29 protein-coding genes (2 of these 29 running past the window's edge) are annotated in these 57,671 nt (G+C 70.1%); 7 read left to right on the plus strand and 22 right to left on the minus strand.

Annotation, left to right across the window (positions count from 1 at the left end):
* The 4 genes from ACFVBH_RS17315 to mftF form a co-directional block, all read right to left on the minus strand.
* A protein-coding gene (locus ACFVBH_RS17315; RefSeq protein WP_379002433.1) for a non-ribosomal peptide synthase/polyketide synthase crosses the window boundary here: on the minus strand, positions 1–18,445 show its 5' portion. Its footprint begins 680 nt before the window's first position; only the first 18,445 of its 19,125 coding nucleotides appear in the window; it begins with the start codon at positions 18,443–18,445; its stop codon lies off the left edge, out of view.
* On the minus strand, positions 18,445–29,949 hold the full coding sequence (locus ACFVBH_RS17320; protein ID WP_379002435.1) for an amino acid adenylation domain-containing protein: 11,505 nt from the start codon (positions 29,947–29,949) through the stop codon (positions 18,445–18,447). The genes ACFVBH_RS17315 and ACFVBH_RS17320 overlap by 1 nt, the downstream gene beginning before the upstream one ends.
* Before the next feature lie 514 nt (positions 29,950–30,463).
* A complete protein-coding gene (locus ACFVBH_RS17325; protein WP_354991575.1) occupies positions 30,464–31,813 on the minus strand; it encodes a GAF domain-containing protein in 1,350 nt (449 codons plus the stop codon).
* Positions 31,814–32,174: 361 nt separating this feature from the next.
* Positions 32,175–33,575, minus strand: coding sequence for a mycofactocin biosynthesis glycosyltransferase MftF (mftF, locus tag ACFVBH_RS17330; RefSeq protein ID WP_354991576.1), 1,401 nt, complete (start codon positions 33,573–33,575; stop codon positions 32,175–32,177).
* A 231-nt stretch (positions 33,576–33,806) separates the two neighbouring features.
* On the opposite strand from mftF, the gene mftR2 reads away from it, so the two are divergent.
* Together mftR2 and ACFVBH_RS17340 are read left to right on the plus strand one after the other, a co-directional pair.
* On the plus strand, positions 33,807–34,427 hold the full coding sequence (mftR2, locus tag ACFVBH_RS17335; RefSeq protein ID WP_354991577.1) for a mycofactocin system transcriptional regulator MftR2: 621 nt from the start codon (positions 33,807–33,809) through the stop codon (positions 34,425–34,427).
* 43 nt (positions 34,428–34,470) lie between these two features.
* Positions 34,471–35,526: a ferredoxin--NADP reductase gene (locus tag ACFVBH_RS17340; RefSeq protein ID WP_354991578.1), complete on the plus strand. Its 1,056-nt coding sequence runs from the start codon at positions 34,471–34,473 to the stop codon at positions 35,524–35,526.
* Between the two features lie 68 nt (positions 35,527–35,594).
* Here the strand turns inward: ACFVBH_RS17340 and ACFVBH_RS17345 are convergent, their stop codons facing one another.
* Positions 35,595–36,134 carry a transglycosylase SLT domain-containing protein gene (locus ACFVBH_RS17345; protein WP_354991579.1) on the minus strand — a complete coding sequence of 180 codons (540 nt, stop codon included), beginning with the start codon at positions 36,132–36,134 and terminating at the stop codon, positions 35,595–35,597.
* A 211-nt stretch (positions 36,135–36,345) separates the two neighbouring features.
* Entirely contained in the window at positions 36,346–37,089 is a 744-nt protein-coding gene (locus ACFVBH_RS17350) for a DNA alkylation repair protein (protein ID WP_379002440.1), read from the minus strand.
* Positions 37,090–37,180: 91 nt separating this feature from the next.
* On the opposite strand from ACFVBH_RS17350, the gene ACFVBH_RS17355 reads away from it, so the two are divergent.
* The gene (locus ACFVBH_RS17355) at positions 37,181–37,477 is read left to right on the plus strand and encodes a hypothetical protein (protein WP_379002444.1); all 297 of its coding nucleotides are present in this window, start codon (positions 37,181–37,183) and stop codon (positions 37,475–37,477) included.
* Here the strand turns inward: ACFVBH_RS17355 and ACFVBH_RS17360 are convergent.
* The 4 genes from ACFVBH_RS17360 to ACFVBH_RS17375 form a co-directional block, all read right to left on the minus strand.
* Positions 37,474–40,338 (minus strand): hypothetical protein, encoded by a 2,865-nt coding sequence (locus ACFVBH_RS17360; RefSeq protein WP_379002447.1) that lies wholly within the window; start codon positions 40,336–40,338, stop codon positions 37,474–37,476. The two genes, ACFVBH_RS17355 and ACFVBH_RS17360, sit on opposite strands and share 4 nt — an antisense overlap.
* A 152-nt stretch (positions 40,339–40,490) precedes the next feature.
* Complete coding sequence (locus tag ACFVBH_RS17365) at positions 40,491–41,705, minus strand: lipase family protein (RefSeq protein WP_379002450.1); 1,215 nt, start codon at positions 41,703–41,705, stop codon at positions 40,491–40,493.
* Positions 41,706–41,823: 118 nt separating this feature from the next.
* Positions 41,824–42,441, minus strand: coding sequence for a helix-turn-helix domain-containing protein (locus tag ACFVBH_RS17370; RefSeq protein WP_354987510.1), 618 nt, complete (start codon positions 42,439–42,441; stop codon positions 41,824–41,826).
* Positions 42,442–42,446: 5 nt separating this feature from the next.
* Positions 42,447–42,800, minus strand: coding sequence for an SPW repeat protein (locus tag ACFVBH_RS17375; RefSeq protein ID WP_354987511.1), 354 nt, complete (start codon positions 42,798–42,800; stop codon positions 42,447–42,449).
* Positions 42,801–42,951: 151 nt separating this feature from the next.
* On the opposite strand from ACFVBH_RS17375, the gene ACFVBH_RS17380 reads away from it, so the two are divergent.
* The 3 genes from ACFVBH_RS17380 to ACFVBH_RS17390 all read left to right on the plus strand — a co-directional run bounded on the left by ACFVBH_RS17380 (position 42,952) and on the right by ACFVBH_RS17390 (position 45,542).
* Positions 42,952–44,139 (plus strand): NAD(P)/FAD-dependent oxidoreductase, encoded by a 1,188-nt coding sequence (locus tag ACFVBH_RS17380; protein WP_379002453.1) that lies wholly within the window; start codon positions 42,952–42,954, stop codon positions 44,137–44,139.
* Positions 44,140–44,272: 133 nt separating this feature from the next.
* Positions 44,273–45,064, plus strand: a complete 792-nt coding sequence (locus ACFVBH_RS17385; RefSeq protein ID WP_354987513.1) for an aspartate/glutamate racemase family protein — start codon at positions 44,273–44,275, stop codon at positions 45,062–45,064.
* Positions 45,065–45,206: 142 nt separating this feature from the next.
* Complete coding sequence (locus ACFVBH_RS17390) at positions 45,207–45,542, plus strand: hypothetical protein (RefSeq protein WP_379002455.1); 336 nt, start codon at positions 45,207–45,209, stop codon at positions 45,540–45,542.
* A gap of 90 nt (positions 45,543–45,632) precedes the next feature.
* Here the strand turns inward: ACFVBH_RS17390 and tuf are convergent, their stop codons facing one another.
* The 7 genes from tuf to hppD form a co-directional block, all read right to left on the minus strand.
* A complete protein-coding gene (gene tuf / locus ACFVBH_RS17395) occupies positions 45,633–46,823 on the minus strand; it encodes an elongation factor Tu (RefSeq protein ID WP_354987515.1) in 1,191 nt (396 codons plus the stop codon).
* A 119-nt stretch (positions 46,824–46,942) separates the two neighbouring features.
* Complete coding sequence (gene fusA / locus ACFVBH_RS17400; protein WP_379002457.1) at positions 46,943–49,048, minus strand: elongation factor G; 2,106 nt, start codon at positions 49,046–49,048, stop codon at positions 46,943–46,945.
* Positions 49,049–49,210: 162 nt separating this feature from the next.
* Positions 49,211–49,681 carry a 30S ribosomal protein S7 gene (rpsG, locus tag ACFVBH_RS17405; protein ID WP_030525248.1) on the minus strand — a complete coding sequence of 157 codons (471 nt, stop codon included), beginning with the start codon at positions 49,679–49,681 and terminating at the stop codon, positions 49,211–49,213.
* A 1-nt stretch (position 49,682) separates the two neighbouring features.
* The gene (gene rpsL, locus ACFVBH_RS17410) at positions 49,683–50,057 is read right to left on the minus strand and encodes a 30S ribosomal protein S12 (protein ID WP_019049359.1); all 375 of its coding nucleotides are present in this window, start codon (positions 50,055–50,057) and stop codon (positions 49,683–49,685) included.
* Positions 50,058–50,367: 310 nt separating this feature from the next.
* A complete protein-coding gene (locus ACFVBH_RS17415; protein ID WP_354987517.1) occupies positions 50,368–50,943 on the minus strand; it encodes a DUF3558 domain-containing protein in 576 nt (191 codons plus the stop codon).
* A gap of 8 nt (positions 50,944–50,951) precedes the next feature.
* Positions 50,952–51,482, minus strand: a complete 531-nt coding sequence (locus tag ACFVBH_RS17420; protein ID WP_379002462.1) for a DUF3558 domain-containing protein — start codon at positions 51,480–51,482, stop codon at positions 50,952–50,954.
* 117 nt (positions 51,483–51,599) lie between these two features.
* Positions 51,600–52,814 (minus strand): 4-hydroxyphenylpyruvate dioxygenase, encoded by a 1,215-nt coding sequence (hppD, locus tag ACFVBH_RS17425; protein ID WP_354987519.1) that lies wholly within the window; start codon positions 52,812–52,814, stop codon positions 51,600–51,602.
* A gap of 138 nt (positions 52,815–52,952) precedes the next feature.
* On the opposite strand from hppD, the gene ACFVBH_RS17430 reads away from it, so the two are divergent.
* Positions 52,953–53,471, plus strand: a complete 519-nt coding sequence (locus ACFVBH_RS17430; protein WP_354987520.1) for an Lrp/AsnC ligand binding domain-containing protein — start codon at positions 52,953–52,955, stop codon at positions 53,469–53,471.
* 165 nt (positions 53,472–53,636) lie between these two features.
* Here the strand turns inward: ACFVBH_RS17430 and ACFVBH_RS17435 are convergent, their stop codons facing one another.
* The 5 genes in view from ACFVBH_RS17435 to ACFVBH_RS17455 are tightly spaced (at most 58 nt apart) and all read right to left on the minus strand, a layout consistent with a single transcriptional unit that may run on beyond the window.
* Positions 53,637–54,281, minus strand: coding sequence for a GntR family transcriptional regulator (locus tag ACFVBH_RS17435; protein ID WP_354987521.1), 645 nt, complete (start codon positions 54,279–54,281; stop codon positions 53,637–53,639).
* A gap of 26 nt (positions 54,282–54,307) precedes the next feature.
* Positions 54,308–55,294: a 2-oxoglutarate and iron-dependent oxygenase domain-containing protein gene (locus tag ACFVBH_RS17440; protein WP_354987522.1), complete on the minus strand. Its 987-nt coding sequence runs from the start codon at positions 55,292–55,294 to the stop codon at positions 54,308–54,310.
* Positions 55,295–55,317: 23 nt separating this feature from the next.
* Positions 55,318–56,481, minus strand: a complete 1,164-nt coding sequence (locus ACFVBH_RS17445) for a nitrate ABC transporter substrate-binding protein (RefSeq protein ID WP_354987523.1) — start codon at positions 56,479–56,481, stop codon at positions 55,318–55,320.
* A gap of 58 nt (positions 56,482–56,539) precedes the next feature.
* Entirely contained in the window at positions 56,540–57,382 is an 843-nt protein-coding gene (locus tag ACFVBH_RS17450; RefSeq protein ID WP_379002467.1) for an ABC transporter permease, read from the minus strand.
* Positions 57,382–57,671, minus strand: the final stretch of a protein-coding gene (locus ACFVBH_RS17455) for an ABC transporter ATP-binding protein (protein WP_379002469.1). 508 nt of this gene lie beyond the right edge of the window; 290 of the gene's 798 nt are visible here — the last part of the coding sequence; its start codon lies off the right edge, out of view — the gene reads right to left on this strand; the stop codon is at positions 57,382–57,384. The genes ACFVBH_RS17450 and ACFVBH_RS17455 overlap by 1 nt, the downstream gene beginning before the upstream one ends.

A 57,671-nucleotide genomic window follows, 5' to 3' on the forward strand; every position in this document is an offset into this window, starting at 1 on the left:
CGGCCAGCGCGGCGAAGGACCAGGCGACACCGCCCACCGGATGGATGCAGAACAGCGGCGCGCCCGCGCCCTGCGGACGCAGCGGCAACAACACCTCGAACGCCGCGCCGGCGTCGAGATCTCCGGTGCTCCTGGACAATTCGGCGACGATGTCGGCCGGGGTCGGAGCGGTGAACAGCAGCACCACCGGGATCTTGCGTCCCAGGGCGGCGCCCAGTTCGGCCGCCAGGCGCACCGCGATCAGCGAGTTGCCGCCGAGCTCGAAGAAGTTGTCGTCGAGCCCGACCGGATCCCGGTCCAGCACCTCGGCGAAGACCGCGCACACCGCGACCTCCAGCTCCGCGGCCGGGGCCCGGAATTCGCGGGGCGCGAATTCGGGCTCGGGCAGCGCGGGACGGTCCAGCTTGCCGTTGGCGTTGAGCGGCAGTTCCTCGAGCACCACGAACGCGGACGGCACCATGTACGACGGCAGGCGCTCGGCCAGCGCCGCGCGGACGCGGGCCGGATCGAGCTCGATGTCCTGCTCGGTCGCGCCGACCACGTACGCCACCAGGCGATCGGATCCGGCCGCGCCGTCCGACTTGGCCAGCACCGCGGCCCGGGTGATCTCGGGCTGTGCCAGCAGCGCCGCCTCGATCTCGCCGAGCTCGATGCGGAAACCGCGGATCTTCACCTGGAAGTCGGTGCGGCCCCGGTACTCCAGCTCGCCGTCGGTCCGCCAGGCCACCAGGTCGCCGGTGCGGTACATGCGCTGCCCCGGTTCGAAGGGGTTGGCCACGAAGCGATCCGAGGTCAGGTCGGCCCGGCCGAAGTAACCGCGCGCCAGCTGCGCACCGGCCAGGTACAACTCACCGGACACCCCGGCCGGGACCGGGCGCAAGCGCGCGTCCAGCACGTAGACCCGGCTGTTCCACTCCGGCGAGCCGATCGGCACCGACACCCGATCCGCCCCGGTCACATGGTGATTGGTGATCGAGACCGCGGCCTCGGTCGGGCCGTACAGGTTGAACAGCGCCGCTCGGGGATGTGCCCGCCGGAAGCGCTGGGCCACCGCGGCGGGCAGCGCCTCGCCGATGGCGAGCACGCGGCGCAACGGCGCGGCCGCCCCGCCCGTCCCGGCGATGAGCAGCGCGTCCAGCATGGACGGCACGGCGTGCAGGGTGGTGACGTTCTCCCGGACCATGAGGTCCCCGAGGTAGTCCGGATCGCGGTGCCCGTCGGGGGCCGCGATGATCAGGCGACCGCCCGCGACGGCGGCGGACCAGAACTCCCAGACCGACAGGTCGAAGGTGGCGGGGGTCTTGAGCAGCACGGCGTCCTGCACGCCGAGCCCGAATTCCGCCGTCTTCCACTGCAACTGGTTGGCGATGGCCGCGTGCGTGACGGTCACGCCCTTGGGCCGGCCGGTCGAGCCGGAGGTGAAGATGACGTACGCGGCGTGCTCGGGCCGCAGCGGGGCGCGCCGCTCAGCGTCCGACACCGGAGCCGCCGAGTAGCCCGCCAGCTCACCGTAAGAGTCCAGCAGATCGATGCGAACCTGCGCGGTGTCGATCGGCAGATCGTCGCCGGAGGTCAGCACCGTCACCGGATCGGCGGTGTCCAGGATGTATTCGATGCGATCGGCGGGCTGATCCGGATCGATGGGCAGGTACACCCCGCCCGCGACCGCGACCGCGTACATGGCCACGACCAGATCGACCGAACGCCGCAGGGCGAGGCCGACCCGGACCTCCGGGCCGACGCCCATGGCGATGAGGTGCCGCGCGAGGCGGTTCACCCGGCCGTCGAGCTCGCCGTAGGTGACCTCCGTGCGGGAACCCGCGCCGTCGCCCACCAGCGCGATGCGCGCGGGTGCGGCCGCCACCGTTCGCGCCAGCAGCGCGGGCAGGGTGGCCGTGGCGTCCACCGCGTGCGCGGTGTCGTTCCAGGAGCGCAGGATTCGCTTGCGCTCGGGAACGGCCAGCAGGTCGTAGTCGCCGACCGGCAGCTCCGGGGTCAGCGCCGCGATATTGAGCAGGGTGCGCAGCCTGCCCACGATCGCGGCCGCGGTGCTCTCGTCGTACAGCGCGGTCGAGTAGGTGAGCTGGGCGGTGAGCCCGTCCGGCGCGCCGTCGGCGGTGTACCGGTCCACGATCACCAGGTGCAGGTCGAACTGCGAGATGGTGGTCTCGAAATCGGCCGCGCCGATGCGCAATCCGGCCAGCTCCAGTTCCGGCGTCTCGGTGTTGTTGAACGAGAAGCCCACCTGGAACAGCGCGTGCCGGGCGGTGGAGCGGACCGGATCCAGGGCCTCCACCAGCCGCTCGAAGGGCACGTCCGCGTTCGAGAGCGCGGCCAGGTCGGCCTCGCGCACCCCGGCCAGCAGCCCGGTGAACCCGGCGCCCGTGTCGACCCGGGTGCGCAGCACCAGGGTGTTGACGAACATGCCGACCAGATCGTCGAGCGCGTCCTCGCCCCGGCCCGCGACCGGCGTGCCGACCGCGATGTCGGAGGTGCCGGACAGGCGCGCCAGCAGCAACGCCCACGCGGCGTGCATGACCATGAAAAGCGTTGCGCCATTGGCTCGCCCGAGCTTGACCAGGCGATCGTGCAGATCGGAGTCGAGATCGAACTCGACCGAGCCGCCCGCGGTGGACAGCACCGGCGGCCGGGGCCGGTCGGCGGGCAGTTCGAGCTGATCGGGCAGACCGGCCAGGGCCGCGGTCCAGAACTTCAGCTGGCGCGCCAGCAGCGAGCGCGGATCGTCCTCGGTGCCCAGGCGGGCCCGCTGCCAGATCGCGTAGTCGGCGTACTGCACGGCCAGCGGCGCCCAGCCCGGCTCCTGCCCGGACTGCCGGGCGGCGTAGGCGGTCATGACGTCCCGGGCCAGCGGGGCCATGGAGGCGCCGTCGCCCGCGATGTGGTGCACGACCACGACCAGCACGTACTCGTCCGTCGTGCCCGCGGGGGCGAACAGGCGGCCCCGAATCGGCACGGTGGTGGTGACGTCGAACCCGGCCGAGACGAATTCGGTGATGACACCGAACAATTCGTCGGGCGCGACCGAGACGGGGGTGAGCGCGGGCAGATCCACCTCACCGGCGGGCTTGATGACCTGCACCGGCCCGGCGTGGGTGAGCGGGTACACCGTGCGCAGCACCTCGTGCCGCAACACGAGATCCGCCATGGCGGCCTCGAGCGCGGGAATGTCCAGGGCGCCGGTCAGCCGAATGGCCATCGGCATGTTGTAGGCCGAGGAATCGCCGTCGAAGCGGTTCAGGAACCACATGCGCTGCTGCGAGAGCGACAGCGGGACGGGGTCGTTGCCGGTGCGGGGCACCAGCGGCGGCACCGCCCACAGCGCGACGGATTCGGCGTCCACGGTGGCGGCCAGGGCGGCGACCGTCGGATGCTCGAAGACCGTGCGCATGGCCACCTCGACCCCGAGCCGGGCCGAGAGCCGAGCCGAGAGCTTGACCGCGCTCAGTGAATTGCCGCCGAGGGCGAAGAAGTCGTCGTCGAGGCCGACGCGCTCCGCGCCGAGCAGTTCGGCGATGGTCTCGGCCACGGCCGTTTCCACCTCGGACTCCGGTGCGCGGAAGGCCGCCGTGCGGAACACCGGCTCCGGCAGCGCCTTTCGATCCAGCTTCGCCATCGGGGTGAGCGGGATGGCGTCGATCACCATGATCACGGCCGGGACCATGTAGGAGATGAGCGAGCGGCCCGCGAAGGCGCGCAACTCTTCCGGGTCCACCACGCGTCCCGCGGCGGGCACCACGTAGGAGACCAGCGAGACGTCGCCGCTGCGGCCGGTGTGACCGATGGTGACCGCGAAGTCGACGTCCTCGTGCGCGACCAGCGCGGAGTCGATCTCGCCGAGTTCGATCCGCAGCCCGCGCACCTTGACCTGGTCGTCGGTGCGGCCCAGGTATTCGATGGTCATCTCGCCGGCGCGCGAAACCCAGCGCACCAGGTCGCCGGTGCGGTAGAGCCGGCCGCCGGGTTCGCCGTACGGGTCGGCGACGAAGCGGTCCGCGCTCAGCGCCGCGCGGCCGTGATAGCCGCGGGCCAGACCGGGTCCGCGCAGGTAGAGCTCACCGGCCGAACCGTCCGGCACCGGGCGCAGTCGCGGATCCAGCACCACCGCGGACTGGCCGTCGACCAGATCGCCGAGCACCACGCGTTCGCCGGGGCGCAGCGGGGAGCTCTGATGGCTGATGATGGTGATCTCGGTCGGGCCGTAGCCGTTGTAGAGCTCGCGGGTGCCGCCCCAGCGATCGACCAGGTCCGCGCCGAAGCCCTCGCCGCCGACGATCAGGTACGGCATGCCCGCCAGGGTCTCGGGATCCAGGGTGTTGATCACCGCCGGGGTGAACACGCCGTGCGTGACGCCCTCGGATTCGATGAGTTCGCGCAGCTCCGCGCCGCCGATGATCTCCACCGGCGAGACGACCAGCGCCGCGCCGACCGGGAGCGCCATCAGCAGTTCCAGGATGTTGGCGTCGAAGCTGGGCGAGGTGCGGTGCAGCACGCGGGAATTCGCGTCGGTCGGGGAATGCGAGTGATGCACCGCGGCGATACCGATGATGCCCGCGTTGCCGACCACCACGCCCTTGGGCCGGCCCGTCGACCCGGAGGTGTAGACCATCCAGGCGGCGTTGTCGGTGTGCACCGGGCGGACCAGTTCCGCGGCGTCCAGGCGGGACCCGGACAGCGCGGCCAGATGCTCCTCGATCATCGGGTCGTCCAGCACGATCCAGGTGTCGCCCGGCAGCCGGTCGACGTACTCGCGCAGCGTGATGCCAACGGCCGCACCGGAATCGGACAGCATGAAGCCGATCCGCTCGGCCGGATAGGTGGGATCCACGGGCAGGAAGGCGGCGCCGGTCTTGGCGACCGCGAACAGCGCCACCACCGATTCCACCGAACGCGGCACCGACAGCGCCACGAATTCCTCGGCCCCGACGCCGCATTCGATGAGCAGCCGGGCCAGGCGCGAGGACCGCTCGTCCAGCTCCCGGTAGCTCACGTGCGCGCCCCGGTAGATGAGCGCGGTGGCCTCGGGATCCAGATCCACCGCCGCGTGCAGGATCTCGGCCAGGCTCCGCGGCGGCAGCGCCGCCGGGCCGCGGCGCGCCAGAATGGCGGCCTGCTCGCCCTCGGACAGCACCTCGACGCTGCCGATGGTGCGGGACGGATCCGCGGTGACCGTGCCGAGCACCCGGGCGAACCGGCGCAGCAGGTCCCGGGCGGTGGACTCGTCGTACAGATCGGTGGCGTAGACGATCTCGATCAGCAGGTTGCCGTCGGCGTCGAGTTCCTCGCCGACCGAGAAGGTCAGGTCGAACTTCGCGACGGTGTCGTCGAACTCGACCGGCTCGAGCACCAGGCCCGGGACCGCGTGCGTGCCGGAGTCCAGGTCGAGGTAGTTCAGCGTCACCGTGAACAGCGGGTGCCGGGACTGATCGGCGGTCACCCCGAGCGCGGTGACCACCTGCTCGAACGGCACGGTGGCGTGCGCGAACGCGGCCAGGTCCACCGCGCGGCTCTCGGCGAGCAGCTCGGCGAACGTGCGGTCCCGAGCCGGATTCGTGCGCAGGGCAAGGGTATTGACGAACATGCCGACCAGGCCGTCCAGCGCCGGCTCGTCGCGCCCGACCACCGGGGTGCCGATGGCGATGTCGTCGGTGCCCGAGAGCCGGGCCAGCAGGGTGGACAGCGCCGCGTGCAGCACCATGAACGGCGTCGCGTGATGCCGCTTGGCCACCTCGCGCACGCGCTCGCCCACCCCGCCGCCGATCCGGCCGCGCACGACCGCGCCGCGGAAGGACGGCGCCGGCGGGCGCACCCGATCCACGGGCAGGGTCAGCTCGTCCGGCAGGCCGGTGAGGGTCTCGCGCCAGTACTCCAGTTCGGCCGGGCCGACCTCGTCCAGCACCTGCGAACGCCACAGCGCGTAGTCCGCGTACTGGACCGGCAGCGGCTCCCAGGCCGGCGCCGCGCCCGCGGCGCGGGACAGGTAGGCCAGGATCACGTCGCGCAGCAGCGGATCGGTGGAGGCGCCGTCGCCGGCGATGTGATGCAGCACGGCCACCAGCACGTGGCTGGAGTCCGATTCGCGCAGCAACATGGCTCGCAGCGGCAGTTCGGCGGTGACGTCGAACCCGGTGGCGGCGAACTCGTAGAACCGCTCGACCACCGAACCGGTGACCGTCTCGGCGGGCAGGTCGATGACGGTCTCGGGCGGCAGGATCACCTGGTGGCCTTCGCCGTCCGCGTCCATCGGGTAGATGGTGCGCAGCACTTCGTGCCGGGCCATGACGTCGGCCAGCGCGGCGCGCAGCGCGTCCTCGTCGAGGTCGCCGATCAGGCGCACCGCGAACGGGATGTTGTACGCGGGCGAGGCCGGGTCCAGACGGTTCAGCAGCCAGATGCGAGTCTGGGCGGCGGACAGCGGAATTCGCTCCGGGCGCTCCACCGCCAGCAGCGGCGGCAGGGTGCGACCGGCCGCGCCGGTGACGTAGCGCGCGAGCTCGGCCACGGTCGGGGCCTCGAAGACCGCGCGGACGCCGATGTCACGTCCGAAGGCGGCGTTGATCCGGGCCACCAGCCGCATGGCCAGCAGCGAGTTGCCGCCGCGATCGAAGAAATCGTCGTCCGCGCCGATGGGCGCACCGCCGACCAGTTCGCCGATCAGCCCGGCCAGCATGGACTCCGCGCCGTCCCGGGGTGCGCGGTAAGCCGTTGCGGCGGCGGTGAACTCGACCTTGGGCAGCGCCTTGCGATCGAGCTTGCCGACGCTGGTGCGCGGCATGTCCGCCAGCACCACCAGATGCGCGGGCACCATGTAGGCCGGCAGCGCGGAACGGGCGTGCGCCAGCAGCGCCTCCGCGGAGATCTCCGTGCCCGAGACGTAGCCGATCAGGCATTCGGTCCCGGCGCTGTCGCGATCGAGCAGCACCGCGGCGTTGGCGACCCCGCCGCCGGCCAGCAGCGCCGCCTCGATCTCACCGAGCTCGATGCGCTGACCGCGCAGCTTGACCTGGAAGTCGTTGCGGCCCAAGTAGACCAGGTCACCGGCCCGGTTCCAGCGCACCAGGTCGCCGGTGCGGTACATGCGAGCGCCGGGCACCCCGAACGGATCCGCGATGAAGCGCTCGGAGGTCAGCCCGCCGCGGTCCTGGTAGCCGCGGGCCAGCTGATCACCGGCCAGGTACAGCTCGCCGATCACGCCGGTGGGCACCGGCTGCAGGCGCGCGTCCAGCACGTAGGCCCGGGTGTTCCAGTTCGGCAGGCCGATGGCGACCTCGTAATCGGGGTCGGCGTCGGTGAATTCGTGATAGATCGCCGAGATGGCGGCCTCGGTCGGGCCGTAGGCGTTGTGCACCGCGCCGCCGACCTGCGCCCGCAGCGCGCCGAGCAGCTCGGCCGGCAGCGCCTCGCCGCCGGTGTGCAGATGCCGGAACGAGCGCAGCGCGTCGCCGTGGCCCTCGGCCACCAGCGCGGCCAGCACCGACGGCACGTGCTCGGCGATGGTGACCCCGTGCTCGCGCATCCGCGCGGCCAGATAGTCCAGATCCTGATGCCCGCCGGGCTTCAGCAGCGCCAGCGGCGCGCCGGTCAGCGCGGGCAGGAAGCACTCCCACACCGAGACGTCGAAGGCCAGCGGCGCGCGCTGCATGATCCGGTCCGCGCCGGTCACCTGATAGCGGTGCTCGAGCCAGCGCAGCTGGTTCATGATGGCGCGGTGGCTGGTGCCGACGCCCTTGGGCTGGCCGGTCGACCCCGAGGTGAACAGCACGTACGCCAGGTTGTCCGGCCGCAGCCGGGCGACCCGCTCGCTCGGGGCGACGGGCTCGGCCGAGAACTCGGCGGTGTCCAGGGCCGCGATCGCGACCGTGGACACCCCGTACAGCTCGGGCACGGTGGCCCCGCCGACCGCGAGCACGAGCCAGGTGTCCGAGGTGGTCAGCACGTGCGCGATGCGGTCGGCCGGGTGCGCCGGATCCACCGGCACGTAGGCCGCGCCCGCGTTGACCACGGCGTAGAGCGCGACCATCATGTCCAGGCTGCGCTCGGCGGTGATGCCGACGATGTCGTCCGGGCCGATGCCCTCGCGAATCAGCCAGCGCGCCAGCCGATTCGACTTGGCGGCGAGTTCGGACCAGGTCAGGGACGCACCGTCCAGCGAGACGGCGACCGCGTCGCCGTCCGCCCGGGCCCGCAGGTCCAGCAGCTCGGCCAGGGTCTCCTCGGGCAGCTCCCGCGCGGTGGCGTTGCGATCGGACAGCAGTCCGCCGCGCTCGGCCATCGACAGCAGTCGCACCTCCCCCACCGTGACGCGCGGGTCGGCGACGAGCGCGCGCAGGACCCGCTCGTACCAGGCCAGGAAGTCGGTGATGGTCTCGGAGTCGAAGAGGTCGGTCGCGTAGTGCAGGTGCACGTCGATCCCGGCGGGCACGCCGTCCACGTGGTGATCGCTGAGGGTCCAGTCCTGATCGAACTGGATGGGCAGCACGCCCGCGTCCAGGCTCTTGATGCCGAGTCCGCGCAGCTGGAACTCCGGCTGGGCCAGGTTCTGCATGGTGAAGCCGACCTGGTAGATCGGCGAATGCGCTTGCGAGCGCACCGGATTCAGGGCATCCACCAGGGTTTCGAACGGCACCGCCGCGTGATCGAAGGCGGCCAGGTCGGCGTCGCGCACCTGCGCGAGCACCTCGGACAGCCGCGCCCCGGCGGGCACCGCGGTGCGCAGGGCCAGGGTGTTGACGAACATGCCGACCAGCTCATCCAGCGCCTGATCACCGCGACCGGCGACCGGGGTGCCGACCACGATGTCCTCGGTACCCGACACCCGAGACAGCAGCACGGCCAGCGCGGTGTGCAGCACCATGAACGGGGTCACCCGGTGCGCGGCCGCGAATTCCACCACGGCGGCGTGCAATTCGGCGTCCAGCACGGCGGTGCGCGCGTCCGCGCGGTTGGAGTGCACGGCGGGGCGCGGGCGATCGGTGGGCAGGGCCAGCAGGTCCGGGGCGCCGGCGAGCTGCCGGGTCCAGAACCGCACCTGGCGCGCGAGCACCGAGTTCAGCTCCTCCGGCGAGCCGAGGGCCTCGCGCTGCCAGATGGCGTAATCGGCGTACTGCACCGGCAGCGGCTGCCAGGTGGGGCCGCTGCCCGCGCAACGGGCCACGTAGGCGTGCGCCAGATCCCGGGTCAGCGGGGCCAGCGACCAGCCGTCGGCGGCGATGTGGTGCACCACGATCAGCAGCACGTAGGTGTCGGGCTCGTCGGCCACCCGCAGCAGTCGCACGCGCAGCGGCACCTCGGCGGTGACGTCGAAGACGGTGCGCGCCAGACCTTCCGCGAGCACCGGCAGTTCGGCGGCGGTGACCTCGCGGGGTTCGAGATCCACCAGGCGGGTGCCCGCGGGCAGCACCACCTGGCGGGCGACGCCGTCCTGTTCGGGGTACAGGGTGCGCAGGGTCTCGTGCCGGTCGATCAGGTCGCCGACCGCGGCGCGCAGCGCCTCGATGTTGAGCGAACCGGTCAGGCGCAGCGCGAACGGCAGGTTGTAGCCGCCGCCCGCGGTGTCGAAGCGGTTCAGGAACCACATGCGCTGCTGGGAGATCGACAGCGGCACGGTGTCCCCGCGCTGCTGCGGAACCACCGGCGGCAGTGCGGCGTTCACCTCGCCGGCGTCGGCCAGGGCGAGCAGGCGCGCGGCCAGGTCGCGCACGGTGGAGGCGTCGAAGACGGTGCTCAGCGGCACCGCGAGGCCGGTCGCCCGGGACAGCCGGGACACCAGCTGGGTGGCGATGAGCGAATTGCCGCCGCGGGCGAAGAAGTCGTCCCCCGCCCCGACCCGCTCCAGGCCGAGCAGCTCGCCCATGACCGAGGCCACGAGCAGTTCGGAATCCCCCGTGGGATCGACGAATTCGGCGGTCGCGAAGGTCGGGGCGGGCAGCGCCCGGCGATCCAGCTTGCCGTTCGCGGACAGCGGCATGGCCGCCAGCTCCACGAACACCGCGGGCACCATGTAGGCCGGTAGTCGCTCGGACAGTTCCCCGCGTAGGGCGTCGGTATCGACGCTCGCGCCGGGCACGGCGGGCACCAGGTAGCCGACCAGCAGCTCACCGGTGTGCTCGGCGGTGCGGACCAGCACCGCCGCCTGCGCGACGGACTCGTGCGCGGCCAGGGCGGCCTCGATCTCGCCGAGCTCGATGCGCAAACCGCGCAGCTTGACCTGGAAATCGGTGCGGCCCAGGTACTCCAGCTCGCCGTCGGCGGTCCACTTCACCAGGTCGCCGGTGCGGTACATGCGCTCGCCCGCACCGAAGGGGTTGGCCACGAAGCGATCCGCGGACAGGTCGGGACGCGAGACGTAGCCCACGGCCAGCTGCGCGCCGGCCAGGTAGAGCTCGCCGGGCACCCCCGCCGGAACCGGCGTCAGCTGCGAGTCCAGCACGTAGACACGGGTATTGAAGACCGGGCGGCCGATCGGCACGGTGCGGGTGTCGGCGTCGGTCACCCGGTGGTAGGTGACGTCGACCGCGGCCTCGGTGGGGCCGTACAGGTTGTGCACGTCGGCACCGGTGAGCGCGCGCAGGCGCTGCGCGGGCGGAGCGGGCAGCGCCTCACCGGAGGCGAAGACCATGCTCAGTCTTTGGCCTACGCTTCGCTCCGGCGCGTTCGCGGCGCCCGAAGTCTCGTTCTTCCCTCCCTCCGCACTGAGCTTTTGGCCTCCGCTCCGCTCCGGCAGGTTCGCGGCGCCCGAAGTCTCGTTCTTCCCTCCCTCCGCTCCTCCGCTTCGCTCCCCCGCTCCACTCAGTCCAGAACGAGACGCGCCGCGAACAGAGGGCTCGTGGGTTTCGAGTTCTGCTACGTAGAGCTCGAGCATCGAGGGGACGAAGTGGGCGACCGTGATCTGCTCGTCGGCGATGGTGGTCGCCAGGTAGGCGGGGTCGCGGTGGCCCTCGGGGCGGGCGATTACCAGGCGGGCGCCGATCTGCAAGGGCCAGAAGAACTCCCAGACCGACACGTCGAAGGTGGCGGGGGTCTTCTGCAGGACGGCGTCGGCGGGGGTCAGGGCGTACTCGGCCTGCATCCAGGCCAGGCGGTTCACGATGGCCGCGTGCGAGACCGCCACGCCCTTGGGGCGTCCGGTCGAGCCGGAGGTGAAGATGATGTACGCGGTGTGCGACGGGCGCAGGGCGGCGCGGCGATCGGCGTCGGTCAGCGGGGCGGTGGCGTAGCCGGCCAGGGTCACCGCGTCGGCGGTCAGCTCGTCGATGCGAATCTGGCGCACGCCCAGCGGTTCCAGATCCGCGCCGGAGGTGAGCACGCAGACGGGGGCGGCGGTGTCCACGATGTAGCGGGTGCGCTCGATGGGGTGATCCAGATCCAGCGGCACGTACGCGCCGCCGGCGGTGATCACGGCGTACATGCCGATCACCAGATCCAGCGAGCGGCGCATGCCCAGCGCCACCGGCACATCGGGGCCCACGCCCTGCTCGACCAGGTAGCGGGCCAGCCGGTGCACGCGCCCGGCGAGCTCGGCGTAGGTCAGGCTCTCGCCCTCGAAGGTGAGGGCGACCGCGCCGGGCGCGGTGCGCACGCGCTCCTCGAAGAGCGCGAGCAGGGTCTGCTCCGCGTCCACCTCGGCGGCGGTGGCGTTCCAGGTGTGCAGGACGCGTTCGCGTTCGGCGGCGTCGAACAGGTCGATGGCGCCGAGCCGGATCGAGGCGTCGGCGGCCACGGCCGCCAGCACGCGCTGCCAGCGGGCCAGCAGCGTCTCGATCGAGGCCGGATCGAACAGCTCGGCGGCGAAGCGCAGAGCTCCGCCCAGGGCGCCGTCGGTGCCGTCCTCGATCACCAGTTGCAGATCGAACTTCGCGGTCGGGTCGGTCAGCGGGACCGGGCGCACGGTCAGGCCCGGCAGCTCCAGATCCACGGCGGTGTTGCCGTTGTCGCCGTAGCTGATCATGACCTGGAACAGCGGGTGCGCGCCGGTGGTGCGGTCGGTGACGAGTTCGTCGACGATCTGCTCGAACGGCAGCTCGGTGTTGGCGAACGCCGCCAGGTCGATGTCGCGGACCGCGTGCACGAACTCGGCGAAGGTGGCGGCGCCGTCCACCGGGGTGCGCAGCACCGCGGTGTTGACGAACATGCCGATGAGACCGTCCAATTCGCGTTCGCCACGACCGCCGACCGGGGTGCCGATGACGATGTCGCCGGTGCCGCTCACCCGGGCCAGGGCGGCGGCGAAGGCGGCGTGCACCACCATGAACAGGGTCACGCCCTGCTCGCGGGCGAGTGCGCGCAGACCGGTCGCGATCTCGGCGGGCACCGCGAAATCGATGGCGTCGCCGATGTTCCGGGGCTGCGCCGGGCGCGGTCGGTCGGTCGGCAGCGCGAGCCGGGCCGGGGCGCCGGCCAGCGTGTCCCGCCAGAAACCGAGCTGCTGATGCGCGAGATCGCCGGGGGTGCGCGCGGATCCGAGCACCTCGCGCTGCCACAGCGCGTAGTCCGCGTACTGCACCGGCAGCGGCTCCCAGCCGGGAGCCGAGCCGGTCAGCCGCGCGTGATAGGCGATCATCAGGTCGGTGACGAGCGGGCGCAGCGACAGCGCGTCCGCGGTGATGTGGTGCACGACCACCACCAGCACGTACTCGTCGGCCGCCGGGGCGTCCGCACCGTGGTCGAGCACCAGCAGCGCTATGCGCGAAGGCAATTCGGTGGTGACGTCGAACGCGGCCTGGGCCAGCGCGGTGACCGTGCCGGTCACCTGGTCCGGGCGCACCGGCACCGGGCTCAGGCTCAGGCCGACCTCGGCCGCGTCCAGCAGCTGCTGGAACGGGCCCTCGGCGTCGGCCGGGAAGCTGGTGCGCAGCGACTCGTGCCGGGCCAGGACGTCGAGCACGGCCTGCTCCAGCGCGGTGACGTCGAGCTCGCCGGTCAGGCGCAGCACCATGGGCAGGTTGTAGAGGCTGGGACCGTCCTGCTCGTTCTCCAGACGGTTCAGGAACCACAGCCGCTGCTGGGCCGGGGACAGCGGCACCCGGTCCGGGCGCGGGCGCGCGGTCAGCGCCGGGCGCGGGGCGGCGTCGGACAGCACCGCGGCGGCCGCGGCGAAGCCCGCCACGGTGCCCGCCTCGAACAGCACCCGGACCGGAATCCGCACGCCCAGTTCGGCGCCCGCGCGAGCGGTCACCTGGGTGGCCAGCAGCGAGCTGCCGCCGAGTGCGAAGAAGTCGTCGTCCAGGCCGACCCGGGGCAGGCCGAGCACCTCGCCGAAGACCCGCGCGACCACGCGCTGGGCGGCGTCGACCGGCGCGCGGAAACGCTTGGCGGCCAGCACCGGAACCGGCAGCGCGCCCCGATCGAGCTTGCCGCTGGTGCCCATCGGGAACTCGGCGAGCTCGACCACGACGGTCGGCACCATGTAGGACGGCAGCAGGCGGGTGAGCCGCTCGCGCAGGGCCGCGGTGTCGAGTTCGCCACCCTCGGCGCGAATCACGTAGCCCGCCAGGTAATCCCCGGCGTCGCCGGTGATGAGCCGCACGGCGGCCTGCCCGACCTCGGGCTGGGTCAGCAGGGCGCTCTCGATCTCGGCCAGCTCGATGCGCTGGCCGCGGAACTTGATCTGGAAGTCGATGCGGCCCAGGTAGGCCAGCTCACCGTCGGCGGTCCACTTCACCAGATCGCCGGTGCGGTACATGCGCCCGCCCGCGGCGTGGAAGGGGTTGGCCACGAAGCGATCCGAGGTGAGGTCGGCGCGGCGGTAGTAGCCGCGCGCGAGCTGCACGCCCGCCAGGTAGAGCTCACCGGGCACGCCGATCGGCGCGGGGCGCAGGCGCGAATCCAGCACGTACACCTGGGTGTTCCACTCGGGCTCGCCCATGGGGACCGCGGGGGTGCGCTCGTCGGCCTCGCGGTAGGTGACGGTGACCGCGGCCTCGGTCGGGCCGTACAGGTTGTGCAGGGTCGCGTCGGAGAGCGCGCGCCACGCGGTGACGGTCTCCACCGGGAAAGCCTCGCCGGCGACGAAGACGTCACGCAGCGAAGCGAGTTCGCTCGCCTCGGCGTGCGCGGTGAACACCGCGAGCATGGAGGGGACGAAGTCGGTGAGCGTGACGCCCCGGGCGGCGACGGTCTCGGCGAGGTAGCGGGCGTCGCGATGACCGTCGGGGGTGGCCAGCACCAGGACGGCGCCGACCCGCAGCGGCAGGAAGTAGCCCCACAGCGAGACGTCGAAGGTGCTCGGCGTCTTCTGCAGGTACACGTCCGAGCGTGAGATGCCGTATTCGGCCTGCATCCAGGCCATCTGGTTGGCGATGGCGCGGTGGCTCACGGCCACGCCCTTGGGGGTGCCGGTGGAGCCGGAGGTGAACAGCACGTACGCCGGATGCTCGGGGTGCAGCGGCGCGCGGCGATCCCGATCGGTCAGCTTGGCCGCCGAGTGTTCCGACAGGTCGAGATCGTCCAGGCGCAGCAGCGGCGCGGCGTCGGTCTCGAAGCCGTCGGCGGCGGTGGTGAGCACCAGTGCCGGTGCGGCCGTGGTCAGTACGGTGGCGATGCGCTCGGCGGGATGGCTCGGGTCGACCGGCACGTAGGCGGCTCCGGCGCGCAGCACGGCGTACATGCCCACGACCAGCTCCACCGAGCGCGCCATGGCCAGCACCACCAGCGACTCCGGGCCGACGCCCTGGGCCACGAGCAGCCGGGCCAGGCGGTTGGCCCGCTCGGACAGCTCCCGGTAGGTGAACGACCGCTCCCCCGAGATCAGCGCGACCGCGTCGGGGGTGCGCTGGGCCTGGGCGTCGAACCCGGCGTGCAGCAGCGTGTCCGGGACCTTGGCGCCGGTGGCGTTCCAGCTCTCCAGCACGTAGTCCAGCTCGCTGCCGTCCAGCAGCGCGATGTCGCCGACGGGGCGGTCGGCGTCGGCGACGGCGGCGCTCAGCAGGCGCACGAACTTGGCCGCGAACTCGCGCACGGACGGCTCGTCGAACAGATCCGTGGCGTAGGTGAATTCGACGCGGTAGCCCGAATCGCGTTCCACCACATTGAGGTTCAGATCGAACTTGGCGAACGCGAGTTCGAAGTCGATCAGCTCGGCGCGCATGCCGGGCAACTCGGGCGTCGTGACGCCCTGGTTCTGCATGAACAGCGCCACCTGGAACAGCGGGTGCCGGTTGCGCGCGCGCACCGGGTTGAGCACCTCGACCAGGCGCTCGAACGGCACATCGCGATGGGAGAAGGCGCGCAGATCCCGTTCGCGGGCATGGGCGACCAGCTCGGCGAAGGAGCGGTCACCGCGCACCTCGGTGCGCAGCACCAGGGTGTTGACGAACATGCCGATCAGATCGTCCAGCGCGGCCTCGCCGCGACCGGCGACCGGGGTGCCGATGGCGATGTCGGTGGTGCCGGACAGCCGGGCCAGCAGGGCCGCCAGCGCCGCGTGCAGCACCATGAACGGGGTGGCCTGGCCGCGGGCGGCGACCGCGTCGACGGCGGCGCGGAGCTCGGCGGAGAGCTCGACCTCGAACGTCGCGCCCCGGTAGCTCGAATCGGCCGGGCGGGGCCGGTCGGCGGGCAGGTCGAGCTGAGCGGGCAGCTCCGCGAGCTCGTTCGTCCAGAAGGCGAGCTGACGAGCGGCGAGCGACTCCGGATCGGCCTCGTCGCCGAGCACCTCACGCTGCCACAGCGCGTAGTCGGCGTACTGCACGGCCAGCGGCTCCCAGACCGGGACGAAGCCGGCCTGGCGGGTGGCGTAGGCCAGCACCAGATCGCGCACCAGCGGGCCCAGGGAGAAGCCGTCGGCGGCGATGTGGTGCACGACGAGCACCAGTGCGTGATCGTCGACGCCCAGGCGCAGCAGCCGCAGCCGCAGCGGAACCCCTTCGGCCACATCGAAACCGCGCCCGGCGGCCGCGTAGACCTCCCGCGGCAGATCCTGCTCGGTCACCTCGGCGGGGATCAGGTCGAGTTCGGCGGCGGCGTCGAAGTCGGCGGCCGCGCGCACCACCTGGACCGGCCCGTCCGGGGTCTGCGGGTAGTAGGTGCGCAGGATCTCGTGCCGGGTCACCAGATCGGTGACGGCCGCGGCCAGCGCCGCGAGGTCGAGTTCACCGCGCAGCCGCAGCGCGGCCACCACGTTGTCGACCGCGGCGGCGTCGAAACCCCCGGCGGTGCCCTCGGACTCGTTGTGCGCCAAGCGATTCAGGAACCACATGCGCTGCTGCGCGGGCGAGAGCGGAATCGCCGCGGGCCGCGGGCCGGCCACCAGCGGCACGGCCGGCGCACCGGCGGCGGCGCTCAGCTCGGCGGCCGCGGCCAGCGCGGCCACGGTCGGGCGGTCGAAGAAGTCGCGCACGTCCACCGCCGCGCCCAGGGTGTCGCGGATCCGGGCGATGGCGCGGGTGGCGATGAGCGAATTGCCGCCGAGAGCGAAGAAATCGTCGTCCGCGCCGACCTGCTCACGGTCGAGCAGGTCGGCGAAGATGGCCGCCACCGCGGCTTCGGCCTCGGTCGAGGGCGCGCGGTAGGCGGTGCTCGCGTCGGCGAACACCGGTTCGGGCAGCGCGCGCCGATCCAGCTTGCCGTGCACGGTGATCGGGAACTCGGCCAGCACGACCAGCGCGGACGGCACCATGTAGGCGGGAATGTGCGCCCGGGCCCCGGACAGCACGGCCGTGCTGTCGATCAGCGCGCCGCGGGCGGGGACCACGTACCCGACCAGGGACTGCTCCCCGTTGGCGCCGGTGTGCAGCAGCACGGCGGCCTGGGCCACCGTGTCGTCGCGCAGCAGCGCCGACTCCACCTCGCCCAGCTCGATGCGCTGGCCGCGCAGCTTCACCTGGAAATCGGTGCGGCCCAGGTACTGCAGCTCGTCCGCGCCGCCGTCGACGCCGTGCACCCAGCGCACGAGATCGCCGGTGCGGTACATGCGGTCGCCGGCCGGGCCCTCGGGGTTGGCCACGAAACGATCCGCGGTCAGGCCGGGGCGCGCGAAATAGCCTCGCGCCAGCTGCATTCCGACCAGGTAGAGCTCGCCGACCACACCGTGCGGAACCGGGCGCAGGTCCTCGTCCAGGACCAGCAGCTCCACCTCGTCCCCCGGATGACCGAGCGGGACGGAGTCCACGTCCACCGCGGTCACCTCGTGCGAGGTGACCAGAACCGTGGCCTCGGTGGGGCCGTAGATGTTGTACAGGGTCGCACCGCTGACGCCGCGGAAGCCGGCGGCGGTGGCGGGCGGCAGGGCCTCGCCGCCGACGTAGACGAAACGCAGGGAATCGGACAGGCCCTCGGGATCCTGCTCGGCCTCGGCGATCAGCACCGAGAGCATCGAGGGCGGGAAGAACGCGGCGGTGACCTGGGATTCGCGCATGGTGCGGATCAGGTAGGCGGTGTCGCGGTGCCCGTCCGGCACCGCGATGACCAGGCGCGCGCCGGTCTGCAGGGTCCAGAAGATCTCCCACACCGAGGCGTCGAAGGTGGTCGGGGTCTTGAAGAGCATGGCGTCCGCGGCCGAGAGCTGCAGGCGGCGCTGCTGCGAACGGAACAGCGCCAGGATCGCGCGGTGCGAGATCGCCACGCCCTTGGGCCGGCCGGTCGAGCCGGAGGTGAACAGCACGCACGCGAGATTGTCCGCGCCGGTCCGGGTCAGCTCGTCGTCATCGACCGGGGACAGCGCGGCGCGCGAGGCCGATTCCCCCGCGGTGCGCTCGAATTCGTCGATGCGCAGGACCGGCACCGCGGTGTCGAGCCCGGCGCCGTCGGCCGTGGTGGTCAGCACCAGCACGGGCGCGGAGACCTCGAGCACGTAGGCGATGCGCTCGGCCGGATGATCCGGATCCAGCGGCAGGTACGCCCCGCCCGCCTCGAGGATGGCGTACATGCCGACCAGCAACTCGAAGGACCGGCGCGCGGCCAGGCCCACCAGCACGTCCGGACCGACACCCAGCTCACGCAGGTGCCGGGCCAATACCGTGACCCGGTCGGCGAATTCGGCGTAGGTGAGCTCGGCGCCCTCGAACTCCATGGCCACCGCGTCCGGGGTGCGCCGCACCTGGGCCCGGAACTTCGAGGTCAGGGTCTCGATCGGGGCCAGCTTGGGCTCGAGCAGCCCGGAGGCCGCCAGCACGGCGTCGTCGACCAGGGCCTCGAGCACCGCGGTCAGCTCACCCTCGGGGCCGTCCATCAGCGCGGGCAGCTGCCCGGACACCACGACCTGCACCAGCGCCTCGGGCTCGAGCGCTCCGCCCATGGCTTCGCTCAGCATCGCGACCTCGGCGGCGAGCGCGCCGTAGGCGATGGTCTGCTCGGCGTAGCGCAGCGCGATCCGATCGGCGTCCAGCTCGGCCACCAGGGGAATCAGGGTGGGCAGATCACCGACGCCGTAGGCCCTTCGCAGGGCCGTGCGGCCGGTTCGGCTGGTAGCGATCGACTCTGCGTAGTGCATCAGAGGTTTCCTTCCGACGAGCTTTCCGAGCGAAGAACCACTGCCTGGGCCTGTGTTGCGAGGTCGCCCAGGACTTGACCGAGACCCGCACCGCCGAGCGCGGTGAGGATGCCGGGCACCAGCCCGGCGAGTGCGACGTTGACCAGTGCTTCCGGTTTCGCCGCGGCACCCATGGCCCGGGCGGTGAGGCCGATCTTGTCGGCCAGCGCCCGGTAGGTGACGGTGTGATCGCCGTGGGTGAGCGCGATCGAATCGGGGTCGATCGCGGCGGCCGCCGCGATCAGGGTCGGCAGATCGGCGGTCGGCCGATCGTCCGAAACTTGCTGCGGCCGAGCAGCTCCGGCGGCCGCGGTCGGCGCGCCCGGTCGGCGGTCGCGCTCCGCGGCGGTCCGGATGTCGATGGCGCGCACCGGCGCCGCCGGATCGGCGATGATCGCGCGCAGCACCAGCAGCAGGCGCTGGGCCAGCAGGCGCACCGTGCCAGCGTCGAAAATGTCGGTGGCGTAGCCGAACCGCATGTCCAGGCCGATCACCCGGCCCAGTTCGTTCCGCCGCTCCATACCGGTGAGCTGCAGATCGAACTTGGCCTCGGTGAGTTCGGGCTCGATCGCCTCGAGCGCCAGCCCGGGCAGCGAGACCGCGCCGGCCGCGATGTTCTGGAAGGCCAGCGCCACCTGGAACAGCGGGTTGACCGCGCTGGAGCGCGGACGGCCGTTGGCGGCCAGCACCGCCTCCACCACCCGCTCGAACGGGACGTCTGCCTGCGCGAACGCCGCCAGATCCCGGTCCCGCACCTGCCGCAGCAGGTCGGTGAAGGAGAGCTTGGCGTCCACCTCGGTGCGCAGCACCACGGTGTTGACGAACATGCCGATCAGGTCGTCCAGCGCACGCTCGCCGCGGCCCGCGACCGGAACGCCGATCGAGATGTCGCGCTGGCCCGAGATCTTGGCCAGCAGCACCGCGAACGCGGAGTGCACGACCCCGAACAGGGTGGCGCCCTGCGCGGTCGCGAGCTCGTCGAGCCGCGCGGTGATCTCGTCCGAGATCTGGAAGTCGAACTCGGCGCCCAGCATGTCGCGGCGCGCGGGGCGCGGGCGATCGGTGGGCAGATCGAGTTGGGCGGGCGCGGTGGACAACTCGTCCACCCAGAAGTTCAGCTGCCGCGACAGCAGGCTCTCGGGATCGGTGTCCGAGCCGAGCACCGCGCGCTGCCAGGCGGCGAAATCGCCGTACTGGATCTCCAGCGGCGACCAGCCCGGGGCCCGGTTGTCGAGCCGGGACACGTACGCCTGCACCAGATCCCGGGTCATCGGCAGCACCGAGTAGCCGTCCGCGCTGATGTGGTGCAGCACCACGATCAGCACGTGCTCGGCCGGGGACAGCTCGAACAGGCGGATGCGCAGCGGCGGCGCGGCGGTGACATCGAAACCGGCCGTGGCGATCTCGATCAGTCGCAGCTGAATCTCGGTCTCGGACACCCGGATCGGGGCCAGGTCGGCATTCAGCTCGTCGATGCCGAGCACCAGCTGTACCGGCTCGCCGTCCTTCTCCGGGTAGCGGGTGCGCAGGATCTCGTGCCGCGACAGCACATCCCGCAGCGCCGCGGCCAGCGCGTGCACGTCCAGCGCGCCGGTCAGGCGGATGGCGGCCGGGACGTTGTACGCGCCGGACTCGGGATGCAGGCGGTTGAGCACCCACATGCGCTGCTGGGCCAGCGACAGCGGCGCGGGACCGGAGTCGGTGCGCGGGGTCAGCGCCGGGCGCAGCTCGGAGCGGTCCGCGGTGGCCAGCCAGGTGGCCAGCTCACCCACCGTGGGGGCCTCGAAGAGCGCCGACACCGGCACGCGCACACCCAGATCCGAGCCCAGGCGGGCGGCCAGCCGGGTCGCCATCAGCGAATTGCCGCCGAGGGCGAAGAAGTCGGTGTCGACACCGACCAGCTCCGCCGCGGCGCCGCCGACGACCTCGGCGAAGCCCGCGGCGACCAGCCGCTCGAGCTCGGTGACCGGCTCGCGGTACACCGCGGCCGCGAAGACCGGCTCGGGCAGGCGGGCCCGGTCGACCTTGCCGTTCACGTTCAGCGGCAGCGCGTCCAGGACGGTGACCGCGGCGGGGACCATGTACTTGGGCAGCGCCGCTGCCAGCGCGGACCGCAGGGTCGCGGCCAGCGCTTCGCGCTCGGGATCGCCGACACCGGGAACGGCCGCGTAGGCGACCAGGCGCGCACCCGCGGTTCCGTTGTGGGCCACGGCAACCGCCGCGCTCACCCCGGGCTGCCGCCGCAGCGCCGTCTCGACCTCGCCGAGCTCGATGCGGAAGCCGCCGATCTTGACCTGGAAGTCGGCGCGCTCGACGTACTCGAGGGTGCCGTCGGCTCGCCAGCGCACGATGTCGCCGGTGCGGTACATGCGGCCCGGGCCGTACGGGGAGGCCACGAAGCTCTCCGCGGTCAGGCCCGGCCGGCCGTGATAGCCGCGCGCCAGCTGCGCGCCGGCCAGGTACAGCTCGCCCGGAACGCCGATCGGAACCGGCGAGAGCCGCGCGTCCAGCACGTACACCCGGCTGTTCCAGGCGGGCGTGCCGATCGGCACGGCCTGCTGATGCCGGGCGCGCACCGGGAACGCGGTGATCGACACCGCGGCCTCGGTGGGGCCGTAGAGGTTGTAGAGCGCGGCCGCCCCGCCGTCCAGGAAATCGGCGGCGGTCGCGGCGGGCAGGGCCTCGCCGATCGCCAGCACCGCGCGCACCGAGGACGGCAGCGGGCCGCCCGCGAGCAGCATGCCTAGCAACGACGGGACCGGGTGCAGCACGGTGACCCCGTGCGCGTCGATGATCGAGCGCAGGCGATCGGGATCGCGCTCGTCGCCCGCGGCGGTCACCACCAGGCTGCCGCCGCTGGTCAGCGGCGACCAGAACTCCCACACCGACAGGTCGAAGGTGGCGGGCGTCTTCAGCAGCGCGCGGTCGGCGGCGCTCAACTCGAAAGTCGCTCGCAGCCAGTGCAATTGGTTGACGATGGCGGCGTGCGGGATCGTCACGCCCTTGGGCCGGCCGGTCGAGCCTGAGGTGAAGATGACGTAGGCCGGATGCTGCTCGCGCAGCGGGCGCACCCGCTCGGCGTCGGTCACCGGCGCGGCGGACACCCCGGCCAGGTCGAGGGCGTCGACCTCGAACACCGGGACCTGGGCCGTGAACGGCAGGCCGTCCGCGACGGTGGTGAGAACGACAGCCGCGGCGGCGGTTTCGACGATGTAGGCGATGCGGTCGGCCGGGTGATCGGGGTCGATCGGCACGTACGCGCCGCCCGCCTTGACCACCGCGTACATGGCGATCACCAGCTCGATCCCGCGGCGCATGGCCAACACCACGCCGGTCTCCGGGCCGACGCCCGCGGCGATCAGATGCCGGGCCAGACGGTTCACCCGGGCGTCGAATTCCGCGTAGCCGAGCGTGATCTCACCGTCGGCGGACAGCAGCGCCACCGCGTCCGGGGTGCTCGCCGCCTGCGCGTCGACCAGATCGGCCAGGGTCGCCGGGGCGAGCGGGCGCGCGGTGTCGTTCCACTCCCCCAGCACCCGGGCGCGCAGGTCCGCGCCCAGCAGATCGATGTCGCCGACCACGGTTTCCGGTGCGGCCGCGATGGTTTCGAGCACGCGGACCAGCGCGGCGGCGATGTGCCGCGCCGTGCCCTCGGTGAACAGATCGGTGGCGTAGCCCAGGGTCAGGTCCAACCCGTCCGGCGCGCCGGCCGCCGCGTAGCGATCGGTGGCGAACAGGTGCAGATCGAACTGCGCGATGTGGTTCTCGAATTCGAGTTCGGTCACGGTCAGATCGGGCAGGCGCAGTTCGGCGTGCTCGTAGTTCTGGAAGGACAGGCCCACCTGGAACAGCGGATGCCGGGCCTGCGAGCGCACCGGGTTCAGCACCTCGACCAGGCGCTCGAACGGCACGTCGGCGTGGGCGAACGCGGCGATGTCACCGGTCCGGACGCGGGCAAGCAGCTCGGTGAACGGCTCGGACGGGGCCACCCGGGTGCGCAGCGCGAGGGTGTTGACGAACATGCCGATCACGTCGTCCAGCGCGCTGTCGCCACGACCCGCGATCGGGGTGCCGACCGCGATGTCCTCGGTGCCGGACAGGCGGGCCAGCAGCGCGCTGAACGCGGCGTGCACCACCATGAACAGGGTCGCGCCCCGCCCGCGGCCGACCTCGGCGAGGCGGGCGTGCAGTGCTGCGTCGAGTTCGAGATGAATCTGCTTGCCGCGCAGAGTCTGTCGCGCCGGACGCGGGTGATCGGCCGGCAGATCCAGCTGATCGGGCAGTCCGGCCAGAGCCTGCTTCCAGTAGGCGAGCTGCTGGGCGGCCACCGAGTCGGCGTCGTCCTCGGCGCCCAGCAGCGCGTGCTGCCACAGCGCGTAATCGGCGTACTGGACCGCGAGCGGGGTCCACGCGGGCTCGCTCCCGCCCAGGCGCGCGCCGTAGGCCACCATGAGATCGCGCACGAAGGGCACCACCGAGGAGCCGTCGGCCGAAATATGGTGCAGCACACCGGCGAGCACGTGCTCACCGGTGAACTCGCCCGCCTCGTCCAGCACGCGCAGCAGCTCGACCCGGATCGGGACCTCGGCGGTGACGTCGAAGGTGGTGGTCAGGATCTCCGGAACCCGCACGGCCAGTTCGGCTTCGGTGAGCGAGGTGGTGCGCAGACCCGAGAAGGTCTGCGCCACCGGCGCGATCACCTGCACCGCGCCGGCCTCGGTCTCGGGGTAGTAGGTGCGCAGCGTCTCGTGCCGGGCCAGTACGTCGCCGAAGGCGGCGGCCAGCGCGGCCGCGTCCAGCGCGCCGGTCAGGCGCAGCGCGATCGGCAGGTTGTAGGCGATGGACTCGCGATCGAAGCGGTTGATGAACCACATCCGCTGCTGCGCGGGCGACAGGGGCAGCTGCTCGGGACGCTCGCCCGCGATCAGCGCCGGGCGCTGGGCCTCACCGAGACCGGCGTCCACCCGCGCGGCCAGCCCGGCCACGGTGGAATCCTCGAAGAGCACGCGCACGCCGACGGTGGTGTTCAGCACCGTGCCCAGGCGCGCGGCGGCCTTGGCCGCCAGCAGCGAGCTGCCACCCAGGGTGAAGAAGTCGTCGTCGGCGCCGACCCGCTCGGCATCGAGCAGCTCCGCGAAAACGCCCGCGACCAGCTCTTCGGTGACGGTGCCCGGGCGGCGGTAGACCGCGCTCTCGAAGACCGGCTCGGGCAGGGAGCGGTAGTCCAGCTTGCCGTTGACGGTGAACGGGATCTCGTCGAGCACCACGAACGCGGACGGCACCATGTAGGGCGCGAGCCGTCCGGTCAGCCCGGCCTTGACCGCCGTGAGGTCCAGTTCGGCGACATCGGAGACCAGGTAGGCGACCAGCTGATCGCCGCGGGTGGCGTGCGCGTGCTTGACCGCCACCGCCCGGCGCACCTGCGGGTGCTCGGCCAGCACCGATTCGATCTCGCCCAGCTCGATGCGGTAGCCGCGGAGCTTGACCTGAGAATCGTTGCGGCCCAGGCACTGCATGGAACCGGTCGGGGTCCAGCGCATGAGATCGCCGGTGCGGTACATGCGCTCGCCCGGGGCCCAGGGGCAGGCCACGAAGCGGCCGGCGGTCAGCGCGGCCTGGCCGCGGTAGCCGCGGGCCAGCTGCGGACCGCCCACGTACAGCTCGCCGACCATGCCGATCGGCACCGGGCGCAGGCGCTCGTCCAGCACCCACTCGTACACGCCCGCGAAGGGCGGGCCGATGTGCAGCTCGTCCGTTGCCGCCAGCGGCACGGAACCCTGTGTGACACAGGTAGTTTCGGTCGGTCCGTAGCAGTTGACGAAGGATCGTCCCGCCTCGGCCCAGCGCCGCGCCAGCTCCGGCGGGCAGGGCTCGCCGCCGACCACCACGACCGCGGTGTCCGGGGCCTCGAGCGGATCGACGGTGCCCAGGGCGGACGGGGTCATGAACGCGTGCGTGACCCGGTGCGTGCGCAGCACGCCGGTGAGCTCGGCGCCCATGACCGCCTCGGGCGGCGCGACCACCAGGGTGGCCGCGGCCTCGATGGCCATGGCGAGTTCGCCGACCGAGATGTCGAAGGCCGGGGAGGCGACGTGCAGCACGCGGGACGACCGCCGCACCAGGAAGCGCTCGACCTCGCCCGCGGCGAAGGACGGCACACCCTCGTGGGTGACCATCACGCCTTTGGGCACACCGCTGGATCCGGAGGTGTAGATGACGTAGGCGACATCGGCGGTGCGCAAGGGGCGCAGCCGATCCCGATCGGTGACGGCGTCGTCGGCGTAGGCCGCCACCGCCGCGCGGAACAGCTCGTCGTCCAGCGCCAGCCAGGACACCGAGTCCGGCAGCCCGGCGCGAACGGCCGACAGCGTCAGGCCGTACTCGGCGCCGGCGTCGGCCACCATGCGCGCGACGCGCTCGGCGGGGTAGGCCGGATCGACCGGGGCCCAGCCCGCGCCGGTCTTGCTGATGGCCCAGGTGGCCAGCACCGATTCCAGCGACCGCGGCATGCCGAGGGACACCAGGTCACCCGGGCCGACCCCGCGGCCGATCAGCAGGCGCGCCAGCCGATTCGAGGCCGCGTCGAGTTCGCGGTAGGTGAGCTCGCGCGGGCCGTCGACCAGGGCGATGCCGTCCGGATTGGCGGCGACGGCCGCCGCGAGCAGATCCGGAATGACACGACCGGTCTGCACGGGTCCGCCGGAACGATCGGTGAGATCGGCGTATTCGACCTCGGACAGCAACGGCAGAGCGGCCACGATGGTGGCCGGATCCGCGGTGATGGCCGTCAGCAACTGGACAAAACGGTCAGCAAAGACGTCAATTGTGGAGGCGTCGAAGAGATCTGCCGCGAATTCGAACTCCGCGGTGATCCCCGTCGGTGCCGGACCTTCCCCGGGACCGGCACCGACGAAGCTTTCGGTGACCGCGACCGACAGGTCGAATTTGGTCACTCCCGTCTCCAGCGTACCCGCCGTGGCAAGCAATCCGGGCAGTTCGACACTGATATCACCCGAGGCGGTGAAGGACAACGCCACCTGGAACAGCGGATGACGCGACTGCGAGCGGGCCGGATTCAGGGCTTCGACGAGCTGCTCGAAGGGCACATCCGCGTGCGCGAAGGCGGCGAGATCGGTCTCGCGCACCCGCCGCAGCAGCTGGCGGAACTCGAGGCTGTCGTCGATCTCGGTGCGCAGCGGCAGCGTATTGACGAACATGCCGATCAGGTCGTCGAGTTCGCGCGCACCGCGGCCGCCGACCGGCGTGCCGATCACGATGTCGGACTCACCGGACAAACGAGACAGCAGGACGGCCAGTGCGGCGTGCACCAGCATGAAGGTCGAAACGCTCTCGGCCTGGGCCGTTTCCACGATGCGGGCGTGCAGCTGCGCGGGCAGCTCGATCGAGCGCTTGCCGCCGCGGCCGCTGGCCAGCACCGGGCGCGGGCGATCGGACGGCAGCTCCAGCAGATCGGGCGCGCCCGCCAGCGCCGTGCGCCAGAAGCCCAGCTGCGTGGCCAGCAGCGAAGTCGCGTCGGCCGCGTCGCCGAGGCGATCGCGCTGCCACAGTGTGTAATCGGCGTACTGCACCGGCAGTTCGGCCCAGCCCGGCTGCTGCCCGGCCGAGCGCGCCGCATAGGCCAGCATGAGATCGCGCGCCAGGATCGGCAGCGAAAGCCCGTCCGCGGCAACGTGATGCAGCACCATCGCCAGCGCGTAGCGCCCGGACGCGGCGGCGGCCTCGATCTCCGAGACCGGATCGCCGGTCGCGGCACTCTCCGCGACGGCGTCAAGCACTGTAAAAACGCGGGCACGGAAAGGAATCTCGTGTTCGAGATCGAATCCGCGCGCGGCGATGGCGGACAGCGCGGCGTCGAGTTCGGCGCCGTCGGTCACCACCTCGTGCGCGACCAGCTCGGGCAGCCGATCCACCGGCAGCACGCGCTGGCAGGCCTGACCGTCCGCGACCACCGGGAACAGCGTGCGCAGCGTTTCGTGCCGGGCCAGCACATCGGCGACCGCGGCGCGCAGGGCCGCCAGATCCGCCGTGCCCCGCAGGCGCACCACGAACGGCATGTTGTAGTTCGCGGCCGAGGTGTCGAAGTGGTTCAGGAACCAGATGCGCTGCTGCGCGGGAGACAGCGGGATGTTCTCCGGGCGCTCGTCACCACGACGCGCCGTAAGCTGAAGTGCCGCTGTGTCATTCGCGTCCTCGTCGAGGAACTGCGCGTCGATGACCGCGCCCAGCTCGGCCACGTTGGTCGCCGCGAACATCTCGCGGACGGTCAGCCGGCAGCCCAGTTCGGCGTTGAGCCGCGCGGCCACCTGGGTCGCGTTCAGGCTGTTGCCGCCCAGGGCGAAGAAGTCGTCGGTGCGACCGACCCGCTCGGCGCCGAGGGTCTCGGCGAACACCCGGGCCACGGCCTGCTCGACCACCGAGACCGGGGCCTCGTAGCTCGCGGCCACCCGGACCGGCGCGGGCAGGCCCGCGCGATCGAGCTTGCCGGACGCGTTGACCGGCAGGGCCTTCAGCACCATGTACGCGGCGGGCACCATGTACGCGGGCAGCGCCCGGGCCACCGCGGCGCGCAGGCGGGTCTCCTGGATCTCGAGGTCGGAGACCACGTAGGCCACCAACTGCTCCTCGCGCACCAGCACCACCGCGCGCTCCACGCCGGGCACCGCCGCCAGCACCGATTCGATCTCGCCGAGCTCGATCCGCAGCCCGCGCAGCTTCACCTGGAAATCGGTGCGGCCCAGGTACTCCAGCTCGCCGTCCTCGGTCCAGCTCACCAGATCGCCGGTGCGGTACATCATCTCGCCGGGACCACCGTGTCCCTCGCCGCCCGCGAACGGATCGGCGACGAAACGCTCGGCCGTCAGTCCGGCATTGCCCACGTAGCCCCGGGCGAGCTGAACCCCCGACAGATACAGCTCACCCGGAGTCCCTACGGGAACCGGCCGCAAACGTGCGTCGAGCACGTACAGCCGGGTATTGGACACCGGCGCGCCGATCGGCACGAACTCGGTGTCAGCGGCCGTGACCTCGTGGAAGGTGACATCGACCGCGGCTTCGGTGGGGCCATAGAGATTGTGCAGCGCGGCGGCGGACCCGGCGCGGCCCAGCACCGCGCGCAGGCGCTGGGCCGTGCGGGCGGGCAGCGCCTCGCCCGAGGCGAACACGTGCCGCAGGCCGGACAGGCCCGCGACGTGCTCGTCCGCGAGCCCGGCCAGGAACGCGTCCAGCATCGAGGGCACGAAATGGGCCACGCTCACGCCGTACTCGGCGATGACCGCGCGCAGATAGGCCGGATCGCGATGGCCGTCCGGCTGCGCCAGCACCAGGGTCGCGCCGGTCTGCAGGGGCCAGAAGAACTCCCACACCGAGACGTCGAAGGTCGCGGGCGTCTTCTGCAGCACGACGTCGGCGGCGCCCAGTTCGTAGGCGCTCTGCATCCACACCAGGCGATTCACGATCGCGGCGTGGGTGACGGCGACGCCCTTGGGGCGGCCGGTGGAACCGGAGGTGAAGATGACGTAGGCGGTGTTCTCCGGCCGCAGCGCGGACCGCCGCTCACCGGCGGCGATCGGCGCGCCGGAGACGGCGTCCAGGTCGAGTTCGTCCACGCACACCGCGGCGATCTCGTCCGCCGGGCGATCGGCCGTCCTGGTCAGCACCAGTGCGGGAGCGGCGGTGTCGAGGATGTGGGCGATGCGGTCAGCCGGGTTGTCCGGATCCAGCGGCACGTAGGCCGCGCCCGCGGCCTGCACCGCGTACATGGCGATGACCAGCTCCGGGGACCGGCGCAGATGGAGCGCGACCCGGTCTTCCGGACCGACGCCGGCCGAAATCATATGGCGGGCCAGCTTGTTGACGCGCGCGGCCAGACCCGCGTAGTCGAGATCGCGCTCGGGCTCGTTCGCGAAACGCAGCGCGGGCGCCGCCGGGGTACGCGCGACCTGGTCCTCGAACATCGACACCAGCGTCGCGCCGGCCGGGACCGGGCGGGCCGTGCTGTTCCACAGCCGCAGCACGACGTCGCGCTCCAGCTCGGTGCTGACGTCCAGCGCCGTGATCGGGGTGGCCGGATCGGTCTCGACCAGGCGCTCGAGCAGGCGCAGGAATCGCGCGTGATGCCGGGCGATCTCGCCGGCGGAGTACAGATTCGGATTCACCTCGAAGTCGAGGTGGACCCGGTCGTTGTCGCCGTAGAAGACATTGAGGCTCATGTCCTCGATGGGGCCGGTCGACATAATGTGCAGCCGCCCGCTCAACTCGCCGAAGTCCAGGCGGTTGTGGAACAGCATGATGTTGACCATCGGGCCGAACAGCGCGCGGGTGGCCGGGCGGTCCTCGTGCTCGGCGTCGCGGCGAATGTCCTCGTGCCGGTAGCGCTGATGCCGCAGCGCGCCCGAGACCTCGACCCGGGTCGCGGTCAGCAGATCGCCCCAGGTGGCCTCGACGCCGAGGCCGATGCGCAGCGGCACGATGTTGGACAGCATGCCGACCGAACGGCGCATGACCGCGGTGGTGCGCGCGGTCACCGGCAGGCTCAGCACGACTTCGGGCTTGCCGGTCATCAGGCCCAGGTAGGCCGCGAACGCCGCGAGCACGACGACCGGAAGACCCGAATCACTCTGCGCGCCAACCTCTTCGATGCGCTCCTGCAGCTTCGCGGGCAGCGCGGCGCCGAACACGCGGTTGCCCGCGTTGCGCGGGGCCGTGCGGCTGTTCAGGGTGGTCGCGCCGTCCAGGCCGCGGGTGCGCTCGGCCCAGTGGGCGCGGTCGACCGCGAACCGGGTGCTCTCGCGGTAGGCGAGTTCGCCCGCCACGATCTCCTGCGGGGTGCCGACCTTGACCACCTCGGGCTCGAGGCCCAGCTGATGCGCGGTGAAACGCTTGGCGGTCCACTGCATGACGCTCATGGCGGCGTAGCCGTCGCCGACGATGTGGTGGGCGCGGACGTACCAGAAGTACCGCTGGTCGGCGACGTGGATCAGGGTCGGCGCGAACAGCTGATCGGTCAGCAGATCCAGCGGGCGGACCAGGTCGGCGCGCATCCACGCGTGTGCGGTGGCGATGGGATCCGCTTCGCCGCGCAGATCCATGTAGACCTGCGGGGAGTCGACGGCGGTGAGGTCGAGGTACTGGCAGGGCTGTCCGTCGACCTCGGCGAAACGCAGCTGCGAGGTGCGCCAGATCGCGACGCCCTCGTCGCCGACGCGCAAGAGCAGGTCGACGTCGAGGTCACCCTGGATGTCGACGTACTGGGCCATATTGACCGGGACGTCGGGTTCGAGCAGCTGCGCGTACCAGAGTCCGACCTGGGCGGGACCGAGCGGGAAGGGCTCCGAGGCGCCCGGCGGGAGTTGCGCGACATCCACGTTCAGGTCGCTGCCGGCGGCCGTCGCATCGCGCCGCGACGCGTTGTCCGGACCGATACTCCCCAACTCCGTACCCTGCACCAGAGCCTCCTTCTTCAGACTTGCCCGCTATGCGGCCGAACGGGTTTCCGGGCAGCACGAAATAGGCCTTGGGTATCGAGGGATCCGATACCCGAAGCCGCGAAATTCGCACTGCTCCTGGGTGATTCGACGAATGCGCGACGTCTTCCACGACGTGTACGCGCGTGCTTCAACTAGCGCTCGAACCGATCGGGGTCCCCGCGATCCACGATCGGGATGCGACGGCTCGATGGCCGTTCACACCATGGGTGTACTGCTTGCCGATCTCCTCCAACTCACCGCCGAGCGATGCGCACCGCGACCGTCCGCGAACCTCGCGTTGTCGCCTGCATCACACTTGCCGTCCATGCATTGCGAAGACTAGGCGGTACGTGAATAAAACGGAACTTTTTCCCCGAAAAAAGTTGGACGAGCGTCTAGTTGGTTGGGGAGATTACGCGGAGACCGCGATAAATGTGGGTGCAGCCACATGACAAGGCCAACATGTGACCGAGGGCACTTCCGATTGCGAAGACTATGAGTCGAAACGTTGCATCTGCGTTGCATCCGCACCCAGGCGGCGATCGAGCACGCGAATCTTCGCCTCGATCTGGGCATACAGAGGTGAATCGCGGTCCACGGTGGCCCGATAGGCCGCCCACGCGGCAGCATCGTCACGCCCTTCGGCGCCCGCGGTCCATCGGCTGAGCACCGAGGTCTCCCCCGAGCGCAGCACGGCCGTGCGCAACCGCACGCGCAATTCATCGCGAATGTCTATAACTCCCGGAGCGTTCGAACGCGGCAGCGCCGGGCCCGAGTACAGCCGTACCGCCGAGTCCACGTCCCCGGAATCGAGCGCGGCACGCAGCGCCTCCACATCCGTGGCGATCGGAACCCGCAGCCGGTACGGGCGCGAACCGAAGACATTGGGACCGACCACCGAGCGCAGCCGGGACATCGCGGCGCGAATCGTGGCGTTGTCCAGATCCGCGTCGTCGAGCAGCAACGCCAGATGATCCGCGGACAGGCCCTCGGGATGCTCGCCCAGCAGCAGCAGAATCTCGGCGTGCCGCTGCGACAGCGGAACTCGCTCGCCGGCCACCGTCAATTGCGGCTGCCCCAGACCCAGCACCTCGAGCCCCAGACGCTCGGGCACCGGCGCTTCCCCGGCCCGGCGATCCTGCCCCGACCGCACCGCGGCCAGCAGCAGATCCATCTCCATGGCCGTGGCCGCCGCCTTGACCAGCGCCAGAATCTCCGGCCGCGCCACCCGCACGCCACCGGCGATCATCAGCACCCCGACCAGCCTGCCGTCCGGATCATGTACGGGCGCAGCGGCTCCGGTGATCTGATGCATGCGATGCAGGAAGTGTTCGGGACCGTGAATCCAGGCCGCGCGACCGGTGCGCACCACCAGGCCGACCGCATTGGTGCCGACCCGGCGCTCACTGAGGTCGTTGCCCTCGCGCACCCCGGCCTCGGACGCCGCCTGCACCCGATCCGGATTGCCGTGCACCGAGAGCACCCGGCCGAACTGATCGGCCACCACCACGATCAGGCCCGTGCTGGTGGCATCGCGCAACAGCAGCTTGTCCACCAGCGGCATGACCGCCGCGATCGGATGCGCGTCGCGATAGCGTTCGAGATCGGCTCCGCGCAGTCCGCGGCCGTCGTTTTCATCGAGTGGATCGACCCCGCCGCGCAGGCTGCGCAACCACGACTCCAGCACCATGGGTCGCAACAGACCCGGTAGCTGACCGAGCTGGTCGCCGCCCACACTGAGGTATCCGTGGGCTTGCGCGGCATAGGCCTCGAGCGCACCCAACTGAGTGCCCGGCTCGGCGCCGTGCTGCGGACTGCTCCCACCTGCGAGATTGCTAACCATTTGCCTTTCTTTCCCGAACCAAAGAGTACCGACGGCGATCCGAACCGAAGTACGAAGCCGTTCGTTTGTCCCGCAGGTCACACCCGGATCCGAGCCTCGCGAAATGTGACCCTCGCCAAGTCGGGTATGCCCGGCGAGCTCACACCTCACGGTGTAAGCGCAGGCACTGCGAGGATTTCCACGCCCGGGCCGGGCGGGCGGCGCGGGGCCGCGGGCCGGGAGAACGGGCCGTTAGCGGGCGGTTCGGGAAGGGACGCGCACGGGCGCTGTCCGGGACCGCCGCGCCCGGCGCGGCGGGGATCCGCACCCGCGTCCGGCGCCTGGCGGCACGGCCGGCCGGGCGCGGGTACGGGGTGGGAATTCAGTTGGGCGGCAGGGTGGGTCGCAGGACCGCGGCGCTGCGCAAACGCGCCGCACCCCACCACAGGCCGGTTCCGTAGGCGACGTCGTCCAGGGTTTTGCAGGCCACGTAGCGGGCGGGATCGAGACTGCCGGACTCGCGATGGATGAACCAGTCGGCCAGACCGTCGGCCACCGCGATGGTGACCGCGAGATGGCGGATGCGCCGGGAGCAGAGCATGCCCAGCAGGGTGACCGGCCAATAGTGCCGGCACAGGGAGGAAGCCAGACGCCAGAGCCCGCCGGAGAAACCGCGCGCCATATATATGGCCGCCACCCGCGTCGGATTGTCGAGGTCCGCGAACACTCTGCGTAGTCGGAACAGCGTGGCGACCAGGGTCACCGCCCCGCCGAGCACGCCCCAGCGGGTCAGCGTCCCGAACAGCAGCGCGGCCACCGCGGTCCAGATGGGAATCGACAGCGGCGCGGCCATTCCCGCATGCCGCCGCCCCAGCGGAGCCACCCCCGTCCCATGGTTCACCTTGTGAGCGAACCACTTTCGCAGGGACACCGGATTGCTGTGCGCGACACGGGCGGCGGGTTCGTACCGCAGTCGCCAGCCCGCGCTGTCCAGGCGCCAGCAGAGGTCGATATCGCCTCCGGCGGCCATGGATTCATCGAAACCGCCCTCGGACAACAGGGCCAGCCTGCGCACCAGCAGCGCGGTGCTCGGCACGTACGGCACCGCGCCGTGCGCCTGCACCGCGGACTCGCGGCGGCCGCGGTGCACCGAACCGCGGGTGTGCTCGTAGCGGGCCAGGAGCGTGGAATCGGGATCCATGGCCAGGATCCGCGGGGCCACCAGGGCGACCTTGGGATCGCTGAAGTGCCCGAGCATGACCTCCAGCCACCCGGTGCGCGGTACCACGTCCGGATCCAGGAAGGCCACGAATTCGGTGGCGGCCGAGCGCAATCCGAAGTTGCGCGCGGCGGCCGAACCGCGGCGGCGATCCCGCCGCAGCACGGTCACCCGGCAGCGATGGGCACGGTTGGCCGGAATGCGCACGGGCTTGTCGGAACCATCGTCCACCACGATCACGGTGTACCCGCGCAGCGCCGTGAGCAGGCGCGCGAGTCCCTCCGGGTCGTTGTGCACGGGCACGATGACGGTGACGTCCTCGAGCGAAGGCAGCAGGCGCGGACGCGGATTCGCCACCCCGGAATCGAGCAGACGTCTGGCAACTCGAGCGGACGTAGGGTCTGTCACCTCGAGGTACCCGTCACCGATCATGGCCGCAGCCTCCGGTGCGAGGCGGAGCATTCGGGTCGGTGAGCCACCGACCAGGAACCGTCCACCGGAGTAAGTGCGCACCCTGGGATCGATCCGCACCCCGAAACCATCGGGAAGACGATCATGGCGCATTCCAGGAATGCTAGGCCAGCACACACTTGGCAATCATGATTGGCGCGCCGCCGCTCGTCGGATAGTCCGTTTTCCTCATCGCGCTCTCCCGGGGCCGGACCATCGCGCCGGGCGGCGCTCTAGACTGCGGGATGGCTGGCGCACCTGCGAAAAACAGGAAAAGCGGCAGGTAACAGGCAGGGTCCGAAATTCCGGGCCCACGGTGGTCGAGGTGGTATGGGAGTCGGGCGCATGCAGACAGGCGGGGGCGGCAACACCCTCTCGGAATCGGAGATCGTCGAAGCCGCGTTGCGCGTGGTTCGACAGGACGGCGTGGAGAAACTCTCCATGCGACGGCTCTCCCGCGAACTCGGTGTCTCCCCCATGGCCCCCTATTACTACGTCGCGGACAAACGCGAGCTACTCGATCTGGTGGCCACCGCCGCGCTCACCGGAGTGCGCAAGCCCCCACCGGAATTCGGCGGGTGGCAAATGCGCCTGCGCGACCTCATCGACCAGATCGACGAGAAATTGCGCAGGCACCCGGGTCTCGGCGATGTGCTGATCGAACAGATGCTGGGCAAACAGCTCGATCTCATCGCGGCCGTCATGGAAATCCTGTTCGACGCCGGATTCGACGAGCGCAATGTGCTGTCCGCGTATGCGACCATCCACACCTACCTGTTCGGCCGCGGCAAGGTGAACCCGCGCGATCACGGGGCCCTCGCGGATCGGGTGCTGCCCGAAGCCGTCGAACGGGCCATGAAGCATATGGGCGACCTGCGTGGGAAATACTCCTACGACTTCTCCATGGACGTGCTGATCGCCGGACTCGAGGCTCAGCTTGTCCGGCAGCGCGACAGCCACGTATAGTCAAACTAGAACACGTTCTAGTTTGTCGGTTCGAGAGGACACTATGACCACCGTCGACGTACCGCACAGCTCGCGGTCAGCCGTGCTGCGGGTCTCCGCGGTCATCAATGAGACGGCCGACGCCTGCTCGCTGGTATTCGACATTCCCGAGGAACTGCGGGAGCGCTTCAGCTACCAGCCGGGCCAATTCCTGACCCTGCGCATTCCCAGCGAGCTCACCGGATCGGTGGCCCGCTGCTATTCGCTGGCCAGTTCGCCGCACGTGGACGACAAGCTCAAGGTGACGGTCAAGCGCACCGTCGACGGCTACGGCTCGAACTGGGTGTGCGACAACCTGATCGCCGGCTCCGAGATCGAGGTGCTGCCGCCGTCCGGCGTCTTCACCCCCAAGAACCTGGACACCGATCTGCTGCTGTTCGCGGCGGGCTCGGGCATCACCCCGATCATGTCCATCGCCAAATCCGCACTGGCGCGCGGGAACGGCCGCATCGTGGTCGTGTACGCCAACCGCGATCTGGAATCGGTCATCTTCGCCGCCGAGCTGCGCGAACTCGCCGACAAGCACCCCCAGCGACTGCTCGTGCTGCACTGGCTCGAACCGCTGCAGGGCCTGCCGACCGTCGAGGCGCTGGCCACCCTCACCGCGCCCTACGCCGCGTACGAAGCGTTCATGTGCGGACCCAAGCCGTTCATGGATCGGGTGCACGACGCGCTCGCCCAGCTCGAGGTACCGCGCAATCGCACGCACGCCGAGGTCTTCAATTCGCTGTCCGGCGATCCGTTCGCCGATGTCGCGCCCACCGAGATCAGCGACGAGGAAGCGGCCGACGCCGCGACCGTCGAGGTCGAACTCGACGGGCAGACCCACGAAATGACTTGGCCGCGTAGCCAGACCCTGGTGGACATCATGCTGTCCAAGGGACTCGACGTGCCGTACTCCTGCCTCGAGGGCGAATGCGGCTCGTGCGCGTGCACCGTCGTGGAGGGTTCGGTCGAAATGGAGAACGCCGAAATCCTGGACCCCGAGGACATCGCCAACGGCTACATTCTCGGCTGCCAGGCCCGGCCGGTCACCGACCGCCTGAAGATCCAGTTCTAGAACCGGTTCACCGGATGCCGAAATCGGCCGTCGCGACATTGTCGCGGCGGCCGATCGACGTTGCGGGATCAGTACGCGCCGAAGACGTTCGCGATGGTGCCGTAGCGGTGCGCCGCGTAGTTGCAGGCGGCGGCGATATTGGCCACCGGATCGTAGATATCCCAGGAGGTGCCCTCGACGTGGTACGCCTGGAAGGTCGGATCGATCACCTGGAGCAGCCCCTTGGACGGGATGCCCATGGCCGCGTTGGAATCCCACAGGTTGATGGCCTGCGGGTTGCCGCCGGACTCGCGAATGATGTTGCGGTGGATGCTGTCGTAGTCGCCGGGGATGCCGTGCTGGGCCATCACGTGCAGCGCGTTCTTGATCCAGCCGTCGAGGTTGTTCTCGAACACCGGCGGGAGCAGGTCGTTGTACGGCGCGGGCAGCGTCCGGACGAACTGCTGCACCTGGTCCTGCTGCGGCTCCGGGAGCGTGCGCGCGAACTGCTGCGCCTGCTCGACGGGCTGCTGCAGTTCCTGCGGGACGCCGGCGACATCGGCGTGCGCGGTCACGGCGGGGGCTGCGGCGACCGCGGCCAGGACGACAAGGGGAAACAGTTTTCGCAAAGGATGACCTGCTGACTTGTGTGGTGAACACCGCCTCGCCCCGCGGCGGATTTCCGCATGGAGGTCGAGTCATCCGGGCTATAACCGGACGCACGGTCTGTTCTTGGCAAGTCACAGAATGATTGCGCCAAATGAACGTAAACTTAACGGAAGATGAACACCTGGGGGCGGCGCGTTCGCCGCACCCCCTGGAGCACGTCTTATAGCAAGGTCAACGCAGGGATCGGTAGTGCTGCCGTTGCTCGGAAGAAAGATGTTCGGTGGCGTAACTCAGCGCAGTACGGCCCATATCGGCGGCGTGGGCGTCCAGGAAGGCCAGCAGCGTCCCCTGATCGACCCGCTTGCCGATCTCGCGCAGCATCCACCCCACCGCCTTCTGAATCAGATCGCGGCGATCGGGCAGCAGCAGTTCGCAGAGTTCGACGGTGGTGGCCGGATCACCGGCTTTGATGAAGTGGAACGTGGTCAGCAACGCCACCCGCCGCTCCCACAGCGACTCGCGCGCCGCCAATCGGAAAAGCGGATCGCGCGAACGTTCCGCGAACCACGGACCCAGGGTGTATTCCGCCGACGCGTCCACCAGATCCCAGTTGTTCACCCGGCCCCGGCGCACCGCGGCCAGATACAACTCCATGATTCGCTCCTGCGCCGCGATATCGCGACGCCGGGGCGAGACCGCCCGTGCCATCCAGCCGTTCAGAATCACCAGACCCGCGAGGCGATACTCGTGCACCGGGCTGTCCAGCAAAAGGTCGATCTGCGCCAGCGGCAGTTCGGCGAAACGTTTGGCCACCTTGCGGGTCTGCGGCACGCGCACGCCGATGAATTCGTCACCCGCGCCGTACTCCCCCGGCCCGGTCTTGAAGAAGCGCTGCAAATGCACGGCGTCACCGGGATCGGCGACCGCGGCCAATTCCGCCTGCACGGCCGCGGCCGTCAACTCGGGCTTCGTCACCGGACCATAATCGGGCACGGCGTCCGCGGACCGCCGCGCACACGCCGAAATACGCTTTCCCCCGGTGTATTCCATGCGCGAGAATCCGGCGATGGCCGAGAAATGGATGCCCGGCGGCCCGGCGGGTCCGCGAATGACCGTCGCTGCGGCCTTCCTGGTGACCGGACGCGGCGTCATCGTCGCGGGCACGATCGACAGCGGGGAATTCCGGCCCGGGCAGACCGTGCGGGTCAGCGGACCCGGCGGCAGCTTCGACAGCACGGTGCGGGCGATCGACATCTTCTGCCGGCAGGGGGCACGGCGGAACAATCGAATCGGGTTGCTGCTGACCGGAGTTCGAAAGGAACAGTTCGATGCGGGTCAGCAGATCGTCGGACGGATCGACTAGCGAGCGGTTTCAGCCGCGGCCTGTAACAGCACCTCGCCGAACCGCCGCATGTGATCGGGTCCGCCGTACCAGGCCGCGACCAGATCCACTGCCGCCGAACGGGTCCGGCGCGCGACCTCGGCGAGCTCGGCCACCGTGATCTCACCGGCCTCGGCCTGGTCCGCGGCGATGTCCAGATCATGGGAGGCCAGGAGCAGGCGCATGATGCTGTGCAGATCCAGATTCGGGGCGTCCTCCGCGCGGAACTCGCGCGAGCGCGCCGCCGGGGACGGAATCGTCCGGGCCGCTTCGGGTTCCGACGCGAGACCATCGGACGCGGGTGCGGCCGCATCGGCGGATACGGCGGCGGCACGGCGCGACCCGGCGACGCGCGTGGTCTCGGAATCCGAAGCGGCGCGGCGCGACCCGGCGGGCGCCGCGACCTCGGGCTCCGGCGCGGCGCGGCGGGACGCGGTGGCGGGGGCCGCTCGGCGCGACCCGGCGGCGGGCGCGTCCGCGGACTCCACCTCCGAACCGGCCACGGCGCGAAGCACAGTGGCGGCGGGCACGGCATCGGACTCCGAACCGGCCCGACGGGACGACACGGCGGGCGCGACTTCCGCATCCGCGGCGGAACGACGCGACGCCACACCGGATGCCGCCTCGGAATCCACGGCACGACGCGACACCGCACCGGATGCCGCCCCGGAATCCACGGCACGACGCGACGCGGTGTCGGATACGACCTCGGAATCCACGGCACGATGTGACGTCGCGGGCGCGACCTCGGAGTCCACGGCGGCGCGGCGCGGCGCGGCGGCGGGCGTGACTTCCACATCGGTCAACGCGCCGAGCAGGGTGGCGTCGATCTCGCTGTCCGGCAACGCACGTCGCGCTCCCGACGCCGGCGCGGCGTCGGGATCGGGGGCAGCGGCACGCAGTGATACGGGGGCGAGGGTGACCACGGGCTCCGCCGCGGCACGGCGCGACGTGGACGCCGGCGCGGGCTCCGGTGCGAGCTCGGGCAGGCGCGCGGGCGCTTCCGTCTCGGGCGCGGCCCGGCGGCCGGTGCTCACCACGGGGGCCGGTTGTACCGTCACGGCGGCGAATTCCGATACGGGGCGAGCCGCGGACGCGTCGGGATCCGACGGTAGCCGGAAGCCGTTGACCGCGGGCGCGGCCGCCGGGCGCGACACGGAGAGTTCCGGACCGGTGGTGGTGCGGAAGGCCCTGGCCACCGGATCCGGCTTGATGCGGTAGGTGTCGACTTCCTGATCCGGCGTGGGGCGGTAGGGATTCGCCCCCGCATCGGGGGTCGCCCGATAGGCGTCGGCGTCCGGCTCGGAGGTCGTGCGGTAGGAATTCACGCCGGGGTCGGCGGTCGTCCGGTACGGGTTCGCATCGGGCTCGGGAGTCGTCCGGTAGGAATTCACGTCCGGTTCGGACGTTGTCCCGAACACACCGGCGTCCGGCTCCGATGTCGTCCGATAGGAATTCACGCCGGGGTCGGCGGTCGTCCGATACGGGTTCGCATCGGGTTCGGAAGTCGTCCGGTACGAATTCACGTCCGGCTCGGACGTTGTCCCGAACACACCGGCGTCCGGCTCCGATGTCGTCCGATAGGAATTCACGCCGGGGTCGGCAGTCGTCCGGTACGAGTTCGCATCGGGCTCGGAAGTCGTCCGGTACGAATTCACGTCCGGCTCGGATGTTGTCCGGAAGGTGTTGACGTCCGGATCAGACGTGGGCCGATAGGAATTCACCACCGGCTCGCCGGTTGTGCGGTGCGCGTTGACATCGGGCTCGACGGTCGTACCGAACGAGCTCGCACCCGAATCCGATGTCGGCCGATAGGAATTGACCTCCGGGTCGGATGTGGACCGGTACGGATTCGCCACCGGCTCACCGTTTATCCGGTACGAATTCACGCCCGGCTCACCGGTTGTGCGGTACGAGCTCACCTCCGAATCGGTCTCGGCGCGATACGAGCTCGCGCCCGGCTCACCGGTGGTGCGATACGAATTCACGCCGGGGCCGGTAGTGGTCCGGCGCGAATTCACGGCCGGATCACCGGTTGTACGGTACGAATTGAGACCGGAGTCATCGGTTGTGCCGTACGGGCTCACCGCGGGCTCACCGGTTGTGCCGTACGAATTCACCTCCGAATCGGCCGTCGTGCGATACGGATTCACTTCCGGGTCGCCGGTCGTCCGATTGGAATTCACGCCGGGATCGGTGGTCGTCCAGCGCGAATTCGATTCCGGCTCAGCGGTCGTGCGGTAGGGGCTCACCTCCGGATCGGGGGTGAGGCGATAGGCCTCGAGGCCCGAACCGGGGGTCGGGTGGAAGCCGTTCGCCTCCGGTTCCGTGCCCGGGCGATATCCGCTCACGGCCGGATCGCCGGTGATGCGATAGCGATCGGACTGCGGTTCGGAGCCGGTGCGCAGCGAAGCCGAACCTGTTCGCAGCGAGGCAGAACCGGTGGTGGCGCCGTATCCGCCGGATTCCGGAGCGGCGCCGTAGGACGCGGGCTCCGAGGTGGTGCCGTAGGACCCGGAGCCGTGGTCCGACGTGGTGCGGCCCGGCGCTTCGAAGCGGGAATCCAGCTCACCGGCAGTGCGATTGGGCAGCCCGTTGCCACCGGAGAGCCTGCCCTCCGATACCTCTGGCACACTCCGGCGCACCGGCGGCGCGGACCACTGCAACGGCTGCTCGGGCTGATCGAGGCTGGTACGGCCGAGGGTGGCGTGCGCACCGGTGTCACCGGTGAGCACGGGGTGCGAGGCGGAGCCCGGACCCGAAGTCTCCGGATTGGTCAAACGGTAGCTGTCCTGACGCGAGTTCAGGGACGAGCCCAAACCGGTGGTGAATTCGGCATCCATGGCCGCCATTCTTACCGCTCCGCACCCCGCCGTGCGACTCGGGTCGCACACTTCGGCGGGTGCGGCACACCCCTTCCCGCGGCCACGGTGCAGACCGTCACACCGGGCCGCGGCGAGGCGAAAGCGATTCATGAGCAACGGTATTGGGGCATTTACACCGAATGGCAATTCGACGGCGCGGGTTCACCCCGGAAACGGGCATCGACCCAGGCCAGGGCGGCGGGCATACCCAGCACCGCGGCGGAGAGATGTTCGGGTGAGATGTTCTGGTCCATCTGCAATCGCGCACCCGCGGCGCAATACCGGCGATTGGTGTCGATGATGGCGTCCACCGGAATCAAGGGGTCCGTGGGCGAATGCCATTCGAACACCGGTATTTCCGGCACGCCGCCGTAGAGCTGCAGGCTGTTCGCCTCCACCACCGACCAGGCGTCCGGGCTCTCCAGCAGCGACATGCTCGCCGCCAGCTCCGGCGCGCTCTTCCCCGCGCCGAGCGCCATGATCTCGTTGGTGCAGCCGTTGGCCATGGCGTCCCGCAGGGCCAGGCCGCGCGAGTTCAATTGCGTACTCAGCGGCAGTCGATCCGGGTACTCGCGCTCCAACCCGATGGCCGCGGCCATGGCCAGGCCGAAGGCCGGATGGGAGGAGGTGCCCAGCGCGCGCACCATGGTCAGCAGATTCATCGGGACGCCGCCGTAGGCCGCCCCGGCGAGCGCAAGTTCCGGCGCGTAGGTCGGCGCCAGCGCGGCCGCCCAGGCGGTTGCCATGCCGCCGCCGGAGTACCCGGCCATCACCACCGGGCTCTGCGCGAGGCCCAGTTCGCCGACGCGCTGGGCGGCGCGCACCCCGTCCAGGGTGATCTGGCCGCCCAAACGTGCCGCGCCATAGGCGAATTGCGGGCCCAGATGATCCGGCAGCGCCACCGACCAGCCGCGCCGCAGCGCCACGTTGAGCACCGGGGCCTCGCGCACAGCGAGATTCGGATCCGCGGTGAACAGCACCCGGGAGACCGCGCACTCCGCACCCAAGCCGTTGATGATGTGCTGGTAGGACAGCAGCGGGCCACCCGGACGGTGCTCCTGCGGAGTCAGCACCGTGGTGGTGGCCGCGATCGGACCGCCCTGGGAATTGGTGGAACGGAATTTGACCAGGGTGAAGGTGGTCGCGGGGAACAGCGGGAGCGGCGGCATGGCGCGGACCGCGAGCACGTCGCCGGGCTCGTAGTCCGCGATGTTCGCCGGTGCGGCGTAGAACGGATCGGGATCCGGTGCGGGATAAGCGGGTTCGGCTGCGGCCGTGGTGATGGTGCAGCCCAGGATCAGCGTGCTCGCGATACCGAGCACGCTGAGTATTCGGCCAGCCTTCATCGGTCCTCCAGGGCGTATAGCGAACACTCAGCTATTACGAACCCCACGAGTCTGCTAGCGATCGCCCGGAAATGTGGAAGACACGCCGCCCAGATCCGAAATGCAGGGCTGACCTGCGTCAGCCCATTTGGGTCATGCCCGCGGCCACCACCTGGGCCACATCGAGCATCTCGTCACCGTTCTGCAGACCGTCCAGGGTCCGCAGCCGATCGGTGCTGGCGATGGCGAGCATCGCCGACACCCACGCCGAGGCGCAGGCCCGCAGGGTGCCGGGCCGCACCGGGCCGGGCGCGCTGGCCTGCAGCACGCGCGCGGTGATCTCCAGCAACTGATCGCGCATATGGCGCAATTGCTTTCGCACATCGGGATGGGTGTCGGCCTCGCGCCACATGATGACCCGCAGGACGGAGGAGTGATGATCGCGCAGATTCAGCGCGGCATCGAGATTCACCAGACTCTTCGCCGGATCACCGGGGGCGACGACGGATTCGATGTCATCGATGGGATGCGGCGGCACGCGCTCGGCCATCAGGGCCGACAGAATCGCGTCCTTGGTCGGAAAGTAGTAGAAGACGAGTCCCTTGGGAACACCGGCCCCAGCCGCGATGGCGGCCGTCGGGGTCGCATCGAAACCCTGTGCCGCGAAAAGGGATTCCGCGGCGTCCAGGATGAGCTGACGGGCGTCGCCGTCGATTTTCTTACTCCGGCGACGCCCCGCTCCCTGGGGCCGGTGCATCTGCATCAGCGGCGCGTCACCGCGCCCAGTCGATCCGACACCGCGGGCAGCGCGACCAGGGCGAGCACGGCGGTCACGCCGCCGGCCACCCAGGCGGTCCAGGTTGCGCCGCTGTAGGAGTCGAAGTCCAGCACCCACGGCGAGACGAAGAGCAGGGCGCCGACCAGAACCAAGGCGTAGTCGGCGGCGGCGCCGACCTTCTTGGCGGCGTGACCCAGACCGATCAGGGCGATGAGCACGCCTCCAACGATAAGGGACCACTGTGCATTGTCGCTATGAGCGACCCAGAGGGGTGACAACGCGGCGATGACGCCGAGTACGACAGCCACAACGTCTTGAACGCGGCTCTCGGTGAACATGGGTGCCTCCTAGGGCTGAGAATATGTTCTGATTTCCGTTCTACGCTGACTGACCGCCCGATCAATAAAGTCTCGGCTACGATTCAGCGGCTAGTTGAATGTGGCGCGTGACACAGCGGCACGGGACCTGCCGAACGACTAAGGTTGCCCTATGTCGTTGTCGGTAGAACACGTTCTAATTGTCGGTGCCGGGCTGGCGGGTCTCCGCACCGCCGAAGAACTGCGCCGCGCAGGTTACGAGGGGCGAGTGACCCTGATCGGCGCGGAAGAACACGCGCCGTACGACCGGCCGCCGCTGTCCAAACAGTTCATTCGCGGCGAGATCGACGACACCGCGCTGCGGCCCGCCGAATTCTTCGAGGAAAAGGGCATCGACCTGCGACTCGGGGTCACCGCCACCGGCGTGGACACCGCGGCGCGACGGGTGCGGCTCGACGACGGCGCCGAGATCGGCTACGACCGGCTCGTCATCGCCACCGGCCTGCGGCCCCGGCGCATTCCGAGCTTCCCCGACGTGCGCGGGGTTCATGTGCTGCGCAGCCACGACGACGCCGCCGGACTCCGCGAGCACCTGGGCAGCGCGCGGCGCGCGGTCATCATCGGCGCCGGATTCATCGGCTGCGAACTCGCGGCGAGCTTCCGGGCGCAAGGGGTGGAGACGGTGCTCGTCGAACCGCAGCCCACTCCCCTGTACGCCGCGCTGGGCGAGCGGATCGGGGAGCTCGTGGCCCGGATGCACCGCGAGGAGGGCGTGGACGTGCGCTGCGGAGCCGGGGTGAGCGAGCTGCTCACCGCGGACGACACCGTGCGCGGGGTGCGACTGACCGACGGCACCGAGATCGACGCCGACCTGGTCGTGGTGGGCGTGGGCTCGACCCCGGTCACCGAATGGCTCGCCGACTCCGGCATCGACCTGCTGGATCCCGCCGACGGCGGCGGGATCCGCACCGACGCGACCGGGCGCACCGCCACCCCGGACGTCTGGGCCGCCGGCGACGTCGCGGCCTGGCTGCTGGACGACGGGCGCACCAAGCGGGTCGAGCACTGGACCAACGCCGGGGAACAGGCGCAGCTGCTCGTCGCCGCCATGCTGGGCGCCGAAGCGCCTGCCGCCGTGCGTGTTCCCTACGTGTGGAGCGACCAGTACGACACCAAGATCCAGGTGCTGGGCGTGCCCGCGCTCGCCGACGACGTGCAGATCGTGGAGGACAAGGGACGCAAGTTCCTGGCCCACCTGTTCCGGGCGGGCACGCTCGTCGCGGTGGTCGGCGCCGGCATGACCGGCAAGGTCATGAAGATGCGCGGACAGCTCGCCGAGGCCGCGCAGCCGGTCTCCTGAACCGGCCCGCACCCGGATCACCGGGCTTCGCCTTTCGGCCCGAACCGATATCGGGCCAGGTCACGACGGGTGGGTGGCGGGTCACGGGACCACGGTTCGCGAATCGGGCGGGGTGTTCACTACCGTTGCGGGTGTGATCGTCGCGCTCATTGATTCCGGACTGGGGTTACTGCCCACCGGGGCGTGGTTGCGGAAGCTGCGGCCCGATATCGACCTGCTGCTGCAAATGGATCCCGACGGTGCGCCGTGGGGGCCCAAGCCCGAGCGGTGGGTCATCGACCGTGTGCTCGACACCGTGCGCACCTCGCTGCGTGAAGGCGCGGAAGTCATTGTGCTGCCGTGCAATACGGCGAGCGTCTCGGCCCTGGAGCCGGTGCGGGCCGCCGTCGGCCCGGAAATTCCGGTCATCGGCACGGTGCCCGCCATCAAGCCGGCCGCCGCCGCCTGCCGCACGGTCGCGGTCTGGGCGACCGCCGCCACCACCGCCAGCGCCTACCAGGCCGACCTGATCGCCCGCTTCGGCGGCAGCGCCGACATCACCGGCGTCGCCTGCCACGGCCTCGCCGACGCGATCGACCGCGGCGACCTGCCCGCCATCGCCGAAGCCATCGCCGGCGCCGCCGAACGCACCCCGCCCGACACCGAGGGCATCGTCCTGGGCTGCACCCACTACCCCCTGGTCCTGGACGACATCCTGGCCGCGCTACCGGCCGGCATCCGGGTCTTCGACAGCGCCGAAGCCGTCGCGGCCCAGACCCTGCGCCGCATCGACGCACTCGGCAGACCCGCCGCGGGCGCCGGAACGGTCCGCGTCCTGGCCAGCGGCCGGGCTGCCGAACTGCCCTACGCCGCAGCCGCTTTCGACTCCGGCCGACTACTCGGAGCGACCGGAACCGGGGAATTCAGCGCCGTCCCGGCGCCCTGAAACACCGCGCGCGGACCGCGAACTCACCGAGAACTAGCCCGCCGGTCTGCCAAGGCCCGAGCGAATTCGGCGCGATTGACACGGTCGGGCAACACCCGCCCGGCAGCGGTTTTCCCGGGGCGGATCCGGGCAGGCCGACATCATGACCGCATTCGACGAACCAGCGCACAGAGATTCGGAACCGGCACCGGAAGACGGCGCCGAGCCGATCGACCCCGCAGGCGGGACGAACGCGGGGCGCCCGGCCGCCCCACCCGCCGAAACCACCGCCCTCCCCGAGCCCGAGGTGCTGCCCGAGCATCGGGAGCAGGCGCGGCGGATGGCCGAATCCTACGAGGACGGCCGTCCGCACACCGTGCTGCCGGGTAGCGACGGCATGGTCGCGGGCACCGCCGTACACGATTGGCTCGATGACCGGGGGCGGCCGAAATTCGATACCCGCACTGCCGCCGAGCGCGAGCAGCACACCCGCGAGTAACCGCCCCGCAGCGCGAAAACCGTCCCCGGACAAGCGAAAAGGGCCGCTCCCCGAAGGGAACGGCCCTGATCAGTGATTCAGGGGATCAAATCACTTGATGATCTTGGTGACGCGACCGGCACCGACGGTGCGGCCACCCTCACGGATCGCGAAACGCAGGCCCTCGTCCATGGCGACCGGCTGGATCAGCTTGACGCTCATCTCGGTGTTGTCGCCGGGCATGACCATCTCGGTGCCCTCGGGGAGGGTAACGACGCCGGTCACGTCCGTGGTACGGAAGTAGAACTGCGGGCGGTAGTTGTTGAAGAACGGGGTGTGGCGGCCGCCCTCGTCCTTCGACAGGATGTACGCCTGGCCCTCGAACTCGGTGTGCGGGGTGGTGGTGCCCGGCTTCACGACGACCTGACCACGCTCGACGTCGTCACGCTTCAGACCACGAACCAGCAGACCGACGTTGTCGCCCGCCTGGCCCTGGTCCAGCAGCTTGCGGAACATCTCGACACCGGTGATGGTGGTCTTCTGCGACTTCTCGCGGATGCCGACGATCTCGACTTCCTCGTTCACGTTGACCACACCGCGCTCGATGCGACCGGTGACGACGGTGCCACGACCGGTGATCGTGAAGACGTCCTCGATCGGCATCAGGAAGGGCTTGTCGGTCTCACGGACCGGGTCCGGGATCGACTCGTCGACGGCGTTCATGAGCTCGAGAACCGAGGCGGCCCACTTCGGGTCGCCCTCGAGGGCCTTCAGGCCGGAGACGCGCACGACGGGGGCATCCTCGTCGAACTCCTGCGAGGCCAGCAGCTCGCGGACCTCCATCTCGACCAGCTCGAGGATCTCGTCGTCGTCGACCATGTCGGCCTTGTTCAGCGCGACCAGGATGTAGGGCACGCCGACCTGACGGGCGAGCAGCACGTGCTCACGGGTCTGGGGCATCGGGCCGTCGGTGGCGGCCACGACCAGGATCGCGCCGTCCATCTGGGCGGCACCGGTGATCATGTTCTTGATGTAGTCGGCGTGGCCGGGGGCGTCTACGTGGGCGTAGTGACGCTTCTCGGTCTGGTACTCGACGTGGGAGATGTTGATCGTGATACCACGAGCCTTCTCCTCCGGCGCCTTGTCGATCTGGTCGAACGCGAACGCAGCGTTCACGTCCGGGTAGGTGTCAGCCAGCACCTTGGTGATCGCCGCGGTCAGCGTGGTCTTGCCATGGTCGACGTGACCGATGGTGCCGATGTTGACGTGGGGCTTCGTCCGCTCGAACTTCGCCTTCGCCACTGTGGTCCTCCTGGACTAGTTAGTGCGTGCTTTTTTGCAGCAGTGCAGGTTTGAATAACTGGGGGTCGATCAGAAAACCGATCGAGGTCACACCGTGCCCGGTTACCCGGGCGCGCTGATTACTCTCCGGTCGCCTTGGCGATGATCTCCTTCGACACATTGGCCGGAACCTCTGCGTACGAATTGAACACCATGGAGAAGTTCGCCCGGCCCTGGGTCTTGGACCGCAGGTCACCGATGTAACCGAACATCTCCGAAAGCGGAACCAGCGCCTTGACGACACGGGCACCACTGCGCTCCTCCATGGCCTGGATCTGGCCACGGCGGGAATTCAGGTCGCCGATCACTTCGCCCATGTAGTCCTCGGGCGTGGTGACCTCCACCGCCATGAGCGGCTCGAGGATCACCGGACCGGCCTTGCGGGCCGCTTCCTTGAGGGCCATGGCGCCCGCGATCTTGAACGCCATTTCCGAGGAGTCGACCTCGTGGTAGGCGCCGTCGAGCAGCGAGGCGCTCACGTTCACCAACGGGAAGCCCGCGAGCACGCCGTACTGCATGGCGTCCTGGATGCCGGCATCCACCGAAGGGATGTACTCACGCGGAACGCGACCACCGGTGACCTTGTTCTGGAACTCGTAGGTCGCGCCGTCCTCGGCATCGACCAGCGGGGCCAGAGCGATGATCACGCGGGCGAACTGGCCCGAGCCACCGGTCTGCTTCTTGTGGGTGTACTCGTGCTTCTCGACCGGCTTGGTGATGGTCTCGCGGTACGCGACCTGCGGCTTGCCGATGTTCGCCTCGACCTTGAACTCGCGCTTCATGCGGTCCACGTAGATGTCGAGCTGGAGCTCGCCCATACCACCGATGATGGTCTGGCCGGTCTCCTGATCCAGCTTCACATTGAAGGTCGGATCCTCTTCGGCGAACTTCTGGATCGCCGAGCCCAGCTTCTCCTGATCGGCCTTGGTCTTCGGCTCGATCGCGACCTGGATAACCGGGTCCGGGAAGGTCATGGACTCGAGCACGATCTGGTTCTGCGGATCGCACAGGGTGTCGCCGGTGGTGGTGTCCTTCAGACCGATGACCGCGTAGATGTGGCCGGCCACGGCCTCGGGAACCGGGTTCTCCTTGTTCGAGTGCATCTGGAACAGCTTGCCCAGACGCTCCTTCTTGCCCTTGGTCGCGTTCATGACCTGGGCGCCGGAGTCGACCTTGCCCGAGTACACGCGCACGTAGGTCAGCTTGCCGAAGAACGGGTGCGTGGCGATCTTGAACGCCAGCGCCGCGAACGGCTCGTCCGAAGACGGCTTGCGGGTGAGGACTTCCTCTTCCTTGTTGGGCACGTGGCCCTGCACGGACTCGACGTCCAGCGGGGTCGGAAGGTAGTCCACGACGGCGTCGAGCATGGGCTGAACGCCCTTGTTCTTGAACGCCGAACCACACAGCACCGGGTAGAGCTCGGAGTTGACGGTCATCTTGCGGATGGCGCCCTTGATCTCATCGAGGGAGAGCTCCTCGCCACCGAAGAACTTCTCGAGCAGCGCCTCGTCGGACTCGGCGACGGTCTCGAGCAGCTCCTGGCGGTACTGCGCGGCCTTCTCCTGGAGATCGGCCGGGATCTCGACGACCTCGTACTGCTCGCCGAGCTTGGTCTCACCACGCCACACCTTGGCGTTGTTCTCGACCAGGTCGACGATGCCCTCGAAGGTGTCCTCGGCGCCGATCGGAAGCTGGATCACCAGCGGGCGCGCGCCCAGGCGGTCCTTGATGGTCTGCACGGTGAAGTAGAAGTCCGCACCGAGCTTGTCCATCTTGTTGACGAAGCAGATGCGCGGCACGTCGTACTTGTCGGCCTGACGCCACACCTGCTCGGACTGCGGCTCGACGCCCTCTTTACCGTCGAACACCGCGACGGCGCCGTCGAGGACGCGGAGCGAACGCTCCACCTCGACGGTGAAGTCGACGTGCCCGGGGGTGTCGATGATGTTGATCTGGTTGTTGTTCCAGTAACAGGTCGTCGCGGCCGACGTGATCGTGATGCCGCGTTCCTGTTCCTGCGCCATCCAGTCCATGGTGGCGGCGCCATCATGAACTTCACCGATCTTGTACGTGATGCCGGTGTAGAAGAGGATGCGTTCGGTAGTGGTCGTCTTACCCGCATCGATGTGGGCCATGATGCCGATGTTGCGGACCTTGTTCAGGTCTGTGAGCACTTCCTGTGCCACGGAAATCTTCCCCGCTCGGTGCTAGTTGGGAACTTCGGGAACGACCCTGGCTTCTCCAGCGGTCATCACTGTGTCAACGCCCGGCGCGGCGCGTAGGTGCCACGCCGGACAGCGACTCGGGGCCCGGATCGCCGAAAGAGCTTCGGAGAGCCGGGCTTCGAATCACCAGCGGTAGTGCGCGAACGCCCGGTTGGACTCGGCCATCTTGTGGGTGTCCTCGCGACGCTTCACCGAAGCGCCCAGACCGTTGCTGGCGTCGAGCAGTTCGTTGGCCAGACGCTCGATCATGGTCTTCTCACGACGCGCGCGGGAGTAGTTGACCAGCCAGCGCAGCGCGAGGGTGTTGGAGCGGCCCGGACGGACCTCGACCGGCACCTGGTAGGTGGCGCCACCGACACGACGGGGCTTCACCTCGAGGGCGGGCTTGACGTTGTCCAGCGCGCGCTTGAGGGTGACGACCGGATCGGTGCCGGTCTTCTCGCGCGCCTGCTCGAGGGCACCGTAGACGATGCGCTCGGCGGTGGACTTCTTGCCGTCCAGCAGGATCTTGTTGACCAGCTGAGTGACCAGCGGGGACCCGTAGACCGGGTCGTTGATCAGCGGACGCTTGGGTGCGGGGCCCTTGCGTGGCATATCAGCTCTTCTCCTTCTTGGCGCCGTAACGGCTGCGAGCCTGCTTGCGGTTCTTCACGCCCTGGGTGTCGAGCGAGCCGCGGATGATCTTGTAGCGCACACCCGGGAGGTCCTTCACACGACCGCCGCGAACGAGCACCATCGAGTGCTCCTGCAGGTTGTGGCCCTCACCGGGGATGTACGCCGTGACCTCGACCGCGCTGGTCAGGCGAACACGCGCGACCTTACGCAGCGCGGAGTTCGGCTTCTTCGGGGTCGTGGTGTACACGCGAGTGCACACGCCACGACGCTGCGGGCTCCCCTTCAGGGCCGCAGTCTTGGTCTTGGAGACCTTGTCGCGGCGACCCTTGCGGACCAGCTGGTTGATGGTTGGCATAGACCGGCTTTCCTTTTAGTAACCAGGTGTCTGGAACTTCATGTCTGTAATTCGTTTGCGGCGTCGTTGTTCACACCGCGGCCATTCGAGCTTTCCGCCCAGTTCCCACGGCATTTCCTTGCCACGAGGTCGGGCGTGTCATACGCAGCGTGTGCACCGAATCACGGGCACGCTGGAGCGGTCAGCCGCTCTCGCTGGCCTACGTACTGCGCACAAACCTGCCCGAATGCTTCCGGGCACAGCGGTCCACGATACCCGCACCGTTTACAGGGGGCAAAAAGGGGTCCCCGCACCGGGGCTGGTAGAGGACCTAGCGCGCCAGGTTCAGGGTCAACTCGACCAGCTTGCGGGCCGCTTCGCACGGATCCGGATGGCTCGAGCCCGCCCGGAAGTTCACCCACCACCCGACGATTCCGGTGTCCGCGGCCGGTGCGCTCACCCCGCAGGAATCGGCGTCACCGGGACGGCGGGTCTCCAGTGATCGCCTGCCCTGCACCGAGATGTCGTTCGTCACATATCCGAGGCGATCGTTGTTCGCCTTCTCGTTCTTGAGCGAACCGAGTTCGTACCAGCTGAGCGTCACCATGCCGCTGCCGGACGCGCCGCCCTCCAGATCCCACATGCAGACCGCGCCGTTGAACGAGGGGCTCGGGTAGGTGCCCTCGCCGACGACCTTGCCGATGTCGTCGAGCGAGACGACCTCGCATTCGCGCAACAGCTTGTCGAAATTGGTGTTGAGGCGGCCGCCGCCGTCGGATTCGGTGCCGCCGGCGGGCAGCGCCGTGCCGGGGATCGTCTTGCCGCAACCACCTACCGCGGCCGTGACGGCCACGATGGCGAGCAGGGCCGCGCCGCGGGCGCGCCGTCGGGTCGCGGAGGTCCGCATGGTCGCCCTCATCCGAGTCGCTGCACTGTCAGTTCGGCCATGCGCCGGGTGCGGTCGCACGGATTGCCCTGGTTCGCGCCGCCGAAGACACCGAAGGACATGGACCACTCGAAGAAATCGTCGTCGAGCTGGATGGCCAGGTCGCACACCTGCCCGCGCGGATCCAGGGCCTGGAAGCCCTTCTTGCCCCCGACCTCGATGGCCTCGGGCTCGCGTCCCACGCTCGCCACCCAGGCTTTCTCCCGATCGATGGGACTGCCGCGGTAGGACGCGAAGGTCACGCTCGCCGCGCCGACCCCGCCACCCTGCCAGTTGCAGCCGGTCGAATTCTTGAAGACCCGGGAGATGGCGCCCAGTCCCCCGATGTCGCGCACCTCGTCGTCGGTGAGGTGACCGCATTCGCCGACGAACGGGCCCAGCGTCGCCACCTTCGGGGGTGGTCGCAGGGGCCCGGTCGGAGCGTCGTCATCGCTTCCCCCACACGCCGACAGCAGCAGCGCGAGGCTCAACCCCGTGACGATCGCCGACGTCATACGCATGCCCAGAACTCTACTGTGCAGGCCGGAGTCGAGCCCGTCACAGCAATCGCCGCGCGTTCGAATTCCCGATGACACGCGTCCGGCGCTTCGGCCGATGCGGCGCGAAACCGATCCGGCTCAGAGGTTTCCGCGTGACTCCTGTTCGCGTTCGATCGCCTGGAACAGGGCTTTGAAGTTGCCCTTGCCGAAGCCGAGCGAGCCGTGGCGTTCGATGAGTTCGAAGAAGACGGTGGGGCGGTCGGTGACGGGTTTGCAGAAGATCTGCAGGAGATACCCGTCCTCGTCGCGGTCGACCAGGATGCCGCGGGCGCGCAGTTCGGCGACGGGGACGCGCACGTGGCCGATGCGGGCGCGCAGTTCGGGGTCGTCGTAATAGGTGTCGGGGGTGTCCAGGAATTCGATGCCCTCGCGGCGCAGGGTGTCCACGGCGGTGAGGATGTCGCCGGTGGCCAGGGCGATGTGCTGGACGCCGGGGCCGCGATAGAACTCGAGGTATTCGTCGATCTGGGAGCGCTTGCGGCTCGGCGCGGGCTCGTTGAGCGGGAATTTGACCCGATGGTTGCCGCTGGCCACGACCTTGCTCATCAGGGCGGAGTAGTCGGTGGCGATGTCGTCGCCGACGAACTCGGCCATGTTCTCGAATCCCATGACGCGGCGGTAGAACTCGACCCAGTGGTCCATGCGGCCCAGTTCCACGTTGCCCACGACGTGGTCGATGGCCTGGAACACCCGCCGGGGCGCGCCGGGCCGGGGCTCGTACGCCGAGCGGCGCGGGACGAAGCCGGGCAGGTAGGGGCCGTCGTACGCGGAGCGGTCGACGAGGCTGTGCCGGGTGTCGCCGTAGGTGGCGATGGCGGCCGAGCGGACGGTGCCGAATTCGTCGGTGTCGTCGTGCGGTTCGATCAGGACGGTGGCGCCGTGGGCGCGGGCCCAGGCGATGCAGCGGTCGACGTCGGGTACCTCGAGGGCGATGTCGGTGATGCCGTCGCCGTGCAGATCATGGTGTGCGACAAGGGAACTGGCGGGGTCCACGGCGCCCTGGACGACGAAGCGGGCGCCGCCGCTGCGCAATACGAACGCCTTGTGGTCGCGGTTGCCGGTCTCGGGCCCGGAGTACGCCTCGAGGCGCATGCCGAACGCCGATTCCAGGAAGTGGGCCGTCTGGGTGGCGTTGCCGACGGCCCAGACCAGCGCGTCCCAGCCGAGCACGGGGAAGGGGTCGGCGGAGGGGTCGTGATCGACGAGTCCGACGAGCCTGCGGAGCTCCTGCTCCTCCCGCTCGGATCGGTCGGGTCGATCGGCCGGCCACGCGGGAGCAACCTCGATGGTCATTCTGTAAGAGAACGACGCGGACGGCAGCTGAGCAATATCGGCGATTTCGAGTAGACACCCTGGCGAATTGGGCCACCAACGGCCGCTCGGTGCTGGACAATTTGAATAGCAGCATCACTCCCGAGCGGAGGTCCCGCCATGGCTCGCACGCCCGCCAAGTTGGATGAACTCGATCTGGCCATCCTGGCCGCCATGCACGAGTACCAGAAGGCCGGAATCCTGGAGCTGTCGCGGCGGACCCGGGTCGCGCGCGCGACGGTGCAGTCGCGCATCGCGCGGATGGAGGAGGCGGGCGTGATCTCCTCCTACGACCCGCACGTGGACGTCACCGCTGCGGGATTCGACGTGCAGGCGTTCGTGACGCTGGAGATCGCGCAGGGGCAGCTGGACGCGGTGGCCGCGGATCTCGAAGCGATTCCGGGTGTCCTGGAGGCCTACGCCACCACCGGTTCCGGGGACGTGCTGTGCCGCATCGGCGCGGATTCGCACGCGGGGTTGCAGCACGTGCTGCTGAGTATCGACCGCAGTGCGACGGTGGTGCGTTCGCACAGCGTGATCGTGCTGTCGACGGTGGTCGCCCAGCGCACGCTGCCGCTGCTGCGCACGCTGACCCCGTCCACGTCGAGCAAGGCTCCGGCGTACCGCAACGCGCACTGAACGGCGCTCGGGCCGCGGCCGCACTCCCGGGAGCGTTCGCGCGACAGGTCTCGTTCGCCGCCGAGCGCGGTCGCGTCCGTGGACACGCACCTGCCCGCGCCTCGAAGACCGGACTCGGGTCCGCACCCGCCTTGACACCGGCGGGCACACGACGACGCGATGTCGTCAGTCGCGGCCGAGGCGGGTGATGAGCCCGCAGACGTGGGCTTCCGCGGCCGCCCGGGCGTCGGGCGCGTGGCCGGATTCGAGGGCGTCCAGGATGCGGCGGTGCTCGCGCAGGGCGATGCTGCGGTTGCGGGGGTGCCGCCACAGGTCGCCGCGGTAGAGGTGGGCCTGGGCGTCCAGGCGCGCGAGTTCCTCAGCGAGCGTGCGGTTTCCGGAGCGCTCGCGAATGAACGTGTGGAATTCGAGGTCCAGTTCGGAGTCGCGGGCGGGGTCCGCGGGCTCGCGCAAGTGATCTTCCTGAGTGACGAGCAGGGTGGTGAGTTTGCTCAGGTCGGCTTCGGTCAGGCGGGTGGCGGCCGTGGCGGCGGCCAGGCCGTCCAGCACGGTGCGCACGGCGAGCACGTCGCGGATCTGGGTGTCGTCCATGCTCGCGACGCGGGCTCCCGCGTGCGGGACGTTGACCGCCAGGCCCTCGTAGATGAGCTGCTGCACCGCTTCGCGCACCGGGCTGCGACTCACGCCCAGGCGCGCGGACAGGGCGAGCACGCTCAGCGGCGCGCCGGGTGCGAGTTCGCCGGACAGCACGAGCCCGCGGAGTTGCCGATGCACGGACGGGCCGAGCAGCGCGCTGTCCGGTTCGCTCATGGTGGTCCTCTCTGATCGGTTCGAAATTACCCGCGCGGGCGGTAGTTGGCCCGCACGCGCTCGGCCAGGAAGTCGGCGGCGGTCACGGGCGGATAGGCGGCGCGCGGGCCCTGGATGACCGCGTCGCGGTCGGCCTGGGCGAAATAGGCGATGCTGTAGCGCTCGCCCTGGTACTCGTCGGGGCCGGGGCCGCGCACGCGATGGAAGTTCGACGGCAGCAGGTCATCGCTCCAGCGGGTGAGCATGTCGCCGATGTTGCAGGTGATCAGCGCGGACGACGGGGTGATCGAGGTCCACTGCTGTTCGTCCATCTCCTTGCCGGGGCACACCTGGAGCCCGCCCTGGCCGTCGCGCTGGAAAAGCAGTGTGAGGCAGTCGAAGTCGGTGTGCGCGCCGGCGCGCCAGCGGCCGGGAACGTGCCGCAGTTCGGGTGGCACGGCGAAGTAGTGCAGCAGGCGCAGGGTGGACTGGTAGTGCGCGGAGGCGGGGTCGTGGGCGCGGGTGAAGTAGTCGCGATCGAAGCCGAGGCGCTCGGCGAAGCAGGACAGCACCCGCATCGCCACGGTCCAGCACGCGTGCTCGAAATCCAGTACGGCGCCGGTGAATCCGGTCAGCTCGGCGGCGGTGGGCCAGCGGCCGTCCATATGCGGCCGGGTGACCTGGTAGGACTCCTTCTGGTCGGGGACGCCGATGGAGGGCCGCACCTGGCTCAGGCTCTCCCAGCCCGCGTTGTCGGCCTTCACGAGGGGGTACTGGGCTTTCACCGGTTCCGGGAGGGCGAAAAACCGTGCGGTGTGCCCGAATACGGCGTCGATCTGCGATTGCGGGATGCCGTGCCCGGAGAGCTGGAAGAAGCCGATCTCGGTGGCGGCGGTCCAGAGCTGATCGGTGATCTCGGCGCGGCGATCCTCGAAGTCGGTGAGGTCGATGACGCGGATGTCGCGGGTGGTTTCGGCGCCGAGTCCGCCCATCCGCATTTCGCGGGCGACCTCGGTGGTTTCCTGGCTGGTCATGGCTGTCCTGTCCGATCGGGTGTTCAGTCTGCGGAGATGGCCGGGTCGAGGAATTCTTTGGTGACGAGATCGCGGGCGGTGAGCCCGTCCGGCACCTTCGCGCCGCCACGGCGCAGGATGGGCGCGAACTCGTCGATGACGCGCTGTACGCGGGCTTCGTCGAAACTGCCGGTGACGCCGTCGGTGTCGTTGCCGATCAGGCCGTTGTCGATGAGCACGCGGGAGCCGAAGGCGGCCAGTTCCGCGCTGTAGGGCGCGAAGTTGGCGCTCTTGGCGACGACGTCGACGACGACGTCGTTCACCGGCCCCGGATCGGCGCGGAACTGCGCGGTGGCGCGCTGGATCATGGGCACGAGGCGCTGCAGGCAGGGCCGCAGTTCGTTCAGTTTGTCGGCGCGCACGTTCACGGTGCGGGCGTAGCCCTCGTAGCCGACATCGCGCAGCAGTTGGTAGGCGACGGGCTTGTTCCAGGCGCGCACCTCGTGTTCGTAGACGTAGGGCTCGGAGTTGGCGAAGCCCTGCTGGGCGAAGGAGGGGTCCGAGACGAAGCGCGAGGGACCGTTGTCGTAGGAGGTGTCGATCTGGTTCGCCTGCAGCAGGCCTCGTGCGACCAGCCATTCGGGGTACAGCTGGCCCTGCGAGACCACCACGGGCGCACCGGATTTGCCGATGTCGGCGATGCCGCGCCAGCCGGACCGGGTGGCCGGATCCCACATGAGCATCTGCGGGCTGTAGCGCAGCAGGGTGGTGACCGCGACGATGGGCTGCGCGGCGGCCGCGGCGATGGCGTGTTCGGAGTGGGTCAGGCCCAGGGTGATCGAGGAGTCGACGTACATCTGCGAGGGGACGGTCTGGAAACCGATGGCCGGGCCGCCGGCGCGCAGCTCGAGGTCGACGCCGGTGTCCTTGCCGTCCACCACGAGCGGGCCGGTGACCTTGTTGGCGTCGGAGTCGACGCGATAGCCGGGACCGAGCAGGCCGAAGAGCGGGCCGGAATCGGTCTCGGGTTCCCATTGCAGCTGGACCGCCACGGTGGCGGGGCAGAGCCCGGCCAGCTGCTGTTCGGCGGGCGCGGGCGGGAGTTGCACCGCCGCGACGTCGGATTCGGTGCTCGAACAGGCGGCGCCGGTGGCGACGACCAGTGCCGCGAGCGCGGTCGTCCCCAGGCGTTGTAGACGGTTGTGCATGGGTTCTCCAGGGGGTTTCGACAGGGTGGTGCGGAAAGCGGTTGTGCGCCGGGTTCGTTCAGCGCCCGGAGGCGTGCCAGCGGCCGACGGTGAGGCGCTGGGCGGCGGTGAAGAGCGCGAAGACCGCGACGCCGAAGAGGGCGGCCAGCAGCAGGGCCGCGAGCAGGTCCTCCGATTGCAGGCGGGAGCGGTAGTTGTCGAGCAGCGTGCCGATGCCGGGTTGGCCCTTGGCGAAGAACATGTCGCCGATGACCGCGCCGGTCACCGCGAGGCCCGCGGCGGTGCGCAGGCTCGCCATGATCGAGGGCAGGGCGGCGGGCAGTTCCAGGGAGATCAAGCGCCGCAGTCGATTCGCGCGGCCCAGGGCGAACAGCTCGCGCAGGTTGCGATCGACCGATTGGATGCCGAACAGGGTCATGGCGATGATCGGGTGCACGGCGATCAGGACGCAGACCATGGTGCGGGCGGTGAGGCCGTAGCCGAACCACAGGCCGATGAGCGGCACCACCGCCAGCACCGGAACGGCTTGCAGTACAACCGCGTACGGGTACACGACGCGTTCGACGACCTTGGCCTGACTCATCAGCACCCCGATCGCGACGCCGATCAGCGCGGCGAACAGCAGCCCGGTCACCGCGACCCGGGCGGTGACCGCCAGCGCGCGCAGCATGACCTCCAGTTTCGCCGGGTCGCTGAGGGATTCGGCGAAGACGGCGTGCGGGGGAGGCAGCAGGAAGCGGCGGTCCGGCGCCAGCAGCACCAGCGAGACCAGATACCAGGCGGACAGGGCGAGACCCGCCGAGACCAGGGGCGCCAGCAGGCGGCCCAGAATTCGCGGGACGGGGACGCGGCGCACGGTCCGGGTGCGCGCCGGGGCGGCGGAAACGGCGAGACCGACCATCAGCAGGCTTCTTTCAGGGAACGGGACACGTGTGACACCAGGTCGGTGTAGGCGGGCTCGAACCGCAGATCGCGCTCGCGCGGATACGGCAGCTCGATGTCGATGACCTCGTGGACGCGGCCGGGCCGGGCGGACATGACCACCACGCGGTTCGCCAGGAACACCGCCTCGGACACCGAATGCGTGATGAACAGGGCGCTGAAGGCGTTGTCGCGGTACAGGCGCAGCAGTTCCTCCTGCATGTGCAGGCGGGTGATCTCGTCCAGGGCGCCGAAGGGTTCGTCGAGCA

Source organism: Nocardia sp. NPDC057668, assembly GCF_042799795.1.
GTDB lineage: Bacteria > Actinomycetota > Actinomycetes > Mycobacteriales > Mycobacteriaceae > Nocardia.

Bases quoted from the DNA above. Each gene is read 5' to 3' on its own strand.
- mftR2 (WP_354991577.1), top strand. From the start codon at position 33,807: ATGCAGACAGGCGGGGGCGGCAACACCCTCTCGGAATCGGAGATCGTC.
- ACFVBH_RS17435 (WP_354987521.1), bottom strand. From the start codon at position 54,281: ATGAGCGAACCGGACAGCGCGCTGCTCGGCCCGTCCGTGCATCGGCAA.
- ACFVBH_RS17340 (WP_354991578.1), top strand. From the start codon at position 34,471: ATGACCACCGTCGACGTACCGCACAGCTCGCGGTCAGCCGTGCTGCGG.
- ACFVBH_RS17445 (WP_354987523.1), bottom strand. From the start codon at position 56,481: ATGCACAACCGTCTACAACGCCTGGGGACGACCGCGCTCGCGGCACTG.
- ACFVBH_RS17430 (WP_354987520.1), top strand. From the start codon at position 52,953: ATGGCTCGCACGCCCGCCAAGTTGGATGAACTCGATCTGGCCATCCTG.
- ACFVBH_RS17440 (WP_354987522.1), bottom strand. From the start codon at position 55,294: ATGACCAGCCAGGAAACCACCGAGGTCGCCCGCGAAATGCGGATGGGC.
- ACFVBH_RS17370 (WP_354987510.1), bottom strand. From the start codon at position 42,441: ATGCACCGGCCCCAGGGAGCGGGGCGTCGCCGGAGTAAGAAAATCGAC.
- ACFVBH_RS17380 (WP_379002453.1), top strand. From the start codon at position 42,952: ATGTCGTTGTCGGTAGAACACGTTCTAATTGTCGGTGCCGGGCTGGCG.
- ACFVBH_RS17325 (WP_354991575.1), bottom strand. From the start codon at position 31,813: ATGGTTAGCAATCTCGCAGGTGGGAGCAGTCCGCAGCACGGCGCCGAG.
- rpsL (WP_019049359.1), bottom strand. From the start codon at position 50,057: ATGCCAACCATCAACCAGCTGGTCCGCAAGGGTCGCCGCGACAAGGTC.
- ACFVBH_RS17375 (WP_354987511.1), bottom strand. From the start codon at position 42,800: ATGTTCACCGAGAGCCGCGTTCAAGACGTTGTGGCTGTCGTACTCGGC.
- ACFVBH_RS17415 (WP_354987517.1), bottom strand. From the start codon at position 50,943: ATGCGGACCTCCGCGACCCGACGGCGCGCCCGCGGCGCGGCCCTGCTC.
- ACFVBH_RS17365 (WP_379002450.1), bottom strand. From the start codon at position 41,705: ATGAAGGCTGGCCGAATACTCAGCGTGCTCGGTATCGCGAGCACGCTG.
- ACFVBH_RS17390 (WP_379002455.1), top strand. From the start codon at position 45,207: ATGACCGCATTCGACGAACCAGCGCACAGAGATTCGGAACCGGCACCG.
- mftF (WP_354991576.1), bottom strand. From the start codon at position 33,575: ATGCGCCATGATCGTCTTCCCGATGGTTTCGGGGTGCGGATCGATCCC.
- ACFVBH_RS17355 (WP_379002444.1), top strand. From the start codon at position 37,181: ATGGCCGAGAAATGGATGCCCGGCGGCCCGGCGGGTCCGCGAATGACC.
- ACFVBH_RS17360 (WP_379002447.1), bottom strand. From the start codon at position 40,338: ATGGATGCCGAATTCACCACCGGTTTGGGCTCGTCCCTGAACTCGCGT.
- ACFVBH_RS17420 (WP_379002462.1), bottom strand. From the start codon at position 51,482: ATGCGTATGACGTCGGCGATCGTCACGGGGTTGAGCCTCGCGCTGCTG.
- hppD (WP_354987519.1), bottom strand. From the start codon at position 52,814: ATGACCATCGAGGTTGCTCCCGCGTGGCCGGCCGATCGACCCGACCGA.
- ACFVBH_RS17450 (WP_379002467.1), bottom strand. From the start codon at position 57,382: ATGGTCGGTCTCGCCGTTTCCGCCGCCCCGGCGCGCACCCGGACCGTG.
- rpsG (WP_030525248.1), bottom strand. From the start codon at position 49,681: ATGCCACGCAAGGGCCCCGCACCCAAGCGTCCGCTGATCAACGACCCG.